This window comes from Pseudomonas sp. SG20052, from assembly GCF_031766055.1.
Lineage (GTDB): Bacteria > Pseudomonadota > Gammaproteobacteria > Pseudomonadales > Pseudomonadaceae > Aquipseudomonas > Aquipseudomonas mandelii.
Genome location: NZ_CP134498.1, coordinates 5,267,180 through 5,324,850 on the forward strand (window position 1 = coordinate 5,267,180; position 57,671 = coordinate 5,324,850).

37 protein-coding genes and 4 pseudogenes (1 of these 41 cut by a window edge) are annotated in these 57,671 nt (G+C 59.5%); 25 read left to right on the forward strand and 16 right to left on the reverse strand.

Going from position 1 to position 57,671, the window contains the following annotated elements; all coding sequences use genetic code 11:
• Nucleotides 1-618 carry the 3' portion of a lysylphosphatidylglycerol synthase transmembrane domain-containing protein gene (locus RHP74_RS24235; protein WP_311096468.1) on the forward strand. 378 nt of this gene lie to the left of the window's left edge, so only the last 618 of its 996 coding nucleotides appear in the window; its start codon lies off the left edge, out of view; its stop codon occupies nt 616-618.
• Here the strand turns inward: RHP74_RS24235 and RHP74_RS24240 are convergent.
• Nucleotides 605-781 carry a hypothetical protein gene (locus tag RHP74_RS24240; protein ID WP_010457533.1) on the reverse strand — a complete coding sequence of 59 codons (177 nt, stop codon included), beginning with the start codon at nt 779-781 and terminating at the stop codon, nt 605-607. The genes RHP74_RS24235 and RHP74_RS24240 overlap by 14 nt on opposite strands.
• Nucleotides 782-867: 86 nt before the next feature.
• Complete coding sequence (gene purU, locus RHP74_RS24245; RefSeq protein WP_010457535.1) at nt 868-1,716, reverse strand: formyltetrahydrofolate deformylase; 849 nt, start codon at nt 1,714-1,716, stop codon at nt 868-870.
• A gap of 340 nt (nt 1,717-2,056) precedes the next feature.
• Between purU and mvaT the strand changes: the two genes are divergently transcribed.
• Nucleotides 2,057-2,434, forward strand: a complete 378-nt coding sequence (gene mvaT, locus RHP74_RS24250; RefSeq protein ID WP_007933316.1) for a histone-like nucleoid-structuring protein MvaT — start codon at nt 2,057-2,059, stop codon at nt 2,432-2,434.
• A gap of 99 nt (nt 2,435-2,533) precedes the next feature.
• Here the strand turns inward: mvaT and sbcB are convergent, their stop codons facing one another.
• Complete coding sequence (sbcB, locus tag RHP74_RS24255; protein ID WP_311096469.1) at nt 2,534-3,964, reverse strand: exodeoxyribonuclease I; 1,431 nt, start codon at nt 3,962-3,964, stop codon at nt 2,534-2,536.
• Between the two features lie 182 nt (nt 3,965-4,146).
• Here sbcB and RHP74_RS24260 point away from each other — a divergent pair, with 182 nt between their 5' ends.
• The 6 genes from RHP74_RS24260 to RHP74_RS24285 are packed head-to-tail and all read left to right on the forward strand — an operon-like array spanning nt 4,147 to nt 10,863.
• The gene (locus RHP74_RS24260; RefSeq protein WP_311096470.1) at nt 4,147-4,872 is read left to right on the forward strand and encodes an RDD family protein; all 726 of its coding nucleotides are present in this window, start codon (nt 4,147-4,149) and stop codon (nt 4,870-4,872) included.
• A complete protein-coding gene (locus RHP74_RS24265; RefSeq protein ID WP_145309209.1) occupies nt 4,869-5,846 on the forward strand; it encodes a stage II sporulation protein M in 978 nt (325 codons plus the stop codon). The genes RHP74_RS24260 and RHP74_RS24265 overlap by 4 nt, the downstream gene beginning before the upstream one ends.
• Nucleotides 5,833-7,377 (forward strand): DUF4129 domain-containing protein, encoded by a 1,545-nt coding sequence (locus RHP74_RS24270; protein WP_311096471.1) that lies wholly within the window; start codon nt 5,833-5,835, stop codon nt 7,375-7,377. Before RHP74_RS24265 ends, RHP74_RS24270 begins: the two co-directional genes overlap by 14 nt.
• Entirely contained in the window at nt 7,374-8,537 is a 1,164-nt protein-coding gene (locus tag RHP74_RS24275; protein ID WP_145309205.1) for a DUF4350 domain-containing protein, read from the forward strand. The genes RHP74_RS24270 and RHP74_RS24275 overlap by 4 nt, the downstream gene beginning before the upstream one ends.
• On the forward strand, nt 8,534-9,535 hold the full coding sequence (locus RHP74_RS24280) for a MoxR family ATPase (protein WP_010457549.1): 1,002 nt from the start codon (nt 8,534-8,536) through the stop codon (nt 9,533-9,535). The genes RHP74_RS24275 and RHP74_RS24280 overlap by 4 nt, the downstream gene beginning before the upstream one ends.
• Nucleotides 9,532-10,863 (forward strand): DUF58 domain-containing protein, encoded by a 1,332-nt coding sequence (locus RHP74_RS24285; RefSeq protein WP_311096472.1) that lies wholly within the window; start codon nt 9,532-9,534, stop codon nt 10,861-10,863. The genes RHP74_RS24280 and RHP74_RS24285 overlap by 4 nt, the downstream gene beginning before the upstream one ends.
• 68 nt (nt 10,864-10,931) lie before the next feature.
• On the opposite strand, the gene RHP74_RS24290 is transcribed toward RHP74_RS24285, so the two are convergent.
• The 5 genes from RHP74_RS24290 to RHP74_RS24310 all read right to left on the reverse strand — a co-directional run bounded on the left by RHP74_RS24290 (nt 10,932) and on the right by RHP74_RS24310 (nt 26,714).
• Entirely contained in the window at nt 10,932-13,190 is a 2,259-nt protein-coding gene (locus RHP74_RS24290) for a hypothetical protein (protein ID WP_311096474.1), read from the reverse strand.
• Nucleotides 13,187-15,697 carry a hypothetical protein gene (locus RHP74_RS24295; protein WP_311096475.1) on the reverse strand — a complete coding sequence of 837 codons (2,511 nt, stop codon included), beginning with the start codon at nt 15,695-15,697 and terminating at the stop codon, nt 13,187-13,189. Before RHP74_RS24295 ends, RHP74_RS24290 begins: the two co-directional genes overlap by 4 nt.
• Nucleotides 15,690-19,802, reverse strand: coding sequence for a neuraminidase-like domain-containing protein (locus RHP74_RS24300; protein WP_311096476.1), 4,113 nt, complete (start codon nt 19,800-19,802; stop codon nt 15,690-15,692). The genes RHP74_RS24295 and RHP74_RS24300 overlap by 8 nt, the downstream gene beginning before the upstream one ends.
• Nucleotides 19,803-19,852: 50 nt before the next feature.
• Nucleotides 19,853-23,485, reverse strand: coding sequence for a Tc toxin subunit A (locus tag RHP74_RS24305; RefSeq protein WP_311096477.1), 3,633 nt, complete (start codon nt 23,483-23,485; stop codon nt 19,853-19,855).
• Nucleotides 23,486-23,609: 124 nt separating this feature from the next.
• Nucleotides 23,610-26,714, reverse strand: coding sequence for a hypothetical protein (locus RHP74_RS24310; RefSeq protein ID WP_311096478.1), 3,105 nt, complete (start codon nt 26,712-26,714; stop codon nt 23,610-23,612).
• A 464-nt stretch (nt 26,715-27,178) separates the two neighbouring features.
• On the opposite strand from RHP74_RS24310, the gene RHP74_RS24315 reads away from it, so the two are divergent.
• Nucleotides 27,179-27,550, forward strand: a complete 372-nt coding sequence (locus RHP74_RS24315; RefSeq protein WP_311096479.1) for a DUF6124 family protein — start codon at nt 27,179-27,181, stop codon at nt 27,548-27,550.
• Between the two features lie 147 nt (nt 27,551-27,697).
• On the opposite strand, the gene RHP74_RS24320 is transcribed toward RHP74_RS24315, so the two are convergent.
• The 3 genes from RHP74_RS24320 to RHP74_RS24330 all read right to left on the reverse strand — a co-directional run bounded on the left by RHP74_RS24320 (nt 27,698) and on the right by RHP74_RS24330 (nt 29,141).
• The gene (locus RHP74_RS24320) at nt 27,698-28,057 is read right to left on the reverse strand and encodes a PilZ domain-containing protein (RefSeq protein ID WP_010457554.1); all 360 of its coding nucleotides are present in this window, start codon (nt 28,055-28,057) and stop codon (nt 27,698-27,700) included.
• Nucleotides 28,058-28,301: 244 nt separating this feature from the next.
• Complete coding sequence (locus tag RHP74_RS24325; RefSeq protein WP_010457555.1) at nt 28,302-28,679, reverse strand: tol-pal system YbgF family protein; 378 nt, start codon at nt 28,677-28,679, stop codon at nt 28,302-28,304.
• 135 nt (nt 28,680-28,814) lie between these two features.
• Nucleotides 28,815-29,141: a hypothetical protein gene (locus RHP74_RS24330; protein ID WP_221107174.1), complete on the reverse strand. Its 327-nt coding sequence runs from the start codon at nt 29,139-29,141 to the stop codon at nt 28,815-28,817.
• A gap of 232 nt (nt 29,142-29,373) precedes the next feature.
• On the opposite strand from RHP74_RS24330, the gene pyk reads away from it, so the two are divergent.
• A complete protein-coding gene (gene pyk, locus RHP74_RS24335; RefSeq protein ID WP_154501472.1) occupies nt 29,374-30,825 on the forward strand; it encodes a pyruvate kinase in 1,452 nt (483 codons plus the stop codon).
• 91 nt (nt 30,826-30,916) lie between these two features.
• Here the strand turns inward: pyk and RHP74_RS24340 are convergent, their stop codons facing one another.
• Genes RHP74_RS24340 through RHP74_RS24350 form a run of 3 tightly spaced genes read right to left on the reverse strand, consistent with a single transcriptional unit; the run spans nt 30,917 to nt 33,732 of the window.
• Nucleotides 30,917-31,666, reverse strand: a complete 750-nt coding sequence (locus RHP74_RS24340) for an enoyl-CoA hydratase-related protein (RefSeq protein WP_311096481.1) — start codon at nt 31,664-31,666, stop codon at nt 30,917-30,919.
• 31 nt (nt 31,667-31,697) lie between these two features.
• Nucleotides 31,698-32,633, reverse strand: a complete 936-nt coding sequence (locus tag RHP74_RS24345) for an iron-sulfur-binding ferredoxin reductase (protein ID WP_077748724.1) — start codon at nt 32,631-32,633, stop codon at nt 31,698-31,700.
• Nucleotides 32,626-33,732 (reverse strand): diguanylate cyclase, encoded by a 1,107-nt coding sequence (locus RHP74_RS24350; protein WP_010457559.1) that lies wholly within the window; start codon nt 33,730-33,732, stop codon nt 32,626-32,628. The genes RHP74_RS24345 and RHP74_RS24350 overlap by 8 nt, the downstream gene beginning before the upstream one ends.
• 570 nt (nt 33,733-34,302) lie before the next feature.
• Here RHP74_RS24350 and RHP74_RS24355 point away from each other — a divergent pair.
• From RHP74_RS24355 to RHP74_RS24420, 14 genes and pseudogenes are all read left to right on the forward strand, one after another.
• Entirely contained in the window at nt 34,303-35,826 is a 1,524-nt protein-coding gene (locus RHP74_RS24355; RefSeq protein WP_010457560.1) for a fumarate hydratase, read from the forward strand.
• A 238-nt stretch (nt 35,827-36,064) separates the two neighbouring features.
• The gene (locus RHP74_RS24360) at nt 36,065-40,576 is read left to right on the forward strand and encodes a SpvB/TcaC N-terminal domain-containing protein (protein ID WP_311096482.1); all 4,512 of its coding nucleotides are present in this window, start codon (nt 36,065-36,067) and stop codon (nt 40,574-40,576) included.
• Nucleotides 40,573-43,329, forward strand: coding sequence for an RHS repeat-associated core domain-containing protein (locus RHP74_RS24365; RefSeq protein WP_311096483.1), 2,757 nt, complete (start codon nt 40,573-40,575; stop codon nt 43,327-43,329). The genes RHP74_RS24360 and RHP74_RS24365 overlap by 4 nt, the downstream gene beginning before the upstream one ends.
• Nucleotides 43,330-43,386: 57 nt before the next feature.
• Nucleotides 43,387-43,704, forward strand: coding sequence for a hypothetical protein (locus RHP74_RS24370; RefSeq protein ID WP_311096484.1), 318 nt, complete (start codon nt 43,387-43,389; stop codon nt 43,702-43,704).
• Nucleotides 43,705-43,734: 30 nt separating this feature from the next.
• Entirely contained in the window at nt 43,735-46,047 is a 2,313-nt protein-coding gene (locus RHP74_RS24375; protein ID WP_311100548.1) for an RHS repeat-associated core domain-containing protein, read from the forward strand.
• A 25-nt stretch (nt 46,048-46,072) separates the two neighbouring features.
• Nucleotides 46,073-48,820, forward strand: coding sequence for an RHS repeat-associated core domain-containing protein (locus RHP74_RS24380; RefSeq protein ID WP_311096486.1), 2,748 nt, complete (start codon nt 46,073-46,075; stop codon nt 48,818-48,820).
• An 87-nt stretch (nt 48,821-48,907) separates the two neighbouring features.
• Nucleotides 48,908-50,674 carry an ATP-binding protein gene (locus tag RHP74_RS24385; RefSeq protein ID WP_311096487.1) on the forward strand — a complete coding sequence of 589 codons (1,767 nt, stop codon included), beginning with the start codon at nt 48,908-48,910 and terminating at the stop codon, nt 50,672-50,674.
• Complete coding sequence (locus tag RHP74_RS24390; RefSeq protein ID WP_311096488.1) at nt 50,668-51,993, forward strand: sigma-54 dependent transcriptional regulator; 1,326 nt, start codon at nt 50,668-50,670, stop codon at nt 51,991-51,993. The genes RHP74_RS24385 and RHP74_RS24390 overlap by 7 nt, the downstream gene beginning before the upstream one ends.
• Before the next feature lie 121 nt (nt 51,994-52,114).
• Nucleotides 52,115-52,315 (forward strand): annotated as a pseudogene (locus tag RHP74_RS24395) (helix-turn-helix domain-containing protein); the annotation flags it as partial.
• A gap of 121 nt (nt 52,316-52,436) precedes the next feature.
• Nucleotides 52,437-52,637, forward strand: a pseudogene (locus tag RHP74_RS24400) (helix-turn-helix domain-containing protein); the annotation flags it as partial.
• Between the two features lie 121 nt (nt 52,638-52,758).
• Nucleotides 52,759-52,959, forward strand: a pseudogene (locus tag RHP74_RS24405) (helix-turn-helix domain-containing protein); the annotation flags it as partial.
• Nucleotides 52,960-53,081: 122 nt separating this feature from the next.
• Nucleotides 53,082-53,282: pseudogene (locus RHP74_RS24410) on the forward strand (helix-turn-helix domain-containing protein); the annotation flags it as partial.
• Nucleotides 53,283-53,593: 311 nt separating this feature from the next.
• Nucleotides 53,594-54,913 (forward strand): MFS transporter, encoded by a 1,320-nt coding sequence (locus RHP74_RS24415; RefSeq protein WP_010457563.1) that lies wholly within the window; start codon nt 53,594-53,596, stop codon nt 54,911-54,913.
• Between the two features lie 153 nt (nt 54,914-55,066).
• Nucleotides 55,067-55,696 carry a flavin reductase family protein gene (locus RHP74_RS24420; protein WP_311096489.1) on the forward strand — a complete coding sequence of 210 codons (630 nt, stop codon included), beginning with the start codon at nt 55,067-55,069 and terminating at the stop codon, nt 55,694-55,696.
• Here RHP74_RS24420 and RHP74_RS24425 read toward each other — a convergent pair whose 3' ends face one another.
• Nucleotides 55,697-55,927: a hypothetical protein gene (locus tag RHP74_RS24425; protein WP_200666893.1), complete on the reverse strand. Its 231-nt coding sequence runs from the start codon at nt 55,925-55,927 to the stop codon at nt 55,697-55,699. It abuts the gene before it with no gap.
• 41 nt (nt 55,928-55,968) lie between these two features.
• Nucleotides 55,969-56,322, reverse strand: a complete 354-nt coding sequence (locus tag RHP74_RS24430; protein WP_077750448.1) for a putative quinol monooxygenase — start codon at nt 56,320-56,322, stop codon at nt 55,969-55,971.
• 335 nt (nt 56,323-56,657) lie between these two features.
• Between RHP74_RS24430 and RHP74_RS24435 the strand changes: the two genes are divergently transcribed.
• A complete protein-coding gene (locus tag RHP74_RS24435; RefSeq protein WP_311096490.1) occupies nt 56,658-57,587 on the forward strand; it encodes an AraC family transcriptional regulator in 930 nt (309 codons plus the stop codon).
• The last annotated feature ends 84 nt before the right edge of the window (nt 57,588-57,671 follow it).

The following is a 57,671-nucleotide window of genomic DNA, read 5'->3' on the forward strand; positions in this document are numbered from 1 at the left end:
TGCGCGCTGAGCGGGATTCTGATCTATGCGTTATTTCAGCACCTCAGCGAACGCCTGGAATGGCTGCTGATAGTCAGCGCCGTCTCCATGTTTGGCGGGTTGCTCAGTTGCGTGGTGGTGGCGCGCTACCATCGACTGCTGATTCGCCTGAGCGGGCGACTGCTCGTTCGCCTCAACGTCAAAGGCAGCACGCGCCTGCGCTGGGCACGCAAGCTCCTTCATTTCCTGGCAGCGTTCACTGACACGCTGAAGTTGCCCGTTATGACGTTGATCAAGGTGTTTGCCCTGACCTGCGTGCATTGGCTCCTGCGGTATAGCGTGCTGTATCTGGCGTTGCGCGGGCTCGGGGCCGATTTGCAGTGGGCCTGGTGCTTTCTGATCCAGATGCTTTCACTGAGTGCAGGGCAATTCAGCCTGCTGCCGGGCGGTGCGGGTGCGGCGGAGTTGACTTCAGCGGCGCTGTTGGCGCCCATGGTGGGGAAATCCACCGCCGCGGCGGCGATTCTGATCTGGCGGACGGTGACGTATTACTTCTACCTGGTAGTGGGCGGCCCGGTGTTTCTGCTGATGCTGGGGCGGCCGCTGCTGAAGAAACTGATGAAGTTCAAGCAGGCTTAGGCTTGTCTTCGGGTTGCTGCTGCAACTGCTCCCACAACTCGGCGGCACCGGGAAACTCCGTGCCGTCTTCAGGGCTCATCTCATCCGGGTCGTAGCGACTCAAACAGCCCTCCCCCAACGTGGCGGGGGCCTTGGAAGTGGCTTTGTCGAGTGGATCGGCCATGGTCATGTCCTCAGTGCAGAAACGGCGAAGGGCCTGAAGCGATTGAACGCCCAGGCCCTTCGAATTTCAACCGTGATGTGCGGCGATCAGAACACTACGGTCTTGTTGCCATGCACCAGCACCCGGTCTTCCAGGTGATAACGCAGACCGCGGGCCAGCACCATTTTCTCGACGTCACGGCCGAAACGCACCATGTCTTCAATGCTGTCGCTGTGGCTGACGCGCACCACGTCCTGCTCGATGATCGGACCGGCATCCAGCTCTTCGGTCACGTAGTGACACGTCGCACCGATCAACTTCACGCCACGCATCGAGGCCTGGTGATACGGCTTGGCGCCGACGAACGACGGCAGGAAGCTGTGGTGAATGTTGATGACCTTGTGCGCATATTCCCTGCACAACGCGGGCGGCAGGATTTGCATGTAACGGGCAAGTACCACCACTTCGGCATCGTGCTGTTTGACCAGGCGCGAGACTTCGGCGAAGGCCGGCTCTTTGTCCTGTGGATTGACCGGCACGTGGTAATAAGGAATGCCGTGCCACTCGACCATGCTGCGCAAGTCGTCGTGGTTGGAAATCACACAGGAAATTTCGCAATCCAGTTCATCACTGTGCCAGCGGTGCAGCAAGTCGGCCAGACAGTGGGACTCACGGCTGGCCATCAACACAACGCGCTTTTTCTGCGCGGTGTCGGTAATGCGCCAGTTCATCGAGAACTCTTCGGCAATGGGTGCAAACGCTTCGCGAAAGGCCTCAATACCGAAAGGCAGCGAGTCGGCACGTATTTCGTGACGCATGAAGAACCAGCCATTCTGATTGTCCGAGTGATGGCTCGCTTCAGTGATCCAGCCGTTATGTGACGCCAGAAAGTTACTGACTTTAGCAACGATGCCGACGCGGTCCGGGCAAGCAATCACCAGCCGAAAAGTGCGCATGAGGGGGAAACTCCAGAACTTCGCAAAGGCCGCCATTCTAGCGATTGCGCAGCAAAACTGCAGTATCGATGACACATTGACCTGCACGCGGGTCAGTGGAACAGATTCCGGCAGCCCCTCGCCACCCGCGCGATGGTGTTCTTGTAGTCAATCTTCAAGCGCTCAATTGTGAATATCTGTGATGACTGCATCACACTTTTAACTCTGCGTTGAATTGACGGCCTATTCATCGCAACTAATTTAAATAAAAAGCCGGTTAAATGTTTACTTGATGAAACACCCTGACTATTATTGCGGCACTGTCACCCTGCCATCCAGCGCCCAACATAAGGTAGTCCTCATGTCCTTGATCAACGAATATCGCGCCACCGAAGAAGCTATCAAAGAGCTGCAAGCCCGTTTGAAGAACCTGTCCCAAGACGACAAACTGCAAACCGAGCTGGAATTCGAAGGCAAACTGCGCACCCTGATGGGCGAATACTCCAAGTCCCTGCGTGACATCATCGCGTTGCTGGACCCAGAGTCCAAGACCAAAGCACCACGTGGCGGCGCAGTAAAAACTACTGGCACCAAGCGTGCTCGCAAAGTTAAACAATACAAAAACCCGCACAACGGCGAAGTCATCGAAACCAAAGGTGGCAACCACAAGACTCTGAAAGAGTGGAAAGCCAAGTGGGGCGGTGACGTGGTTGAAGGCTGGGCTACCCTGCTGGGCTAAGCCCAATAGGTTGTCAAAGACTTATCCGTGACAAAAAATAACGCCAGCTGATGCTGGCGTTTTTTTATGCCCGAAATACAGCCCGGGCATTTTTCGTTTTCAAAGATTCAAACGTTTGCGTAATTCCTGGACATAATTCTGCCATTCACTCAGTACCTCTCGCTGAAACGTTGTAGCAGTAACGCTCAATTGGGCTGCGGCTTCTACGAAACTTTCAAGCGTATTGGGCGCCCCCCACTCCGGGGTCGACAAACGTTGCTGACAGAATGTTTGCCAGCGCGCTTGCTCCTCGGAATTCAACGTATCGGGGAAGTTGCGTGCGCGATAACGAAACAATAATTCAGGTAAACGTTCGTCATCGAAAGGCCATTGCTGTTGTGATAATTGGGCTGGGTCGGCGGCCCTGACTTGCTCACATAGACGACGATCCCGATCACCGATAAAACCATCGTATAACTGTTGTTCGGGGTCCCGGCTCGGAGTGAAATCTTCGCTGGCATAAATAGCCAACACTTTATCTCGCCAAACTTGTTGTGCGTCACTTAGCCGCAGTACGCGATCCTGATAAAGCGCCATGTCCAGCCCCAGGCGTTGCTGATCGTCAGGACGAAGTACCGACAGCGGCGCCACCACCGGGCACTTGTTGATATGAATAAGCTTGAGCGGCACCGGCAATTCGCCGTCGGCCAGATCATCACGGCGGGTATACAGGCGCTGACGCAAGGTTTCTGCGTCCAGATCAAGCAACCCCTGGGGATCCAGATGCAGGTCACAGACAATCAGGGCGTTCTTGTTGCGCGGATGCCAGGCCAGTGGCAACACCACACCGACATAACTGCGAGCCGCCGAGAATCGTCCGGAAATGTGCACCATCGGCTGTAACAGCCGAATCTGATCCATCACCTTTTGTTTGCCGCGCAACTGGAACAACCAGTCATACAACTTCGGCTGCTTCTCGCGAATAAGCCGAGCCAGGGCGATGGTGGCGCGAACGTCCGACTGCGCCTCGTGGGCATTGCCGTGGTCAATGCCATTGGCGGCGGTCAGCCGTTCGAGTTTAAGCGTCACCCGCCCTTCATCATCGGTTGGCCAGACAAGGCCATCGGGGCGCAAGGCGTAGGCCGCACGTACCACATCAATCAGGTCCCAGCGGCTGTTGCCGCCCTGCCACTCGCGCGCATACGGGTCGAAAAAGTTTCGGTACAGGCTGTAACGGGTCATCTCGTCATCGAAGCGCAACGTGTTGTAACCCGCGCCGCAGGTCCCCGGTGCCGCCAGTTGAGCGTGCACCCGGGTCATGAAGTCGGCTTCGCTCAAACCGTGTTCGGCCAGCTGACTGGGCGTAATACCGGTGATCGCGCAGGCTGCTGGATGCGGCAGGATGTCGTCGCTGGGCTGACAGAAGAGGTTGACCGGCTCGTCTATTTCATTGAGATCGAAGTCGGTGCGAATCCCCGCCACCTGGAGCGGGCGGTCGCATCGGGGATTGATGCCGGTGGTTTCGTAGTCGTACCAGAAGATCGAGGTCACGGGCTGTTCCTGAACTGAAGATCGGCAAAGTCTAGGCGTTCACATCCCGCCCCGGCCAGTAACTTGTCATTCAATCACTTCTGGTTTCGCAACGTGCAATACATAGTTATGTCGTTTCCCCCCGAGAGGCTGCTAGCATCGGACGGACATCGAATCCCGAACAGGCCACATCAAGGTTGCCCATGCTCGAGACCACAGCACTGCCAAGGAAAGCGACGCTGCCCCCACCACTGGACACGCGGTATCAAGTCGAAACGCCCGAAGGCATCGACTTGCCACTGCGCCCGGCCGGGTTGATGGTTCGTGCGCTGGCGTTCTCCATCGACCTCGGGTTGCGCGGGCTGATACTCGGCGTGCTGTTTATCGTGTTGGCGTTTCTGGGAAAACTCGGTGCCGGGCTGGGCTCGATCCTGCTGTTCGGGGTCAGCTGGTGGTACATGGTGCTGTTCGAGGTCCTCAATCAGGGCCGTTCGCCGGGCAAACAATGGATGGGGTTGCGCGTGGTACATGACGACGGCACCCCGATCGGATGGTCCGCCTCGCTGTTGCGTAACCTGTTGCGATTCGTCGACCTGTTGCCGTTTGGCTACTTCCTCGGCGCCATCAGTTGCCTGCAACACCCCTCCTTCAAACGCCTCGGTGACCTGGCCGCCGGCACGCTGGTGATCTACCGCGAACAGCCATTGACCCGACCGCAACTGCCCGACGTCCAGCCTCGGCGCCCGGCCTTTGCCCTGACGCTACCCGAGCAACGTGCCGTCCTCGGGTTTGCCGAGCGCCAGGGCGAACTTTCCGAGGCGCGCAGCCATGAACTCGCGTCCATCCTTGCCCAACCCTTGCAGGTTCCCGCGCCACGCGCCGTGGCGGAACTTAACGCCATCGCTCGTGGTTTGTTGGGGCCCGCATGAAGCAAAGCCTTTTCGAAAATCGCCACAAGGCCGAATGGGCGCGGTTTTCCCTGGTGCTCGAACAGCTGGAGCGCGGCAAGGACGCTTCCGGTATCGCCAGTTTCCCGAAAGACTATCGACGGCTCTGCCAACAACTGGCACTGGCTCAGGAACGGGGCTACAGCAGTTTCCTGATCGACTCGTTGCAGCAACAAGTGCTGCGCGGGCATCAACAGCTTTACCGGCATCGCAGTCGACTGGGCGCCAACATACTGAGCTTTATCCTTGCCGGCTTCCCGCGGCTGGTGCGCGAACAATGGCGCTTTGTGCTCGCCGCCAGCCTGATGTTTTTTGGCAGTCTGATCGGCTTCGCGCTACTGGTGTATCTGTTCCCGGACCTGGTCTACAGCCTGATCCCGGCCGAGCAGGTCAGTGAGATGCAAAGCATGTACGACCCAGTCGCCGGCCACTTGGGCCGCTCGGCGGAACGCGCCGCCAGCGAAGACTGGGTGATGTTCGGTTACTACATCATGCACAACATCGGCATCGCCTTTCAGACCTTCGCCAGCGGGTTGCTGTTTGGTCTGGGCAGCGCATTTTTCCTGCTGTTCAATGGCTTGATGATCGGTGCGGTGGCGGGACACTTGACGCACATCGGTTTCGGGCAAACCTTCTGGTCCTTCGTGATTGGTCACGGCGCGTTCGAACTGAGCGCCATCGCCCTGGCCGGTGCCGCCGGCCTGCAACTGGGCTGGGCGTTGATCGCGCCGGGACGCCTGCCCCGCGCCGAAGCGTTGCGACTGGCAGCGCGCAAAAGCGTGTTGCTGATCTGCGGCGTCATGCTGTTTCTGCTGATTGCCGCGTTTATCGAAGCCTACTGGTCGTCGATGACCGCGCCGGCCCCCATGACCAAATACCTGGTCGGCGCCGCGCTCTGGTTGTTGGTGGCGACTTACTTGCTGTTTGCCGGACGGACCCGCCATGCGCCTGAGTGATGCCACGGTCGTCATCCGCCCGCGCAACTCCTGGGAAGCCATGGACCTGGGCGTGCTGCTGAGCCAGCGCCATCGACAGTTGCTGATGACCAGTTGGGCCATCATCACCTTGCCGATCTTCGCGCTGCTCAGCTTTTTCCTGTGGGATTCACCCTCCCTCGCCGTGTTTATCTTTTGGTGGTTGAAACCGGCATTCGAGCGCTTGCCGCTGTATATCCTGTCCAAAGCCATGTTCGGCGAAACGCCCACCTTGAAACAGGCGCTGCGCCAATGGCCGAACCTGCTCAAGCCACAACTGTTGGCCAGCCTGACCTGGCGACGCCTGAGCCTGAGCCGCAGCTTTCTGATGCCGGTGGTGCAACTCGAAGGCCTGGCGGGCGATGAACGACAGCAGCGCTTGCGGGTGTTGCTGCAGCGCAACGCCGGTGCAGCGCAGTGGTTGACGATCATTGGCGTGCACCTGGAAAGCGCGCTGTGGATTGGCCTGATGGTGCTGTTCTATATGTTCCTGCCACAGCAGGTTGAACTCGACTGGAGCTGGCAGACCTTGATCGACGTGGCCAGCCAGGACTGGCGCTGGCTGGAACACCTGACGAATTTCTTTTACGTGCTGGTGCTGATTGTCTGGGAACCGATCTACGTGGCCTGCGGTTTCAGCCTTTATCTGAATCGGCGCACGGTGCTGGAAGCCTGGGACATCGAACTGGTGTTCCGCCGATTGCGCCAACGCCTCAACACTACGGCGGTCACTCTGCTGCTGGCAGCGATAATGCTGGTGCCGACCACGCAAAACGTCTGGGCCGCCGAGCCGGTCATTACCCCGGACAGCCCACGTCTGCTGGACCAACCACTGACCAGCCAGGCCTCTAGGGACACCATCAAAACAATCCTCGATCAGCCCCCGTTCACGAACAAGGAAACGGTGACCCGCTATCGATTTGGCGAAGACAAACCCGACACCAAAACCCCGGAGGACGGGAAAACACCCGAATGGCTGAAAGCTTTGGCCAGTCTGCTCGACAGCCAGCGTTTCGGCTTTATTGCCAACCTGATTGAAGTTCTGCTCTGGGCCGCCGTAATGAGCGCCATCGGCGTGTTGATCTGGCGTTACCGCGAGTGGTTGCAGGCATTCGTCAGTCGTAGGCCGGTGTTGAGCCGACGAGCCGCGCGTCCGTTACCGCAGCAAGCATTCGGCCTGGACCTGAGCCGCGAAACCCTGCCCGCCGACATTGCCGCCAGCGCTGAAAGTCTCTGGCAAACCAACCCGCGCGCGGCCCTCGGGTTGCTCTATCGCGCCCTGCTCAGCCATTTGTTGCACGACCACAACATGACACTGAAACCCGCCGACACCGAAGGCGAGGTGCTGCAACGCGTCGAACAACTGCACCAACCGGCCTTGCTCGCTTTCAGCAAAACCTTGACCGGGCACTGGCAAAACATGGCCTACGGGCATCGATTGCCACCCGCGCATTTGCAACAGGAACTGTGTGACGGCTGGCGAACCTTGTTCGGCCCGGGAGCCGTCCGTTGAACCGGCGCTGGTGGCTTTCGGTCGGCGTGTTCATCACCGTACTGGTGGGCGCGCTGAGTGTTTATCTGTACCTGAAAGCCACGCCGTATCAGGCCGAAATCGATCACGGCCCCACGCCCGAAGCCCAGGCCAATCCCTATCTGGCCGCCGAGCATTTCCTGCGCAAACAGGGTCTGACCGTCGGCCATGCCAACAGTCTCGACGTGCTGCCCAGTCTCGATCCGCATCAGCACAGCCTGTTGTTGCTCGGTGATCGCTACAACATGACCCCACGCCAGATTGATCAAGTGATGAACTGGACCCGGGCCGGCGGGCGCCTGTTGTTTGTCGCCCAGTCGCTGTGGGATGAAAAGACCGGCCAGAGCAATGACCTGCTGCTCGATCGCGTGCAGGTGCATCAGTCGCTGAGCAAAGACCTCAAGGAGCCTCCACCGGACATCCTTGACGACCCGTTCCCCAAACTGACCAAGCTGTACCTGGAAGACGAGAACGCGCCGGCCTACGCCAGTTTCGATACGGCGTTCCACCTCGAAGACCCGAATAACCTCGCGCAAGCCTGGGCCAACAGTGGCAAGGCCACGCACATGATGCAGTTGAAACACGGGCTCGGCTCGATCATCGTCGTCACCGACGCCGACCTGTGGAAAACCCCGGCCATTGCCCAATACGACAATGCCTGGCTGCTCTGGTACCTGACCGCCGACACGCGCGTGACCCTGCTATTCAATACCGACCACGACAGTCTGCTGACCTTGCTGCTGCGCAACTTCCCTCAGGCGTTGATCGCCCTCATCGCCCTGATTGGTCTTGCGCTCTGGCATGTCGGGGTACGCCAGGGTCCGCTGCTGGCACCGGCGTCGAAAGGTCGCCGGCAACTTCAGGAACACCTGCGCGCCAGCGCAGATTTCATGCTGCGCCGCAGCGGTCAGCACAGCCTGTTGCAAGCCTTGCAGCAAGACATCCTGCGCCGTGTCCGCCACCGACACCCCGGCTTTGAACAACTCGGCGTCGCCGAACAATGGCTGGTGCTCGCGCGCCTGACCGGCCAGCCCACACGCGCCATCAGCCAGGCGATGAGCCCGCGACCGAAACAGCGGCTGTCCAGCGCTGAGTTCAGTCGACAGGTCGCCCACCTGCAAACCTTGAGGAACACGCTATGAGTCAACAGATCGAGCCCGGCAGCGCGACCCACGCCGCCCAGCAACGCCAGCGCGCCAGTCAGTTGGCCCAGGCCGTGCGCAATGAGTTGCAAAAAGCCGTGATCGGACAGAACAGCGTGATTGACGACGTTCTCACTGCACTGATCGCCGGCGGCCACGTGTTGCTCGAAGGTGTGCCGGGGTTGGGCAAGACACTGCTGGTACGTGCCCTCGCCCGCTGCTTCGGCGGCGAATTTGCGCGCATTCAGTTCACCCCGGACCTGATGCCCAGCGACGTCACCGGGCACGCGGTCTACGACCTGAACACCGAGCAGTTCAAACTGCGCAAGGGTCCGATATTCACTAACTTGCTGCTGGCTGACGAGATCAACCGTGCGCCGGCGAAAACCCAGGCCGCGTTACTTGAGGCCATGCAGGAACGCCAGGTCACTCTGGAAGGCCGCGCCTTGGCCATCGTGCAACCGTTCATGGTGCTTGCCACGCAAAACCCGATCGAACAGGAAGGCACGTATCCACTGCCCGAAGCTGAACTCGACCGCTTCATGCTCAAGGTGCGCATGGATTACCCCGACGCCGATCAAGAGCTGAACATGGTCCGCCAGGTCAGCCGCTCGACCCGCGCCGACATGCTCGACGTGCAACCGCTGCGCACCGTGTTGCAAGCCAAGGACGTGATGGCCTTGCAGCGCATCGCCAGCGACCTGCCGCTGGACGATCAAGTCCTCGATTACGCCGTGCGCCTGGCCCGCACTACTCGCACCTGGCCAGGCCTGACCCTCGGCGCCGGGCCACGCGCTTCCATTGCCCTGGTGCGTTGCGCCCGAGCCCGCGCGCTGCTGCGTGGCGGCGACTTCGTGATCCCGGATGACATCAAGGGTTGCGCCTTGTCAGTGCTGCGCCATCGCGTCCGGATCGCCCCCGAGTTCGACATCGAAGGGCTGGATGTCGATCAGGTGCTCAAGCAGTTGCTCGATCAAGTGCCGGCGCCGCGTCTGTGAAACCGTCGCGCCTGTTGCTGATCTGGCTCGCCATCTTGCTCGCCATCGGCATCGTGCTGGGCATGTTGCGGGCACTGGACATCGACATGCCCTCAACCCTGTTGTCGATCAACTGGGGATTGTTGCTGGCGCTGCTGGCCCTGGCCGTTCTCGACGCCGTTCGCCTCAAGCGTTTGCCCTCGCCACGCCTCCAACGCCAAATGCCCGGCAGCCTTGCACTCGGCCGTTGGAGCGAAGTGCGGCTGGAGGTCGAGCATGACTTTGATCAACCACTGAACATCCAGATCTTCGACCATGTTCCGGAAGGCCTGAGCTTCGAAAACCTCCCGCTGCTGGGAGCACTGCAACCCGGTCAACAGAGCCTTGTGGGCTATCGATTGCGTCCCCTCAAGCGCGGCCACTTCACCTTCGAACACTGCGAAATCAACCTGCCGAGTCCAATGGGCCTGTGGTCCGGCAAACGCCTGCTGAACGTGACCGACAGCACCCGCGTCTACCCCGACTTCGCCCGTCTCTATGGCGGTGAACTGCTGGCGGTGGACAACTGGCTCAGCCAGCTCGGCGTGCGCCAGCGCCAGCGTCGCGGCCTGGGCCTGGAATTCCATCAACTGCGCGAATTCCGTGAAGGCGACAGCCTGCGCCAGATCGACTGGAAAGCCACCGCCCGCCAACGTACACCGATCGCCCGTGAGTACCAGGACGAGCGCGACCAGCAAATCATCTTCATGCTCGATTGCGGCCGCCGGATGCGCAGCCAGGACGGCGAACTCGCCCATTTCGATCACGCACTCAATGCCTGCCTGTTGCTCAGCTACATCGCCCTGCGCCAGGGTGATGCCGTGGGCCTGAGCACGTTCGCCAGTGATCGCGCGCACTACCTCGCCCCGGTCAAAGGCACGGAGCAGCTCAATGTGTTGCTCAACACCGTCTACGACCTCGACAGCACCCAACGCCCCGCCGACTACCAGGCTGCCGCCACCCAGCTACTGGCCCGCCAGAAACGCCGAGCGCTGGTGGTGCTGGTCACCAACCTGCGTGACGAAGACGACGACGAACTGCTCACCGCCGTCAAACGCCTGAGCAAACTGCATCGGGTGCTGGTGGCGAGTCTGCGCGAAGACTTGCTCGACGATTTGCGGCACCCGCCAGTGCAAACCTTGCCGGAGGCGCTGGCCTATTGCGGGACGGTGGATTACCTGAATGACCGGGCGCAACTCCATGAGCAGTTGAGTGCTCATGGAGTGCCGGTGGTGGATGCCCGGCCCTCAGAGTTGGGGGCCGGGTTGGTGACGCGGTACCTGGCATGGAAGAAAGCGGGATATCTATAAACGCCAAGCAATTAACGCTTTCCCTCAATGAAAAGGCATTAATTGCTTAGCGAAAACAGATGCCGATATCAAATAACAGTTCCGTCGTATTTATTTTGAACCTCCAGCCTCCCCCCGGCTTGTGTAGAAATAGTTGTAGCAGCCTCACCCTTTGAGTCAGTGAAATAGAAAAACTGGTTGGTGGCTCTAGTGACTCGAACCCCCGGAACCCCTTTTTTCAAAAAAACGGATGTCGCCCGAATGTGATACTTCTGCCATTCAATATCCGGCCATTGATATTCAGCAGTGGACCAACGTTCAACAGTCACATGATTATGGCCCAACGACATAGCTAATGGCGAAGACCTCACTCCCGACTCCACTAACATCAGTTGCAAGAAAAAATCTCCGTTCCTGGTCGTGTCGAGACAATTCAGTTCCCACGTCACGCCTTCTGATGTCAGCAGTTGCTCGCGCCCCAGCGAAGGTGCAACCACCACACCTAGATTGGCGGCGGGCTCTCCGCCCCATACCAGTTTTATAGGCTTGTTCAGAAACTGGCTGGAAGGTTTGGGTCGCACGGTGACCGTGTGCCTTGCACCATGGCAGGGATAGGCGCTCGCTCCAAAATCAACTGAAAACTCATCAAACTTGACGTCCACTTCTTGCGCGAAATTAACTACTTCCCCCGGCAACGGCGGTGAATTCGGCAGCTGTTCAAACTCTGGCAGGGAAAAGTTCAATACAAAAGGACCGCTGTGCGCAATCTCGGTAAAAATAGACCAACTCAAGGAGGTCGTGCCCTTTGCCATCTCACACCGTTGCTCCAAAGGCGGATCAAAAACCAGACCTTGCTCCTCCACGTCCGACGCGTATTCCAGAGTAAGAAATCCTTCAGGTGCGCCTATCAGCCAACTGTATTTATAGTCCAGTTTAAGGGTGCAAACCTCTCCCGAAACCAAATTCAACTTTACGTCAAGCCAATCTACTTCTACATCATTTACGTAAGGTCTGAACTCTTGCAGCCAAGTAGAACTGGAAGTAGAAGTAGAAGTAGAAGTAGAAGTAGAAGTAGAAGTAGAAGTAGAAGTAGACATATTTGGCACCAACTCAAACTCAATAAATTTCGCTTCCCACCCGCCAAATCCTCCCGTCACGACAGCTTGTAGAAGCCCCTTTCTTACGCCTGGCATCCTGAACTCCACCCAGGCATTCCCTTCAGCATCTGTCCTCGTCGGAGCAATTGTCCTGTCGGGGTAATCCCACCTCACCTCAACATCCTGCAAAGGTTCGCCTGTCTGCGCTGAAACCACATTAGCGACCGCCGAAACCAATTCACCCAGATGACCATTGGGCTTCGGACTACAGAGCGTCTGTATTTTCCGAGGCTCGTTCAATACATATGAAAGCTCAACTGATTCTGAATAGTCCTTACCCCCTACCGTTGCGGTCAGCCCAGCCTCTCCGGGCGTAGTTGGAACAAACCGCACTCTCGCCACACCGTAATAATCAGTCTCTGCAGTCACAACTCCAAGGTCCGGGCTTCGCCACGTGACAACCCACCCCACCATCGGCTTGCCACTGATCACCGACACCACCGTGACCTGCCCGACCAATGCCTGGCCCCAGTCCAGTGTCTGGAAAGCGCTGCTGTTGCTGCTGATTTTCAGCACCTGCGAGCCTTCCCCGAGGGACATCGGGTTAGCCGGCGACAGGCTCGCCAGCCGCTCGGACGACAGACGGAGCGCGAAACTTGCATCCCTGAGATCGGCCACCTTGAACTGGTAGTTCAACCCCATGTCGCCGTGAAACAGTCGAGGCACGCCGAGCCCGGCCGATTGAAAGTTGATTCCCAACGCCTCCGGTCCTGCCCCCGTCATTCCCAGTATCAAGTGCCGGCCAGACAGCGGGCTGTTTGCCGCCGCCCTTAAATCAATCGAATGTGTGCCCTTGCGACGGGGGAAGCAGGTGTGCTGGCTCCAGCGCTTGAATTCTTTCTGATCAAAGCTGACCTCCAGCCCCTCCCAGGGATCAGTGGCCAGCGCCCGGACCGTCGTGTCGCGTTGCTCCTTGAAGCCGTCGTACAGGCTCTCCACTTCGGCCGTCACTTGGTACGCCTGATCAGCATTTTCCGGCGAAAAAGCAAACCCGGACCAGCCATCCGCATCGGTTGGCACCACGCTTGAGCCCATCCATTTCACCGGCACCTCACCCACGGCCTGCCCGGTAAAGTGCGAGCACACCTGAACCCAGTTCCAGGCCGGTTCCTGCCCGACCACCGGATCCACGGCCGATTCGCGCCACGTCTCGATCCTGACCTTGTTATGCGCCAGCTTCATCGGCGTCACGGTGGCCACAAACTCCAGCTGAGGAGTGCCAGGGTCAGGGCAAACTCGCCCCTATCCCCACTGCGAGTAAAGTCCAATTCCCAAGGTGTGCCCCCGTCGCTGATGAGCTGCGGCACATTCAAAGCGGGGTCGATGGTTGCCTCCAGTTGGTCCGCCGGGGTTCCCGACCACGTCAGCGATGCCTTCAACCCCACCAGCGGGGTCAGCGCATTGGGCAACACGTTAAAACGGTGCTGCGCCCCCAGGCATGGATACAGAGCCTGGCCGTCAAGTACTGCCTGTACCTGATCGAGCAACAGACTCAATTCTTCTTTCGGGTCCGCCGCTATCAATCGCCCAAAAAGCTCTCGAACAATCCGTTCACCCTCCAGATGCAGCTCCAGATCGAACAGGCTGCTGATGCTGGCATTTGCCTCTGAAACAAGCTTCCACTCCACGCCGCCTGCCACTAGCACTTTGGAAACGCCAAGGTCAGTGGGCACCAGTCCGATATCCGGCGCGGCACCTCGCCAATGCAAACTGATATTTGCGTCGACCCATCCACTGCCAGCGATGGGCTCGACTTTCAGGGTATGGGTCTGACCACGCCGACAGAGCAGTCCAAGCTCAACACGATCGACTTCCTCCCCATCAAGCAGGATCTTGACCTCACTCTTCCAGGGGTTGGCCGCTGCCGCCACCACATCAAATGGCCATTCAACGGCAACGGTTTCCAGATGGGCACGGACGCTGGCAGTGACGACATACTGTATGGCCTGACTTGGCGCAAACAGAAAACCGGCCCAGCCACCGGCTCCCGAACGGGTCGAGCTCCTGGCCTCGACGCTTCCGCTGTCCTTGCGCTGAGCCACCCAGTCAACCAGTGCACCGATGACCGGTTCACCCGCCCCGCCGTTCAGGTCGTGCACCACCTGAACCCGCAACAACACGCTTTCGTTTTCATCTACCTCTGGTAACTTGTTGGCTTCACGCACGTCGCCGATCCTGACCACGTTACGCGCCAGCGACATGGGTTTTTTCGGTGAAGGCAGCAACAGTTTCGAACAGACCAGCGACAGCCAGAACTGGCCGTCCAGGCGATCCTCACTTGTCAGCGTCCAGGGAAGCTCGACGCCGTTGCTCGGTATCGGCAACCAATACCCAAGCGCTGGATAGACGACAACCCCCAGTTGTTCAGGCGAGTCACCGCTCCAGTGCATCGCGAGATGCGTCCCCAGCAACGGACTGGTCTCAGGCAGTTTGACAACGACGAAGTAAACAGCCCCCCGATTGGGGTAGCCGGTTTTTTCTTCCCAGCGCGTGGCAACCCCCTCGACGACCGCGGACAGCTCCCTCCACGGATCCGTGGCCAATACCCGCACGACGAACGTTTGAGTGAAGACGCCGGAGGGGTAGTACAAGCTTTCTACCGACGCTTCGATCTCGACGTCACCCGCTTGCGTCGGTTGAAAATCGAAGTACGCCCAGCCTTCGTCATTGGTCTGGGTCACGCCCAGCATCGGTTGACCGGCAAGCGTCCAGGTCACTGGCCTCCCGGTGACCGGCAACGAGGTGTAAAACGACGTCACCTGAACCCCCAACCGCACCCCCTGGCTGAATTCAAGCACCGGGTAATAAGCCGCCTCCAGGACTTCACGAAACACCAATCGATGGTGCCCCAGCGACACGCTGATCGGGTAAGGCTCTGCGGAGTACCGGTTGTGCAGGATCAATGTCAGGAGGTGGGGTTCGGCAAGGTCCAGCCACGGGCAAGTGATCTGCCATTCACGGTCAAGCGACTGATTGACGCCCCATTCCGGCGTCGCGAGCACCGCACCATCGGGGTTGTTTTCGCTGACCAGCGCCACGTGGGTGCCTAGCCAGGCGTTGTCGTCCTCAGGCTCGAACTTCAGCGTATGGGTGCCGTCCACGCACAGGTGCAATGTCCTGCCGAGTGGCGAAGGCTGGTCGTCGAGCCACACCGCTTGCAACGCCAGCGGCCCCAGTCGCAAGTCGAGTCTGATCCGGAAAATACAGATCTGCGATAAATAGTCCGAAGGCTCGTTCTTGGGGCTGAAAATGCTGAGGGTGATCACGTCCCCGCTTTTTATCGGGAGCTCCAGTTTTTCTTCATACACCCGAGGGGAGAGCGCCAGCGGCTGTCCGCTGGCCAGACGCGCCTGATCGTCCTCCCGATCACGTGCGTTGCCCGGTTCAAGCCTGATCGTCTGGACGTCCTGCGACCCCTCGACACTGATCTGAACCCATCCCGCTTCGATATGGCGTGTCTCGCACAGGAAGCTCAGGACATAGTGCGCATCGGTGCCCGGGTCTTTGGGGATGATGATGTCCTGACTGACCGACGCCTCATTCCCGGCTGCCAGAAAACGGGTGAACTCGTCGTCGTAGATTTCGTCCTGAGTACTGAGCCAACCCCTGCCCAGGTTTTTCTTCCAATGATCGGGCCACTCGGTGAAATCCCCGTTGAGAACCAGATTCTCATCGATCTGAATGTTGAGTTCACGCATCGTCGCCTGCCCCTTTGTCCTGATTGTTTTGCCGGCTGGCGATTTCCACGTTCACCATGTCTTCGACTTTGCGCGTGAAGGTCGGCTCGCCGACTTTGGCCGTGTAACGGATACGCACGATGATGTCGGTCAGCGATTCCAGCATCGACCGCTGCGGGTCTTTGCCGGCCCAGGGGAAATTCAACATCCAGCGAGAGACCAGCCCGGTATTTTCGAACGGGTTGAGCAAACCGTCATCGGGCTTCATCGCCGTCATGCCGTTATCGGCGAGGCCCATCGACAGGGCAATCTGCTGACCACTGCGCAGGTTGACCTGCACATCGGCCGGGGCCACCGCGCCGTCCGGGTTATACAGATACTTCACGGATTGGGCGGTGGCCTTGGTCGCGTTCATGCTGCTGATCTGGAGCAACGTGGCCTTGATATCCTGATAAGGCCCGGTCAGCGCTGGCAGATCGACTTCAACCAGGCTGATCTGCCGGCAGTAATGCCCTGGATGATCTTGATCGAAGAGCAATTGGGTGAGTCTGAATTCCAGCGACCCGGTGGCGCGCAGCTGTTGCCATGCAGAATCCCAGCTCTTGATTCCGGTCTGTGCATCCACCGCGTCGTCAAACAGTTGCCGCAAGGAAATGGTTTTGACCAGTTCCAGCCGCCGCTCATGGCGTTGCAGGTATTCGCGCTCCATTCGCAGAAGATGCGCACGCAAGTGCTCGCCTGCCGTCAGGCCGTGATGGCTGTCCAGCCACACCTGAGGCAACGGGATCTGCGAGTCGTAATCGCCGGTTTCGGCACTGAGTGAGTACTGGGCGCTGAGGCACAGGCTGACCACCGCGTCGTAGGCCTGTTTATGCAACGCCTTGAGCTGCCCCAACATCCAGTTGAACAGTTCGGCATTGGTCGCACGTTTTTTGAGGAAGTTGTAAATCGCCAACGCCTGACTGTTGGCCCTGAGGATTTGCTCCAGGCTGGTGCGGGCCGCCAGCACCGCCTGTTCCTGCGCGGTAATCTGAACGTCTATCGCCCGAGCCTCTGCCTGTGCCTGATCGCGCTGCAGTTTCCAATCGGCGGCGCGACGGCGGTAGGCTTCGGTAGTGGCTTGCTTGTCCGCATCGATTTGCAGTATCGAGGCGGCGATGTCCAATCCATAGCACACGGCATCGACCAATGCATCGATCCGAAAGCCACCGGCCGCCACGCCAAAAATGTTGGGACCGGCCGCAATGACGGCACCTGCGGGTTTAAGGGCTGAAGAGGTCAGCGCCAACACTTTGGACTGTTGCAGGTTATCCATGACCCTGTATTCAGTCTCCGATACGTTTTCATCATAAAGTCGCGAGTACGCCTGAGCCCGCTCCTGTGCCATCTTCCGACTGCTGGAAAGCGCGTCCACATTCGTCACCAGTTGGTCGATGGTCTGCCGTTGCATGGTCTCGGCATAGGCACCCAGTTTTACCAAATGGTCTTGCTGCATTTCCTCCTGTTCCGCCCGATCCCGGCGTTCCAGCAGGCTCAGCACCTCATTGGCGAACTCCTGCAAGGTCTGCACGGCACGTAATGCCGCCTCAAAGGTAACGCGCCAACGAAAAGCCCCCACCACCAGCCGCCCGCCCATGGGGCGCGGCCCGCCAACACCACCACTGGCGAGATCGCGCAGCAGCCGGTTGGGGTCGGTCATCGGGCTGAACAGTGGGATATCCAGCGGCGAGCCTTCGATGGTGAGGTTGTTGCGCAGGTTGAACAGGCGCTGGTCGGGCAGTGCAAACAGATCGAGCAGCCGCTGGTTGATCGGCGGCTTGAAAGGTCCGTTCGCCAATAACCCCATTCGGGGGGCGTTGTCGCAGGCGACTGGAAAATCCGCCAGACTGAAATCGAGCGCTCGTTCAAATTGCTCCAGTGCCGGCCGTGAGCCGCTGCTCTTTAAAAGCGTTTCCACTGTGGTGGTTTCCCAGCTGTTGACGGTGCGCACCGAAGGCGCCTTGCCCATCAGGAACCGGGCCTGGACATAGCACAACTTTGCCGCCACCAGGCTGTCGCGGGTCAGTTGACGGTAATACCAGTCGCCCCATGCGATGAGGTTATTGACGTACTCGGTAAACACCAGAATCTGAAAGTGCCGCGGGGCTGCATAACCGATGGCATCCGGATCGGACGAGTTCAGGGCTTCAGTGCCAGGATTACCGCGGGTCGCCAATGGCCGGCAGCGCCAGTACAGCGGCTTTGGATTCGGCACACTGGGTTCATCGGCAATGGCTTGTGGATCAAACAGGTATCGCAGCCAGTCCTGCGCTTGGGTAAAACTGTTTTCATCACGCAAGCGTGTGGCCACCAGGTGCGGCAGGTGAAAAAACAGCTCCCAGAAAAACAGCCCGTTGGCACCATCGAATGCACCGTTCGGCTCATTGAGCGGTACAGAGGTTGGAGGTGGCTCCGACAGGAACTGCGTGTCCCAGTCCAGTACGGCATCGACGGAAATGTTGGAACGTTGTACCAGTTCGGGGCCGAACAGCGAGTTCAGGCGGCAGTATTTCAGCGCCAGGTCTGCCTGGTTGAGCTTGAGAAACTGCGCGGCATCGAGGGTGTTTTTAAGCAGCTCCGCAGGGGTGAAGTGCGGAAGGTCGGCGATCGTTATTGTAAAGTTTTTGCGCCCGTAGCCAGCCCCATCCTTCCCACCAAAAGAAAAGACAGGCGCCGTACTCCATCCGCCTCTCGCCCGTCTAAAGGTTTGCCAAACGGTACTCCATTCACCCTTAATCGGAAATTCTTGTTCAATCGGTGCCGGGTCTCCGCTGGCCGGGTTGATCAACTCCAATTTCAGAAGAGCTGTGGCGCCAGAGTAATACCACTCCGTTTGCTTGCAAAAGCCCTGGACGAGAAGCACATCGTCGTTACCAACAGCGAACGCAAAGGCCCGTAGTCCCAGATAACGGATCATGCTTCCCGGTAAAGCATCAGTCACAACCATTGGCGGTCTACTGACCAAGGCATGCTGTACCGTCAAAGGTGTAGCAAATCGCACCGTCGCCTGCTCCAGCCAGCCGCCGTCATCATCGACCGCAGGACGCAACAGCACGTCGCGCGCCACCGATACTTTCAGGGCGTCTTCTCCAGACTTGCCGTTAATCAACATCACGCCCAGATTGCCCTTGGGGTACTGCTCAGTAACCAACACCGTTGCAACCAGCCGTGCATCCGCAGAGACGTCGCGAACGTGCAGCGATTCATGCAGGTTCAACGGTGCCGACCATTGGCCGTTTTGCGCCATGAAGGCCAGCTTGATAGTGAGTTGGTTGGGTAACACAACGTCAGTGGATTTATCGACTGTCTTCTCGCGCCACTCGGACCACACCACGCACAACCGCCCGTTCCAGAACACCGGACGGATATCCAGCACCTTCGCATCGGTGGGAATTTCGATCGGCTGCCATTCACTCCACGCCGCCGGATTGATGGCAGTTTCGGCGGGGCTGAGTTCAACCTCCGCCTTGCGCCAGAAATACTGGCGAGGCTCGGCCCGCGAGCAGCCGACAAAGTAGTAATCCGCTAGCGCGGGGGTTGGCGGGCGTAACGCATCCCCTCGGTAGCCGCCCATATAGGCGCTGATCACCTCAAGGTCGCAGGTCTGCTCGAACGTGTGCAGATAATTCTGCAGTGCCTTTTGAACGGAGTCGGTGTTCAGGCTGCTCTGGTTCAGGTCATTCTCGAGGGTTTTGAACAGACTGGTCTTACGCTGACGCACAAAGGGATTGATGAAGATTTCCGGGTAAATCGAGATGAGTTGCAACGCAGCCCAGTCCGGGTAATTACTGTAGAACGCCCAGGTGTCCAGGTCCGGCTTGCTGAACGGGTACTTTGCGTAACCGGGCTCCAGTTTCTGATACACCGCATGAATGTACTGCTGCGCACAACTGATCGCTTCAGCCACCCAGGAATTCTGCACCGGGTAGCTGTCCAGCGGATCCAGGCGCAGCAGTTCGAAGAGGTCCTCCGGTGTTTTCACGAAGGCATAAGACTTTTCGCCTGTCTTGTTGACCTGCCCGATGCAGTATTCCATCAATGCCAGGCGGCGCTTTTCCAGCAGATGACCCGTGTTATTCGATGCCATGATCCTTTCTCCTTGGCTCTTCGGGGGACACACATCAGCAAGCGATACCGTTACGCTGGGTATCCGTCGCCTTCGAAAGTAATGGGCTCGAAATTAGTCTGAGTCTCGCTGCCTTGAATCCGGACCGAGATGACGACCTTGCAGCCGGTCGGGCTATGGACAAACACTCGCGTGAGCCCGTTCTGGTCGGTACGCGCCTGAGCGGGCCGGATAATGACTGTCGCGTCCTCCGGACCGTCTTTGATCTCGAAAAGCCAATCCACGAGCTTGTCTGTTCCAAGGTTCTGATAACGGTCCATCATTACCGCGAAGAGTTCGACTTCGTGACCAGGTTTCACGGGGCCTGACGGGATCGGGGACAGGAGGGCTGGCGGGAAGGTCAAGGTTTCGGTGTCGGCCAAGACTTCGATACTGGGGGCGTACTCCACTTCAAACAGATCCAGCCAGAACTGCGGCGTTTCGGTGCCCAGCGTTTTCCCCGGAAAAAACTCCGCGATGAGCGTTCCATCTATCCCGGTCGCTTTTGTGGCAATGCTGCCCAGCCTGGCGTGCCAGTAGACGTTGACCCCTTTCAATGCAGTGCCTGCGCCGTTCTTGAGGGTCACCTTGAAGGTGATTTTTTCATCCGGTTTATTGGCCACCGCGTACGCCTTGTCGGTCAGTTCGCATTTGATGTCGACCAGTTGCTTCAGGTCGCTGGACGCTTGCACAAGGGGCTCCGGCACTTCCGACAGGCTCAGCAAGCCGTGCTCGGCAGCCGTGGCATAGGCTTGTTTTTGCGCCTCCGTATCAACGGTCTCAGGCACATTGCCGATCAGGAAAATCGTCAGGGCATCCATACCGCTGTGCGCCGACAACACGCGGATGCGCATCAGCAGGTCCAGTTGTGTCAGGTTTTTCAGCACCTTGTTTATCGGATCGATACGGCTGATACACTCGCGCACTTCCTGGACGCTCCAGCCAAAAAACTCGGCCAGTTTGAGGGACGAAGCCTGCTGGGCCAGGGCCAACGCATCACCGGCTATCGTCGGCAGTGCGTTGACCTGGCGCAGGTAGTCGAGCAGGGTCTGCGCCGGTTGCTCGCTGAGTTCAAAGGCCCGGGTGAGCGCGGTGAGGTAGTAGAGCGTTGTCACCGTAAACAGGTGCTTGTCATCCTGACCCATCCAGGCTTTGTAGCCATAATCGAGGTAGTCCTGCAGCAGGACGGCACTCAGGTTGAGTTTGGTCACCACCGCGCTGCGACGGCGCACATCGGCCAGCAACATCAGCAGTGGATCAGCCCCTTCGTCGCGTCGGAGCGCGGGTTGCGCAGGCGCGGCACCGTTGCGGTCCAACACCTGACGCAGCAGCGAATAGATCGTTGTCTTGGCCCAGGCAAGCACCCGTATGGCTTGCTCTGCGTCAACACCGGTGTACACGGCCAGGCATTCCTTCACCACCGACACCTGGGCATCACGGGCCAGCAAGAGAACCCCGAGCATTTTTTCGACAATGGCCGCGCGCACGGTGTCGTCTATTTCGCCCAGGCCATCCTTGACCGCCGCTTCAATGTGTTGGCGAGCAAAGCTCGGGTAGTCGGCCTCAGCTTCAGCCCCGATCGGCGCAAGCACCAACCCCTGCGCATCGGCCAGACTCCCCAGCAGACCGAGCCAGTCGGCCACCGGCAATGCCGGCACCCCGGCCATCAACAGCCCGGCATTGGTAAACAGCGCGGCCGGTAGCAAGCTGCCCAGTTGCTCGAACAGTTGCAGTTCAGGCTCCGAGGCGGTGACGGCGCGCGGTTCTGACACCTGCTGCAGCATCCAAAGCACCGGCAGATCACGGTCCCGGCACCAGCCCACGCAGGAGTGCAAGGCATAGATCAGGTTCAGCACATCTGGCGTGCCGCTTGTGGTCTTGTTGATTACAGGGGCCCCCGCCAGCCCGTTGACCCAGCTGTCCCCTCCCAGCAACATCAACATCAACACGCCTTCAATCGGCGTGATTTCCAGCATTCGCGCCAGTTTCGCCAAACGATAAAAACTCGAAACGATTGGCACGCTGCGTCGGAGAGTTGTTGTCTTGCCATGCGCCTTGGCAATTGCCAGGGCCAGAAAATGATAGGTCTGCAGGTCAATACCCAGCCCGCTGCACAGTTGGTTGACTGTCAAATCGTCCGTCCCCTTTACCGGCATCAGGGGGAACGGCTCGTCATCGAGCTTCAAGGGCTGGCGATAATTACCTTGGTTATTGAAGACCTGGTCGAATTGCGACAGTGCCTCCCCGCGACCGTAGATCGACAGCTCATCGATAAACGCGGCGAAGTCTTGCGCAGTACAGCCGTAGCGCTCGCGTAATGACTGGAAAAGCCCCAATGCATGTACAACGTTGTCGGATATCCACCACTCTCCTGCAGTCGCGCCGCCGCGCACCTCGGCTCTGATGGCGGCAGCCAGCAAGGTATCAACCTCGTCGCTGGGCAGCTCTAGCCAGTTGTCCAGACGCACCTTGCGGTTCATTCGGTCGTATCGGGCAAACCCATCCGCGGTGTTGGGATTCTCTGACAATCGATGCAGGAAACCAGGACCGTTTCCGCTACCCGTAATACTGACAGCCGGCGATGTATGTGCATTGAGGTAAATCGAACCAAAACGTTCGCTTTCCGAGCCAGCAGGCGTAGCCGGAACGTAGGTCACATTGGCTGAGCGAACAGGCAAGAAACTGCGAATTGACAGCAACGCCTCGATTCCCTGCGTATCGAGTGCTGTCCGCTCACCGAAGAACGGCACCTGATTCAGGTTAAGCCATTCCACTCCTCTGGCACCGAAATTAGCCAAGTAAAAAGCGTCTTGCTCTTCCTCTGTTGGACTCTCCTCCGTCAACAGCTTGCGCTGATAAGGCCCCAGCCGCGAAGCATGGGCCAGCGCGCGCCCTGCATCGTTATCCCAAGCCTCGGCTCGCAGAAAATACGGGTAATCGAGGTCAACCATGTGTGCAAAATTGGCCACCGACAGACCATGGTGCTGCGCAATGGCATCCAGGGTCACCCAATGCTGGTAATAAGGCAGCCCATTCGGGTAGCGAGCCTCAATCAGCGCTTCTTCAAGCTTCGTCTCCGGCCCATGGTTGGCGATGAAGGTTTCCAGCACCGAAACGATGATGTCGACCGCGGACACCGACGTGTGCACCGCGTTGAAGTCCACAGACAGCTTCTTCAGATCGGTGCGGCGTTCATGCAGAGGGTATTTTTCGCTGGGAACGCCATAGACTTCGATCCGATCGCGGATCCAGCGCAGCAGTTCAATCAGATACGCCACGGGCGACGCAATCGACTCCAGGGCATCCGGTGGACAAAGCGAGTCAAAGGGGGTGTTGAACAACCACTCATAGGTGGGTCCCTGGACGAACGACAACAAACCGCTCGACGGCCCTGCCTCAGCCTTTTCACTGCCCGTCAGCAAGTGCTCGATATATTGGCGGCGCACGTAAGTGGCCATGCTGTTGGCCCGCCGCAGAAACTGCCGGGCGACCTCCGGAGTGACCCCGTAGCCCCTGACCAGACCGTCAAGCCCCTTCTCCACTAGAGGAAAAATCGATCCACCCTTTTCGAGGTATTTACGCAGCTCGGCGCAGTGCGCGCGCTGTTCTTCATCAAACACCTCATCGAGCAATTGCAAGGCGGGGAGAATACGAGAGTCAGCCATGAGTCATGGTTCCTTGGGTCGATAGCAGCCCGCAACAGCCTGACGAACCCGTCAGACTGTACGTTTGGTCAATGGAATTTGGCGCCGATGCACAGCCGGCGTCTACTGTCAGAAATGACAGTTATTACAACCATTTATCGGAAGAAGCCTGTGGCGAGCGGGCAGACGGCGCAGGCTCGACTTCGAAGCGCTTGCTGTCGGCCCAGTCGGATCTCACCTGCGCGCTGTCCGTGAGGGTTTGCCTGAATCGGCACCATTGGCCACCAGGCGGCATAGGCTGCGAGGCCGCGCCCTGCCAATCTCCTGCGACGGGAATATTCGCGGCCCATCGTTGGTCGGGGTTGAACCAGCTCACAATCTCCCCGACACCTTCCGCGCCCTGGCCTGTGAACCCGACCGGGTGGCTGGCCCAGCTCCCCGCCGCCGGCGACTCGATGGTGGGCAAATACGTCCCCAGCAGCACCGGTCGCACGGGGGATTCGACGGAATCGAAACCGTCGCACGAGGCCACGACCACCACACCGTAGCGGCCATCGGGTTGATCGAAGGCCACCACCACCGACCACGTGCGATCATCCAGCACCGAACCTTGCCCCAACATCGTCATCGCTGCGTCGACCCGCTTTACCGTCACCGTGTCTCCGGGCACGCCAAAGCCTGAAACCACCGCCTGCCGGCCGATGTGTTCGTCCGTCGCCGGGGTTTCGATGCTCGGTGCCGCCGGCACGACGTTGTAGTTCAATGGCGGGCTGTCTTTTGACGGCCGCTCTTCAAACGTCTGCCTGGCCCAAATGGTTTTGCGCCCCACCGGCAACGTCACCTCGCCGCTCCAGCGACCGTTGATGCTTACCGCAATGTTCCTGAGTAGAGGCTCGGCCTCGCCCTCCAGCCAGACGTCAACCAGAGCGCCCGGCGTGGCCCGTCCCTCCAGCGTCGAGGTTCGCGGCAGATTCTGGTCTGCTTCCGGCACCGTAATTGCCGGCGGCACCACCACAACTTCAAACGTGCGCACCTCACTGCGCAACGACTCCCGTCCGTTCAGCGTCTGTTGAGCGTCAATGGTGTACTCACGAAATTCGAGAGCAGTGAGCCCGATCGACCATCGACCACCGTCAATCAGCACTTTGGGTTCACCCAGCGCTCCACCGAATCGGGCATCGCGCAACTGCATCGTCGCCCCCTTCAGACCGCTGTCCCCCCGCACAGTGATGTTGCGGTCGACTTCTGCGCTGGCGGCGGGCTCGATGATGACCGGCTGAGGGATGGGCATTTCGATCAGGAAGGTTTCAGAGGCGGCCGGCGAGGTCTGCCCGGCGGCAGTCTGGGTCACCGTGACGGTATAGGTAATGTCCGACTCAAAGGGTGTATTGCGTTCAAAGGTCCAGCGTGTGTCAGTCACCTGGGCGGTGTGTACCGTGTCGCTGTCGCTGAACGTGAGCTCAACCACCGCATTCGTCCAGCAGGTGCCCGACACGACGACGAAGAAACCGTCCACGTCTACCTGGCTGATTACCGGGGCCAAGGGTGGAATGCTGACGGCCAGCTCAAGCCAGCTCGGCGACCATTGACCATTCAGCGACTGCCGGATATGCACTTTTCGATTGAGCGTCGGGCCCCACACTTCTGAAGCCTTGCTCGACCATTGGCCGTTGGCGACCAGCGCATCGGGGGCGGCGTTGGACCCGCCGCCGGGGTTGGCAATCTTCACCGCAGCGCCGGTATGACCCCGGCCCGAGAAGGTCGGCTGGTAGTCCTTGGTGTATTGCAGATCGGTCGGATCTTTCAGTTGCCGGTTGACGGTGAACGAGTACGGCACCGATTCAACCCAGCCGTTGGCATTGTCGGGCACTTTCTGAATCGCCTTCAGCGTGTACAAGCCCAGCGTCCAGCCCGTTGCCGTCGTTTCCCATTGGCCATCGGGCTTCACCAACACAGGAGGCGGCGCCGTTCCGCCCGGGCCGCTGTCCAGAATGAGCTGGACCGTGGCGCCGGCATGGCCGGTGCCGGAAAACTTGACCGTGGTGTCGGATGGAGTCTCGACATTGACAGTGGTTAATGCGGGCGGCCTGACGTGAACAGTACGCGTGGCTGCTCGATCGGATTCAAGACCGCCGTAGAACTGTATCGCTGTAAGGGTGCGAGCACCGGGAATCAACTTCACGTTCACGGACCATCTGCCATTTATAACCGGCCCGCTGCCGAGATTTGAGTCCGACAAATCAGGATATATACCGACACTGCACCCAGTAATGCCTGTATGGCCTGCCCCCACAATAGTGACGTCCGTTTCTACCAGTGGCGGGCCAGCATCGATAGTCGGAGGGGCCAGAAACAATACACTCACTTGCGCCCAGGCAGCATTGCCTGATTTCTCATGCCGTACATTAATAATTTGCAAACCACCATTAGGGTAGTAATGTTTGGCATTAAACGTTATCCCCCATCTACCGTCGATTCCTGCTGTTACTTCTCCATAGTTAACTGTACCGTTTTGATTCATGACTTGAATGAGCTCGCCAGACGCTCCCCAGGTACCATTAATTGGTACTACTGTGTCAAGCTTTACCACCCCGTTGTTTGCGGGCGTATCTACTCTGGGGTATGTAAGATAGGTAATTCTTTTTTCAGAGGAGTACCGATGTTGATACCCGTTGACATATTGCTCAACTTTAATTATGAAAGTTCCTGGATGTACTGCGGACGCTAGAGGTATCGACCATCGGTTATTAACACCCCTTACACGCTCGGATAGCCGAGCACCGTAAGGTATCCAGACACTTAAATCAGTTCCATCGCCACCCGCCCCCGTAATGGCATGGTTAAACACCAATGCGTCATCGATAACGGGCAAGTCACTCATAAAAATGAAATACTGCTCTTGAAATATACGATTACCTGCCTGCCAGACAATAAGCTCAAAATGCCCAGCTTTTCCATTATATGCAGGAAGATCATAAAGGTATGCAGTCCCTCCGGGGCCTGTCATATTATCATTTACCAGTAGAGCCCCTCCACCTCCCGCCACATAATAATGAACAACCACATTAAAGACACCAGCATTTGAAGTCCTCAACTCCACATCAGCCCGTGAACTGAATATTACACCGCTCGGAAAAAAAGAAAAACTTATAGCCCCCCCAACTTCATCAGTTGCTTTAACCGAAAACACGGCGTCGACTGAGCCTTCATGTTCTTGCGCGCCCCCGATGCTTTTTTGATGGTCTTTCATGATCGCTCCTTAATCTTCGGCTCAGTCATCAACTTCTAGTGCTTAATATGTAGGCCAGCACCAAACTTTTGCCCACCTGTAAAATCTGACAGTTCCGATGAACGGCATGTCCATCAAAATGAGCGGCGTCCCGATTTTTCAGGCTCTCAGCAATTGACTACATCGCCTTGCGCAACGGACTACACATCCGCCAGAATCCGCCGGCTTGTGCACCTTGGCCTTGCCCCGTAACTTGATCCGCGTCGCTGCCAATCAGCGATCGGGTTTAGTCGCCCGGCGGTTCGATACATGTGTATAAGCGTCATCCAGTCGGGTATTCCCTATCCCCGCACTTGATGGTGGCTGTTCGCAGGGCGCCCTCGGGCGCGCCGGAATTCGTATCTCCGCCGGTCGACTAACCTGCTTACAGCCGCCACCCCTCGTTTAGTCGCGAGATGGTGGCAGCCCTATAACGGAGATCGATCATGTTCAAAGCCACACCCAATCCCCCCGAAACCGACCCGGTTTCCCCCTACGCCAGCCTTGATTCAAGAAAGCTCCACGCTGCCGCCGACAAGGCGCTCGACCACTACCTCAAACCTGATGTCGAATCCCTTCGCTCTTCCCAGGACCGTGCCATGAAAATGTTCACCGTTGTCGCCGATGCCAAGCCCGAAGCGCTGAACATCGAGACCTACGAAACCTTTTCCACGGTCAGCACGTTGCTGCTTGACCTGGCGGACAGCCTGGACGACAAACCGCGGCACCTGGCGATGGCGATTTACCGGATGAGTGAGTTGGGGTTGATGCTGGTGGAGCGCTCGCTGGATAACGAGAAGGCGATCAAGGTGACCTGAGCTTGATTATCAGGCGCCTGAGCTGACGCCATCGCGAGCAGGCTCGCTCCTACAGGGGATTTTCAGTGACCACAAAATTTATGGACAGCCGATACCCCTGTGGGAGCGAGCCTGCTCGCGATGGCCATTGCCGATGCATCACAACACTCAGGCAGACGCCGGCATCGGCTGAAAACTGAAGTACTGCGTCAACGCCTCCACCAATTGCCCATACTCCGGCGGTGCCCGTTGCAGGCTGAACCCGGCGTCGTAATGGTGGGGGGTTTCGTCTTCGTGGCACCACAAACAACAGGCCGTCAGGTCAATGACCTGCTGGCAGCCGTCGCTGGCGGGGATTTTCAAACGCAGGTCAAAGTCGACGCCCACCATCATGGGCAACTGACTGATGAGCATCAGCCCGTCGGCGGACACATTGCCCAGAAAGCCTATGGGTTTGTCGGTGACACTGTTGAATACTTTCAGAAAATACGGCAGTTGATGCCGCTCGATCCGGCGGTCGGTAAACATGCGCAGTTGGCCCAGCAAGGCCCTTAAGCAGGGCCGCACTAATGCTTCGGAACGTGCCGTTTTTGCTTTTGTTGAAAAGCCTGGCGCGCTCTCCCCGTTCCCGGTGCGTCAGTCCATGAATCCGCTGACGCTTACGGCTGCCGGTCACAGGTATGACCTCGGTCTAGAGACATGGCTCTAAAACCGATCCATTCGACTATAGCTCACCACCGCCGGGCGGCCAGCCTTTGCACGACAACGGCAATCAGAACCGCGTCGGGCGCACGGCGGCCGCGGCGCTGCGAGTCGGGTAATGGCCCAGGCTCTGCAAGGTTTCCAGACGGGCGCGGGCCCGGTAGGCGTATTCGCTTTGCGGGTAGGACGCCATGATGAACTGATAAGTCTGCGCCGCATCGATGAACAGCTTCTGCCGTTCCAGGCACTGGCCACGCATCATCGACACTTCCGGCCACACATAAGGCCGCGCACGGCTGGAGCGTTCGACTTTGGACAATTCGAGCATCACCTGCTCGCAATTGCCGCGATCGTAAGCGCTGTAGGCATTATTCAAATGATGGTTCATCGACCAACGGGCGCAACCCGTCACACTGAGGGCAAGGGCGGCAATGAGCACGAATCGCATGGGGGATCTCCTGTCTTGAGCTCTGTATCGACCCGCAAGGCAAATACTTCAGTGACCCAGGATGGAAATCATGCCATTGAAAAAACCTTGCCATCGATTGAATCGGTTGGCCAAGCCATCAGGCCCGATGCCCTTTTATGGCTTGGGCGCCTGATACACCCAGAATGTTCGTTGCCGCGAAGGAGAGCAATCGTTTGTTCCAGGCTTACACTGCACTGCAGAAATCTCATACTTCCTATCGGGAAGCGTTACGAAACAGCGCCATTGACCCTCATCGTCAACGCTTGCATAAAACTTGGGGTTTAAGGAGTCATCCCAGTACACCCTGACTACCATTCCCGGCTCACCCCTCCCCTCTATTTTGAAATAGTTCCAGTCAACAGTTGCGCCTTCTCCTGGGGATGTGATCTCGGGCGAGACGGGGGCTGCGGCTGTTTGCGCAAACTCGGCTTTTTTGGTCATGCGTGCGTCTCCTGAACTCGTTACCTATTAACGAGGCTCCCAATAAATAGCAGCCCCGAAAAACGAACGCCTAGCTGTAAGAAATAACAGTTTCGACAGACGGTAGAACGCAAGAGAGCGTTTTCAAAAATGTTCGGTTAAAGAAACAAACGAAAAAGTAGTGCAAACGAACAATGACTACACCCGCTGACCATAGTAGCCTCACTCAGCGCTTGAACTCAGGAGTCTTTGCATGTCCGTCCGTCGTACCAAAATCGTCGCTACCCTTGGCCCGGCCAGTAACTCGCCGGAAGTTCTCGAACAGCTGATTCTGGCTGGCCTGGACGTCGCCCGCCTGAACTTCTCCCACGGCACCCCCGACGAGCACAAGGCTCGCGCGAAGCTGGTGCGTGACCTCGCGGCCAAGCACGGTCGTTTCGTGGCCCTGCTGGGTGACCTGCAAGGCCCGAAAATCCGGATCGCCAAATTCGCCAACAAGAAGATCGAGCTGAAGATCGGTGATCAATTCACCTTCTCCACCAGCCATCCTCTGACCGAAGGCAACCAGCAAGTGGTCGGCATCGACTACCCGGATCTGGTCAAGGATTGCGGCGTGGGCGACGAGCTGCTGCTCGACGACGGCCGCGTGGTGATGCGCGTCGATACCGCCACCGCCACCGAACTGAACTGCACCGTGCTGATCGGCGGCCCGCTGTCCGACCATAAAGGCATCAACCGTCGCGGCGGTGGCCTGACGGCGCCGGCCCTGACCGAGAAAGACAAGGCCGACATCAAGCTCGCCGCCGAGATGGAAGTGGACTACCTCGCCGTGTCCTTCCCGCGCGACGCCGCCGACATGGAATACGCCCGTCAACTGCGCGACGAAGCCGGCGGTACGGCCTGGCTGGTGGCGAAGATCGAACGCGCCGAAGCCGTGGCCGACGACGAAACCCTCGACGCGCTGATCCAGGCGTCCGACGCGGTCATGGTTGCCCGTGGTGATTTGGGTGTGGAAATCGGCGACGCCGAGCTGGTGGGCATTCAGAAGAAGATCATTCTGCACGCACGCCGCCACAACAAGGCTGTGATCGTGGCGACCCAGATGATGGAGTCGATGATCCAGAACCCGATGCCGACCCGCGCCGAAGTGTCCGACGTAGCCAACGCCGTGCTCGACTACACCGACGCCGTGATGCTCTCGGCGGAAAGTGCTGCCGGCCTGTACCCGCTGGAAGCCGTGCAAGCGATGGCGCGCATCTGCATCGGCGCGGAAAAGCATCCGACCAGCAAGACCTCCAGCCACCGCATCGGCAAAGTGTTCGAAAGCTGCGACCAGTCCATCGCCCTGGCGGCCATGTACACCGCCAACCACTTCCCGGGCGTGAAGGCGATCATCGCCCTGACCGAAAGTGGCTACACGCCGTTGATCATGTCGCGCATCCGTTCTTCGGTGCCGATCTACGCGTTCTCCCCGCACCGCGAAACCCAGGCCCGCGCGGCGATGTTCCGTGGCGTCTACACCGTTCCGTTCGACCCGGCATCGCTGCCGCCTGAGCAAGTCAGCCAGGCCGCGATCGACGAGTTGCTCAAGCGCGGCGTTGTCGAGAAAGGCGACTGGGTCATCCTGACCAAGGGCGACAGCTACCACACCATCGGCGGCACCAACGGGATGAAAATCCTGCACGTTGGCGATCCGATGGTCTGAGTGATCGGCTGCTGAAAAGCAAAAGCCCCGCCATGTGAATGGCGGGGCTTTTTGTTGATCGCTCCCACGATCTGCGTGGGAACGATCGATGTCAGTGTCGGCTGATAAAAGCCGACAATGCCGCCAACGCTTCCGGCGAACGCAACCTTTGGGTGAACAACGCGCCCTCTTCTTCGATCACTGTGCGCAGCTGCTCCCGGTCCGGCGCTTTCATCAATTGCTTGCTGATCCGCACCGCTTCCGGTGGCAATGACTCAAACCGCAACGCCATCTCCCGCGCCTTGGCCAACGCCGCTTCGCCACTGCCCAACGCTTCGGTGGCAATGCCCCACGCCGCAGCCTGCTCACCGCTAAACCCGTCACCCAACAGCAACAGCTCCGCTGCTTTGGCATGCCCGAGCAATCGCGGCAGGATCAGGCTCGAACCAAACTCCGGGCACAACCCGAGGTTCACGAACGGCATGCGCAACCGCGCATCACGGCTGACATACACCAGATCGCAATGCAGCAACAGCGTCGTGCCGATCCCCACCGCCGCGCCCGCCACGGCGGCGATCACCGGTTTGCGGCATTCCAGCAAGTTGAGCATGAAGTGGAACACCGGGCTGTCGAGGTTGCTGGGCGGTTGCTGGATGAAGTCGGCGATGTCGTTGCCGGCAGTGAAGCACTCGGCGCTGCCGGTGATCAGCACGGCGTTGATGTCGGGGTCGATGTCGGCCTGTTTCAGCGCGTCGGCCAAGTGGCTGTACATGGCGCGGGTCAGGGCGTTTTTCTTGTCGGGGCGGTTCAGGCGCAGGGTCAGCAGGCCGCGTTCGCGTTCAAGCTGGATGGCATCGGTCATGGCGAGTCTCGCGTCGTTAAACGATCAGCGCTCAACCACGGGGAACAAAGACATCCGCCAGCAGTTGGTTGCGCGGCAGTCCGGCCAGGTACAAACGCCGGGCAAAGGCGTCGACACTGTCGGGGGCTCCGCAGACTAAGGCCAGGGTTTGCCGGGAAACAAGCCGCAGTTGCGCCAACGCCTGCGGCAACTCGGCCGGGGTCCAGCATTCAATGCTGAGGTTTTCACGCACATCGGCCATGGCTTGCAGGGGCTTGGCCAGGTAATGCTCGCTGGCGTCATGGGCGAGGTGAATGACACGGATGGCGCCTTGGTGATCCTGACGCAACGCTTCGCGCAACACACCGAACAACGGCCCCAGTCCCGTACCGGCCGCCATCAGCCACAGCGGTCGAGTGCTCCAGTCCGGGTCATATTGCAACGCTCCGCCACGCAGTTCGCCGAGGCGGATCGGGTCGCCGATTTTCAGCTGACGGGCCGCGTCGCTGAATTCACCCCGCTGTCGACAATCGAGGTGGAACTCCAAAAAGCGGTCTTCTTCCGGCAGACTCGCCAAGGAGTAGGGCCGTGCCACGTTGCCCGCCCATAACACCAGATGCTGCCCGGCGCTGTAGCGTAACGGTCGCTCGGTGGTCAGGCGCAACCGCAATACGCTGGCGCTCAACCAATCAACGGCGGCGACTTGCGCGGGGCGGCCGTCGACGTGTGGATCGAAGGCATGCACCTGCAAGTCCTCGACCACCTGGCACTGACACGCCAGACGCCAACCTTGCTGACGCTGTTCAGCGCTCAAGGCATCGGGACGGCTGTCGCTGGGCAAGCCTTGAACGCATTGCACCAGGCACGCATGGCAACTACCGGCGCGACAACTGTAGGGCACGGCCACGCCGTTCTGATTCAGGGCATCGAGCAGGTTGCTGCCCGGGGCCACGGACCAATGGCGCTCGCCGACGCGCAACTCAGGCATCGACGTTCTCCCACGCCGCCGCGCAGCGATTGCGCCCGTCACGCTTGGCGCGGTAGAGCGCCTGGTCGGCGCGCTGCAGGGCGTCATCGAGATCATCGCCCAGCTCCAGCAACGTCATGCCGGCGGACAAGCTGAGGTGGGCGACGTTGAGTCCGATCAACTCGACATCGGTAAAGGCGATGCGCAGCCGCTCGCAACAAGAGGTCAGGCGTTCGGCGTTGCAGTCGGGCAGCAACACCACGAACTCTTCGCCACCATAACGGGCCAGCACATCGCCCTCTCGCAGGCAGGCGGTGGCCACGCCGGCAAAGGCTTGCAGCACCTGGTCGCCAGCAGCGTGGCCATGAACGTCATTGATGCGTTTGAAGTGGTCGAGGTCGATCAACGCCAGGCCATGCACCACGCCCGCCTCCATCGCGTTCAGCTCGCGGGAAGCCAGGCGCAGGAAATGCCGGCGGTTGAACAGCCCGGTCAGTTCATCGGTGGCGACCAGGTCTTCGAGCTGGCGCATCATCCCGCGCAGGGTGTCCTGGTGCGCCTGCAAGGCAAACCGTCGTTGGCGCATACGTTGACGCGAGGCCTGGACGTAACGGGCATAAAGCTCCAGCCACACCAACACGATAAACAGCACGCACACCTGCAACGCGGCCAGCGCCGGGTCGTGCAACTGGAAGTGGTAGCCCTCCCATAGCGTGATCGCACTGAAACTGAAAAACACCAACAGGGCACAGCGCACAAACGCACGGCGCGAAAGATGGAACAGCCCGAACAACATGATCAGCAGGTAGAACACCAGGAACGCGCCGCGCGCCTCATCCAGATTGGCAACCAGCCATGTCTGCCACCCCAGGCCCATCAATACTTGTGCTTCGGTCAGGCTCGGGTCGGAAAAGCGCAGGTTGCAGCCGCTGTAAAACACCGCGAACAACGTCCCCTGGGTGATCACCACCAGCGCGCTGCCGATGGCCACGCTGGTCAGCGGCTCATCGTAATGCCCGGTGAAAAACGCCATCCACAGCAAGACCAAAGCCAGGGCGTAGGTGCCGGCTGCGAGGGCGAAGCGTTTGAGCAAAAGCCGTTGGATGGCGTTATGGGTCAATCGTTGACTCACCGTGCGAAAGGAGGCTGATCGAGTGTCCTACTCTACAGACCGAATGCCACTTTAGTGGGGTGTCTGATAAATGACCATTCAATTTTCGGGGCAGAAAACTGGCGTCAAAAGCATGTCCCTGAATGACACAAAACCTGTGGTGAGGGAGCTTGCCTGTGGCGAGGGGATTTGTCCCCGTTCGACTGCGAAGCAATCGCCCATCCGACACACGGGGTATACCTGTCTCACCGAGGTGTAGCTATCGGGGGCGGCTTCGCCACCCAACGGGGCGGGGCGACGTTTCGCTAAATCCCCACACCGCAGATAAATCCGCCTGCCGCAAGATTGACTTTCGGCGGGTGTGCCCGGAACCGAGGCGCGGTATACTGCCGCGCCTTTTTAGCGTCGCGCCAGCAGCCCCGGCGTGCCCTGACTCTTCGAGCCAGCTTCAAGTTGCAAGCTCCAAGCAGCAAGCTCAAAGCAGTACACACACTGCCCTTACTTGCCGCTTGTAGCTCAAAGCTTGAAGCTAGCTCGAAGAGCTATTGAATGTTCCCGTCTTTTAGAGGAGCGCGACTCATGACCGTGATCAAGCAAGACGACCTGATTCAGAGCGTTGCCGACGCCCTGCAGTTCATTTCCTATTACCACCCCGTTGACTTCATCCAGGCGATGCACGAGGCCTACCTGCGCGAAGAATCGCCGGCAGCTCGTGATTCGATGGCGCAAATCCTGATCAACTCGCGCATGTGTGCCACCGGCCACCGCCCGATCTGCCAGGACACCGGCATCGTCACCGTCTTCGTCCGCGTGGGCATGGACGTGCGTTGGGATGGCGCCACCATGGGCCTGGACGACATGATCAACGAAGGTGTGCGCCGGGCTTACAACCTGCCGGAAAACGTCCTGCGTGCCTCGATCCTCGCCGACCCGGCGGGCGCTCGTAAAAACACCAAGGACAACACCCCGGCCGTTATCCACTACTCCATCGTTCCGGGTAACACCGTGGAAGTGGACGTGGCAGCCAAGGGCGGCGGCTCCGAGAACAAGTCGAAAATGGCCATGCTCAACCCGTCCGACTCGATCGTCGACTGGGTATTGAAGACCGTTCCGGAAATGGGCGCCGGCTGGTGCCCACCGGGCATGCTCGGCATCGGCATCGGCGGCACCGCCGAAAAAGCCGCCGTGATGGCCAAGGAAGTGTTGATGGAATCCATCGACATTCACGAGCTGAAAAAGCGCGGCCCGTCCAATCGCATCGAAGAGATGCGCCTGGAACTGTTCGAGAAGGTCAACCAACTGGGCATCGGCGCCCAGGGCCTCGGTGGCCTGACCACCGTACTCGACGTGAAGATCATGGATTACCCGACCCACGCCGCTTCGCTGCCGGTGTGCATGATCCCGAACTGCGCCGCCACCCGTCACGCGCACTTCGTATTGGATGGCTCCGGCCCGGCGACCCTGGAAGCGCCACCGCTGGACGCCTACCCGGAAATCGTCTGGGAAGCCGGCCCGTCGGCCCGTCGCGTCAACCTCGACACCCTGACCCCGGAAGACGTGCAGAGCTGGAAGCCGGGCGAAACCGTCCTGCTCAACGGCAAGATGCTCACCGGTCGCGACGCCGCGCACAAGCGCATGGTCGAGATGCTGAACAAAGGTGAAACCCTGCCGGTCGATCTGAAAGGTCGCTTCATCTACTACGTCGGCCCGGTTGATCCGGTGCGCGAAGAAGTGGTGGGCCCTGCCGGTCCGACCACCGCCACGCGGATGGACAAGTTCACCCGTCAGATCCTCGAGCAAACCGGCCTGTTGGGCATGATCGGCAAATCCGAGCGCGGCCCGACCGCGATCGAAGCGATCAAGGACCACAAAGCCGTTTACCTGATGGCAGTGGGCGGCGCGGCTTATCTGGTGGCGCAAGCCATCAAGAAATCCCGTGTCGTGGCATTCGCCGAGTTGGGCATGGAAGCGATCTACGAGTTCGACGTCAAAGACATGCCGGTGACTGTTGCAGTAGACAGCAAGGGCGAGTCGGTACACATCACCGGTCCTGCCATCTGGCAGAAAAAGATCAGTGAAAGCCTGGCGGTCGAAGTGCAATAAGCACTGCGACTTTGCCAAAACGGCCGGCTCGTCTGAATGGACGACCCGGCCGTTTTTTTTGCTTGCGAATAATGCCGATGGCATTAAAAGCGATCCTCTTACAGCTATTTGATCTAGAACCCCCCTCCTGATCTGTCAGATCTGACAGGTTACGCAAGACTCCCATCTTGTTAGCGTCTGATCCATCACGCGACACCGTTGCCACGGGCGAACGCCAGGCCAAAACAGGATCAGCCCCATGGAAGACCAAGCGTCCCTGAATATCGTCGCACCCGCGATTGCCAAGAGCACTTCGATCGCCAGCATCGGTAATGATTGGGCTAAAGTCGGTTGGACGGGAAGCGCGTCTTTCGCGCTGTCGCTGCCGAGTTCAGCGGGACGCGGCTGCGATCCCCAACTCTCGTTGAGTTACAGCAGCCAGTCGGCGAACGGACCGTTCGGCATCGGCTGGCAGTTGAACCTCGGCGCCATCACTCGCCAGACCAGCAAAGGTGTGCCGCGCTATACCGGCGATGATGTGTTCATCAGCCCTCTGGGTGAGCAGTTGATGGCCGAGCGCAACGCCAGCGGTGAGATCGAGGAACGTGAAGTCTCTGAATACCGTGGCCTGTCTGTCGGCAAGCACGCTGTGCTGCGCTATCGGCCACGGGTCGAAAGCACGTTCGATTTGATCGAATTCTGGTATTCCGATTCGAACCCGGAAGGGTTCTGGCTGGTGCACGGAGCTGATGGCAGCCTGCACCTGTTCGGCAAGATCGAAAGTGCGCGCAAGGCAGACCCGCTGGACTCGAAGCGAATTGTTGCCTGGTTGTTGCAGGAGAGCATGAATGCCTGGGGCGAGCATATCCGCTACGAATACCTGAAAGACCAGGCTCCTGGAGAAGAAACCGTCCCGCATGACTACCGCGCACAACGCTACGTCCATCGCGCGTTGTATGGCAACGTTGCCGCGTATGACCAGTTGTACGGCTGGGACTTGCCGCAGACACCGACGCCTGCATGGCATTTCCACTTGGTGTTCGACTACGGCGAGCGCACCCGGGAGCTGACTGAAAAACCGGTGTATGACGGCCCGACGCTCAAGCCCTGGCTGACTCGTGAAGACCCCTTTTCGTCCTATCGACAGGGCTTTGAAGTGGGCACTCGCCGCCTTTGCCAGCAAGTGCTGATGTTTCACAGTTTTCCGGAATTGGGCAGCGAACCCGTGCTGGTCCGGCGCTTGCTGCTGGAGTACGCGGCCAACACAACCCCCTGGTCTTACAGCCAGATCGCGGCGGCGCATTATCAGGCGTATGACGCCGACGGCATCGTGGAAAACATGCCCCCGGTGGAGTTCGACTATTCGGCGTTTGAACTCAATAAAGAGCCGGTTGCCTTCTTCCCGTTCGAGAACATGCCGGGCCTTGAAGACAGCGGACTCTATCAATGCGTCGACCTGTTCGGCGAAGGCCTGCCGGGCTTTCTGTGTCGCCATGACCAATGCTGGTACTACCGCGAGCCCTTGCGTGCCACCACGGGCCCTGACCACATTGACTACGGCCCGTGGACAGCGCTGACGAAAATCCCGGTGGCCGACCGCAATAAACCTGCGCATCAAGCCCTGATGGACATGACCGGCGACGGGCGTCTGGACTGGATTGTCGCCCAACCTGGCATGTGTGGTTTTTACACGCTGAACCCGGATCGGAGCTGGTCAACCTTCATCCCCTTTTCGGCCTTCCCGGTGGAGTTTTTCAACACCCTTTCGCAGCTGTGCGATTTGACCGGCGACGGGCTCAGCTCGCTGGCGCTGATCGGCCCCAACGCCGTGCGCTTCTACGCCAATCAGCGTGAAACCGGTTTTGCCAGGGCCGAAGATGTCCTGCATGACCCCGACCGTTTGCCCATCTTCAGCAACTCAGGCAGCGAACTGGTGCTGTTGGGCAATCTGCTGGGCAGCGACATGACCGAGTTGTGCCGCATTCGGCACAACGAAATCAAATGCTGGCCAAATCTGGGGCACGGACAATTCGGCAGCGGTTTTGTCATCAGCGGCCCGAGTTTCGAGTACGCCGCGTTCGACGCCGCGCGGGTGCGAATCGCCGATCTGAATGGCTCCGGTGCCCCGGCGCTCATTTATCTGAATTCCGCTGGCTTTGACATTTACCTCAACCACGGCGGCAATGGTTTTGCACAAACGCCCATCACGGTCCCCTGGCCCGAGGGCGTGCGTTACGACAACCTGTGTCAGGTCACTTTCGCCGACCTGCAAGGGCTCGGCTGCGCCAGCCTGATCCTGACCGTGCCGCACATGAAGCCCCGACACTGGCGCTACGACTTTGTCGGCGCCAAGCCCTACTTGATGATCGCCAGCAACAACAACATGGGGTGCAGCACGCAGGTGGTGCATCGAAGTTCTGCGCAGTTCTGGCTGGACGAAAAACAGCAGCTTCTCCAGCTTGAGCGCCCTCCCGTCTGTTACCTGCCTTTTGCTGTGCAGGTCGTGAGTCAACAAACCCAGCGGGATGAAATCACCGGTAATTGCCTGAATCAGTTTTTCCGGTATTTCGAGGCCTGGTATGACCATCAGGACCGGGAGTTCCGTGGCTTCGGAAGGCTGGACCAAACCGACAGCGAAACCGGTTCGGACGAAGACGAAAGCTTCACCGCCCCGGCATTGGTCCGCACCTGGTTTCATACCGGCATGCAGATCAATATGCCTCGCGACGGTTATTTCAATCGAGATGATCAGGCACATCCGTTGGGCGACATGCTGTTTTGTCGATATCACCCGGGCGACGAGTACGAAGAAATCATTGCGCCCGGGGATGAAGCCACCGTTCACGAAATCGCCCGCAGCCTGTCGGGTGTCGTACTCAGGGTGGAAACCTATGCGGCGACCGACCAGCTCCCGGAGACGCCTTTTCTGGCGGTCCAGAATCGATACATCGTCCGTAACGTGCGTGAGCGTGGCGACCACTACCCCGACACGGTGTTGATGACGTCGCTGCTGGAAGAAATCCACTATCACTATGAGCGTTTCGTCGAAGACCCCCTGTGCCGCCATGTCATCAACTTGAGCCGGGACGAGTTTGGGCTCACCACTCACAGCATCACGGTCAGCTACGCACGGCGCCTGACAGAGCAAGACGAACCGCCATTTACCGATATCGATGAACGGCAATGGTGGAAGGACGCCCATGATCCGGCGCAGCAGTCCTACTACTTGAGCGAAACCCGCGCCGGGTTTATTCACCAGGTCGATCCGCAAGGCTGGAGGCTCGGCCTGCCCTATCGGCAACGGGGCAACGCCTTGGTATTGCCCAAGAAGCCAGCCGCTGAAGGGCTTGATCCCAGCGTGATTTCTTATGAGCAGTTCCTCGAACTGTTCGCCTCACCCGAATGGGCGGCCCGGCGGGAATTGACGTCGCAATCGGTGCAGCGCTACGTCTCTACAGCGAATGAAACATTGCCGGAGGGCACGGCCGGGTTCGAAGCCCTGACGGGGCCGATGGAAATCGCACAACTGAACAAGGCGGCGCTGGAGGTCTACGGCGATGTGCCAGATCCGTCGTTCGATATCCGGGCAGAACTGGAGCGTATCGGTTATCTGTGCATGAAGCTGTTTCTGGGCACGGACGCAGAGGCCGACGAAGAAGAGGACCAACAGAGAAATCTTTGGTCCGCCCTCTACAACTTTGCCCGATATGCAGACCTCGATCACTTCTACAAGGTCGAGGGGGTCAACGAAACGCTAAGCCACGGCATCACCAAGGTTCAATACGACAGTTACTGCCTGCTGATCAACCGCTTCGAGCTGCCGGATGGCTGCACCACACTCGCCGAGCATGACTATCACGCGTTGACAACGTTGCGCACCACCGATGCCAACGACAACGTTGAAGAAGTCCTCAACGATCCGTCCGGTCCGCACACGGTCACCTTCTATGGAACAGAAAACGCTGTGCGTGCCGGCTTTGACGCCATCGCCGACTATGTCCGGCCCGTTGACGCCAGCCCGGTCACAGCCATCGAATCCCCCGAGGACGCGCTACAAAAAGCCGCCAGTACCTTTCGCAAAGACCTGCTCAGCTGGATGGGTCAGCTCACCCATCCCGTCGAGCAGACACCCGACTGGCTGGCTGAGGGGACCGCCAAAGGTTACGTGTTGCCAAGCCTGCACATCCGCGCCAGTGCGCGCCTGCTCCTGGGCCGGCTCAAGTCCCGGACAACGGCGGAGCAGGCGCTGTGGGACCTGCTGCTCAGCGTGCCGCGCATTCCGCTGCACAGCGTCGTCATTTCCGCTGACCGGTACCCGGATGATGACCAACCCGCGAACTTCCAGATCATCCTGTCGTTGATCGACGGTTTCGGACGCCCCCTGCAAACCCAGCAACGGGTTGAGCCCGGTGATGCCTATGTCGTGGAAAACGGCAAACTGGTGATCGAAGACGGCAAGCCCAAGGTGACACACGCCGACCAGCGCTGGCGTATCAGCGCACGTGTTGAATACAACAACAAGGGACTGCCGGTACGCACCTATCGCCCCTATTTCGCCAACGCTTACGGCTACATTGATGACGATTGCTTCAAGGAATACGGCCATCACGATAAAAGTTTCTACGATGTGCTGGGTCGCCTGATCAAGGTCATCAACGCCAAGGGCGATGTCGCCTACACCCTCCTCCACCCCTGGTACAAAACTGTTCTGGACTTTAATGACACCTACAGTGAGCCTGCTTCGAACGCGAGCAAGGTGGACATGCAATGAGCAACTCCGCCCACTGGAACACCGCCGCAATAGAGTCAAATGATGCGCGTGGATTGGCAGCGCGCCATATCGCCTACCTGCGCAAAACGCCAGAGGACGCGCTTGAACCGCTGATCACCCGGCAACGCCATGACGTGATCGGCCACCTGGTGGAACAACGGGACCCGCGCCTGGCCGATGCGCTCAAGCCTAACCTGGCCACGGTTTATGGACTTGCCGGGCAACCCGTCTTGGTCGACAGCGTTGACGCCGGCTGGCGGATCAGCCTGCCGGGGCTGGCCGGAGAAATCCTCCGGCGCTGGGACGCACGCGGCAGCCATTGGCGCACCGTGTACGACGAGCAGTTGCGCCCCGTTGCCATCGATGAAAACGACCAACCGAACGTCGAAATCTTCAGCTTTGCCGATGCCAGCGCCGATAAAGCCTTTAACCTCTGCGGCCAGTTGATCAGGCAGGTCGACCCCTCGGGCACCGTGGAATGGCTCAGCTTCGGCCTGCAGGGCCAAGGGCTGAATGACAGCAGGACGATCACCGGTGCCGGCACGTTCCCAAGCCACCGGACCTACAGCCCGCTCGGTGCGCTGCTGACCCAGACCGATGCCGGCGATCACCGGCAACGGATGGTTTACGACCGCGCCGGACAACTGCAACAGGTGCAGTTGCGGCTCACTCCCGCCGAGGCCTGGCAGTCTGTGCTGGAAGACGCGCGCTACAACGCCGCCGGCCAGATCATCGAGCAGCATGCCGGCAACAAGGTGCTCAGCACCTGGGCTTACGATGACGCCGATGGCCGTCTCACCACGTTGAAGGCGGGTGTGCCCGGACAGGGCCTGCTCCAGCATTTTCAGTACGCCTATGACCGTGTCGGTAACGTGCTGCGCATCGACGATCTCACCTTCAAACCGGTGTACTTCGCCAATCAGCTCATCGACGGCCACCGCGGATTCATCTACGACACGCTGGAACGATTGATTTGCGCCAACGGCCGTGACGCCGCCCCGAGCACCGGCCTGCCTGGCCGCCCTTCGCCGACCGATCCCGACCACCTCCTCAACTACACACAGAAATACGAGTACGACGAAGGCAACAATCTGATCAAGCAGGTCCATGAACGTGCCGTGGCCAATTACACCCAACAGATGCGCATCGACCCGACCAGCAACCGCGGGGTGCGCTGGAAACCGGGTGACACCGAGCCGGTGTTCGACACCCTGTTCGACGCCCACGGCAACCTCCACGCCTCGGCCCCCGGAAGGCCTCTGGACTGGAACAGCCGCGATGAACTGGCCCGGGCGGTGCTGGTTGAACGTGACGACGGCCGCCACGATACCGAAGTCTTTCGCTACAGCCAGGGCGAACGGGTGTTCAAGCGCCATGAATGGCAAGCCGCGACCTTCACCCACTTTCATCAAGTGCTGTACTTGCCGGGGCTGGAAATCCGCACCCGCGACAATGGCGAAACGCTGCACGTCATCACCGTGCCGGGGGGCCGTGGCAGCGTGCGTTGCCTGCATTGGGTCAGCAACAAACCGGACGGCATCGAACAGGATCAGTTGCGCTACACCCTCGACGACGAGTTGGGTTCATGCCTCATGGAACTGGACCAGGCCGCCCGGCTGATCAGCCACGAAGGCTATTACCCGTTCGGCGGCACGGCCTGGCTGGCGGCGGCTTCCCTGCTGGAAGTCGGCTACAAAACCCTCCGTTATTCGGGCAAGGAAATGGATGAATGCGGGCTTTATTACTACGGCGCTCGATACTACGCGCCATGGTTGCAGCGTTGGGTGAGTGCCGATCCGGCGGGGGAAGTGGATGGGCTGAATCTCTACAGATTTGTAAGGAATAATCCGTTGCGCTATGTCGATAACGACGGCGAGGCAAGCGGCGAAGCGGTCATTCGCAACTATTCAAATTTCATTTCTGTCCTGGTCGCTTACGCCACTCAAACGCTCGAGCAAATCGACAACATCATCAATGAAACCAACATCGAAAAAGACCTGCTGAAAAACCTGGCCGGGGAATCGATAAATGCAGTCATCGGCTTTGCAGGCGGGTATTACGGGGCTGGAGAGGTCGGTATCGTGTTGCCGGACAAGCCACACATTGCATTCCTCACCAAGCAAAGCAAACCGCCTTTTTCAGAAGGTCTGACCGGTGGCAATCTGGGCGGTGAGCTGGCTGGCTCAGCGGGTGGGGCTATTTTGCCGACCTCCGGCCTGATCAGGCCTCTCATCCCGCAGACATCCACGATGTCCATCAAGGAAATTGATCGTCAAGTCGGCGTCCATGTGGCGGATGATTCGTATGACTGGCTGGGAAGCGGTATCAGTATTGCCCTGAACAATGTCATCGGCTCGGTGGTACCCGGGGTCAGCGCGTTCCTCGCCATGGGGTCCAGGGTTCAGGAAGCTGAAGACATCAAAAACCGACTGGACCCCGTCAAGATCAACAAAATAGAGCGGATGCTGGATGAGTGGGAAAGCGTCGACAATGAACGCTTCGCTCAATTCGAAAAAGCGTTTGACGCGGCGGGCGTCGATACTATCTACCCGCAGCGTACAACCCTCAATGTCAGTGGCTCGGCCCCCGAAGCCATACACCGTATCGATGTGCAACGCGCTCATCACAAGACACAAGATCTTATTCGCCGAAGCAAAGCGGGTATGGCGCGATACAGGGAAATGGGCACGACAGACAACCAATTCCTGGCAAGGCAAGCACGCACTGCGAGTCGTCACCATGCGCCGGCCTGAGCGACCAGCAACACGTTGCGCGCCGCCCTATGACATTGAAATCGGGAGCTGCTGCCCGTGAACACCGCTATCCATAGGGGCACCGCCAATCTTCAAGCCACTGATGCTAGAAGCCTGCCGATTCGCCAGGTGGCTTATCTGCGCAAGAACGCCGGTGACGTCGCGCAATCACTCATCTCGCGGGGCGTTCATAACCTCGCCGGCCACCTGATCGAGCAATGGGATCCGCGGCTCTCCCTCCCGTCCTTGAGCAACGTCTATCGTCTCTCCGGCGACGCCATCCGAATCAACAGCGTGGACGCCGGCAAGCGCTTGATCTTGCCGGGGCCGGCGGGCGAAGAACTTCAACGCTGGGACCCGCGCGGCAATCATTAGCGTACCCGCTACGATACTCAATTGCGCGCCGTGGCCGTCGATGAAAACGACCAACAGAACGTCGAAACCTTCAGCTATGCCGACGCATCGGCCGACACAGCCTTCAACTTGCGGGGCCAGATGGTCGCGCTGGTCGATCGCTCGGGCCGGCTCGACTTGAGCGGCTTCAGCCTGAAGGGTCAGCCACAGCGCGAAACCCGAACGATTGTCGATGCCCTAGGGCACTCGACCTGCCGGACCTTCAGCCCTCTGAACGTGGTACTGACCCAAACCGATGCCGGTGGGCACCATCAGCATTTGCATTACGACATCGCCGGGCAACTCAAACAGGTCTTTTTGCAACTCAAGGGCCGCGAGCAGCAATGTGTTCTTGCGGATGCGCAGTACGATGCCGCGGGCAAGGTTGTGGAACAGACCGCCGGCAACGGTGTGGTCAGCCAATGGTGTTATGACCCGGACGACGGTCGCCTCTGCATCCTGAAGGCCGGTAAACCCGACGAACCATTACGGCAAAACCTGCGTTACTTCTATGACCGGATGGGCAATGTCCTGCGCATTGAAGATCACGCCCTTGCCACGGTGCACTTCGCCAACCAGCGCATCGACGGGCACCGTGAATTCCGCTATGACTCGCTGTACCGGATGACCCGCGCCAACGGCTTCGAGGGTGAATGCCCTCACAAAGGACCGGGCGTGCCTGTTGTGATTTCCCCCCTCGATCCTGGCCCGCGCTTCAACTACACCGAAGAGTACGACTACGACACGGGCAACAACCTGATAGAACTGCGCCATTTGCGCGACCAACACTGCTTTACCCATCGGATGATGATCGACGCCGCCAGCAACCGCGGTGTGCGCCACGAAATAGATCAGCCGGCGCCGGATTTCGAAAAACTGTTCGACCTCGGCGGCAATCAGCTGTGTTTACAGCGTCATCAACCGCTGCACTGGAATGCCCGCGATCAACTGGAGAAGGTGACTTTAGTCGTCCATGACAATGAGCTGGCAGATGACGAAGAGACATATCACTACAGTCAAGGCGAGCGGGTGCGTAAACATCAAGTAACGCATACGCCGTCGGTCACTCACCGCCATACCGTTCTGTACCTGCCGAACTTTGAAATCCGTACCCGCAGCAGTGGCGAGCAATTGCACGTCATCACCCTGCCCCTCGCCTACGGCAGCGTGCGTTGCCTGCATTGGGTCACTGACGAGCATCCCGATCAGTTGCGCTACAGCCTGGATGATCACCTCGGTTCCTGCGTTCTGGAACTGGACCACCTCGGCGGCCTGATCAGCCACGAAGTGTATTACCCATTCGGCGGTACCGCATGGTGGGCCGCGCGCTCGGCGCTGGAGGCCAGCTTCAAGACCCTTCGTTATTCCGGCAAGGAAATGGACGCCTGCGGACTGTGTTATTTCGGGCTGCGCTATTACGCGCCCTGGTTGTGGCGCTGGATCAGCCCGGACCCTGAAGGGCCCGTGGATGGGCCGAATCTGTACGTGATGGTCGGTAACAATCCGATGCTGTACGTCGACAAGTCGGGCGCGATGAAGGCCGTGTTTGAACTGGCGAAGGATTTCGTCGGTGTCCTTGGCAAAGCCAAAAATGCCGCCGACCAGATCCACAATCTCGCGACGGAATTCGATGGCCTGGTTCCCGAAGGCGCCGATATTGCCGACGTTCGACAGAACATGACGCTGGGCAAATTCATCCTGTCCAAGCATGGCCTCAAATCGATTCTCAAAGGTGCCATTGCCGGCGGCAGCGTGGCGGCGGCGCTGGGCAGCGTAGTGCCTGGTGCGGGGACGGCCATTGGTGCTGCGGTCGGTATGGTGGTCGGTGCCATCGTGATGCCGTTGGCACGGTATTACTTTTTCAAGCGAGGTTTGAAGCTTGCGCAAACGCTGCATACCCAGGAAATAAGAGAGCACTTGAGTACCGCCGCCGACACCACGAAGAAAGTCGTCGACGGTGCACAAGATCTTTTGACTGGCGGCAGCGAGGTACTCGAAAAAATAAAAATCGGTGTAGCAAGCATCACGAGCTACACAGAGCCCCTGCAGGACATTTTTTACAAACAACTGGAGGAACTCACCTCCCCCCTGCAACGTGAAGTGATGGCGCTGATCAACACCGGTAGCGAACCTTTTGAAGCGATTACCAAAGTGCTGGAAATGGCGAAAACCGCTGTCGACCTACCAAGCGAAGCAGAAGGCGTGACCCAACGGCTGACCGAACTGGCCCGTGAAGCGGGAGTGACGACGGTAGAGAGGCCCGTGCCTAAACCCAGAAAGCTGACGCAGAAGTTGCAAAGAACACTCTCTGAGACATTCGTATGAACCGACGCACTTTCGAGCCGGCCCGATGAGCCAGAACCTCCACTATCGCACCGCCTCAGTCATTGCCCATGAGTCGCGGGAGTTGCCGGCGCGTCAAATTGCTTACCTGCGCAAGAGACCCGGTGACGCGCTTGAACCGCTGATCACCCGGCAACGCCATGACGTTATCGGCCACCTGGTGGAGCAATGGGACCCGCGCCTGGTCGATGCGCTCACGCCCAATCTGGCCAACGTTCATGGCCTGTCCGGACAACTGCTCAAAATCAGCAGCGTCGACGCCGGCTGGCGGATCAGCCTGCCGGGGCTGGCCGGGGAAATCCTCCAACGCTGGGATGCACAGGGCAGCCATTGGCGCACCGTGTATGACGATCAGTTGCGCGTCCTTGCCGTCGATGAAAACGACCAGCCGAATGTCGAAACCTTCCGCTACGCCGATGCCACCGCCGATAAGGCGTTCAACCTGTGCGGCCAGTTGGTCAGGCAGGTCGATCCCTCCGGCACACTGGAATGGCTCAGCTTTGGCCTGCACGGCCAGGCGCTACGCGACAGCCGCACGATCACCGGCGCCGGCGCCTTCCCTGGCAGTCGGACTTACAGCCCGCTCGGTACGCTGCTGACCCAGACCGATGCCGGCGATCATCAGCAACGCATGGTTTACGACCGCGCCGGGCAGCTGCAACAGGTGCAGCTACGGCTCGCCCCCACCGAGGCCTGGCTGCCCGTGCTGGAAGACGCGCGCTACAACGCCGCCGGCCAGATCATCGAGCAGCATGCCGGCAACCAGGTGCTCAGCACCTGGGCTTACGATGACGCCGATGGTCGTCTCACCACGTTGAAGGCCGGTGTGCCCGGGCAAGGCCTGCTCCAGCATTTTCAGTACGAGTACGACCGGGTCGGTAACGTGCTGCGCATCGACGATCTCATGTTCAAACCGGTGTACTTCGCCAATCAGCTCATCGATGGCCACCGCGAATTCAGCTACAACGCGCTGTACCAACTGACCCGCGCCACCGGCCATGACGCCGCCCCGAGCACCGGCTTGCCCGGACGCCCTTCGCCGACCGATCCCGCGAACCACCTCAACTACACCCAGCACTACGAGTACGACGACGGCGGCAATCTGATCACGTTGATTCATGAGCGTGACGTGGGCAATTACACCCACGAGATGTTCATCGACCCGACCAGCAACCGTGGGGTGCGCTGGAAACAAGGTGACCCCGAGCCGGTGTTCGACACCTTGTTCGACCACCATGGCAACCTCCTGGCCTCGGCGCCGGGAAGGCCTCTGGCCTGGAACAGCCGCGATCAACTGGCCCGGGCGACGCTGGTCGAACGAGACGACGGCCGGCACGATGACGAAGTCTTTCGCTACAGCCAGGGCGAACGGGTGTTCAAGCGCCATGAATGGCAAGCCGCGACCCTCACCCATTTTCATCAAGTGTTGTACTTGCCGGGGCTGGAGATCCGCACCCGCGACAACGGCGAAGAACTGCACGTCATCACCTTGCCGGGGGGCCGGGGCAGCGTGCGTTGCCTGCATTGGGTCAGCAACAAACCCGATGCAATCGCACAGAATCAGCTGCGCTACAGCCTCGACGACGAACTGGGCTCCTGCCTCATGGAGCTGGACCAGAACGTCCGGTTGATCAACCACGAAGGTTATTACCCGTTAGGCGGCACCGCCTGGCTGACAGCCGCCTCCCTCTTGGAGGTCGGCTACAAGACCATCCGTTACTCAGGCAAGGAAATGGATGAATGCGGGCTTTATCACTACGGCGCGCGTTATTACGCACCGTGGTTGCAGCGTTGGATGAACCCGGACCCGGCCTGGTCTGTGGACGGGCTGAATCTGTATGCCTTTGTGACGAACAACCCGATGCGTTATCGGGATAACGGCGGTACGCATAAGGAAGAGTCTGCCGAACAACAGATCATTGACACGTCAAATACGCTATCAACCGTCAATAGCGAGATGCAGAAGCTCAATTACCAACTCTACAATCTCACTCGAACCCGGGACATCTACAAAACCGCAGCCAAAAAACTGCTGTATAGCGTGGCGTCGTTTGCCGTCACTTTTCATTCGGGCGCCGCTGGCGCGGCGGTGGGTTCAGGCGTCGGCAGCCTGACGGGCCCGGCGGCCCCCGTAGCGGTGCCGGTCGCCGCGGCGGTGGGAGGTATTTTTGCCGCTGAAGCGGCAGCCAAATTCATGGATAAACTCGGCGACGAAACCGGACTGGGCTATACCATCACACCGGACCCGTCCGGTTTCTCGGTCAGTAACATCAAAAGCAAATCCCGCGCCGAGCCTTTCAGTGTGCAGGCCGTGGCGCAAAGCTTCAGCCCGAAAAACTCCGCGGGCCTGACAAAAACGGCCATCGAAACGACTGCCCGCGTCATCGGCAAACATCTCAAAGTGCCTTACCTCAAACAAACCCTGGCCATTGCCCGTCAGGCAACCCAACTGACCGAGGCGCTCAATGATTCCCTTGGCCAAGGCGATCTCGACAAGATATCCGCCAACCTCGATGCGCTGGACGCCTACCTCAATGACGTAGAAGCGCAAGCCAACGAAGCCCTTGAAACACTGGCAGACGCAGCCGTCTACGATGACCGGCTGATCGGCGCCGTGAACATGCCGATGAATTCGGGAGCCGTTGATCGTTCGAGGCTTGAACAGCAATTCAAAGTCGCACGAAGCGGGATCAAGCACGCCAGGAACCTGGTCGGAAGGGTCTCTCAGTACCTCGCCGAAAAAAGAGCGGCCTGACGGTTTGCACAGCAGCGCCGCCCCCTGAATACCGGGGGCGACGTCATGTTATGGTGCGCGCCCCTATTGCTGATTGTTTCAGACACCATGCTTGCTCGTTCGCGCACATTACGCCTGACGCTGTACACCTTGCTGATCGTTGCCGGTGCCGCACTGGCGGCCGGAATTGCCCTGCGTCACACCGAACGCCAAGCGCTGGTCGAGGACGCTGCGCGGGCCAATCAGCAACTGGCGCTCTACGCCAATTCCCTGCACACCCTGATTGATCGCTACCGCGCCCTGCCCGCCGTGCTGGCGCTGGACCCGGAGTTGCGCGCTGCGCTCAACGGTCAGGTCACGGCGGAACAACAGGACGCGTTGAACCGCAAACTGGAAAAAATCAACGGCGCCGCGCAGTCCTCGACCCTGGAACTGCTCGACCGCACCGGCCTCGCCGTGGCGGCCAGCAATTGGCGCTTGCCCAGCAGTTACGTCGGCCACAACTATGGTTTCCGCCCCTACTTCAGCCAGACCCGCACCCAGGGCACCGGGCGTTTTTATGCGGTGGGGGTGACCAGCGGCATTCCGGGCTATTTCCTGTCCAGCGCGGTCACCAGCGACAGCGGCGAGTTCCTCGGCGCGATGGTGGTGAAGCTTGAGTTTCCGGAACTGGAGCGCGAATGGCGTCAGGGCACCGACACGCTGCTGGTCAGCGATGCACGCGGCATTATCTTCATCGCCAATCAGCCGGGCTGGCGCTACCGCTCGTTGAAACCCTTGAGCGACAGCGATCACGCCGAGCTCAAGGCCACCCGCCAGTACGACAAACAACCGCTGACCCCGCTGGACTACCAATCGCTGCAGCGCTTTGACGACAACAGCGATCTGACGCGGGTCGTCGGGCCTGACGGCACGGCCAATTACCTGTGGGAATCGCTGCCGCTGAGCACGGAAGGCTGGACCCTGCACCTGCTGCGCCGCCCGCACGTCGCCTTCGAAGACAGCCGCAATGCCGCACTCGCCGCTGCCGGGCTGTGGCTGGCGCTGGTGTTTCTGTTGCTGTTCCTCAACCAGCGCTGGCGCCTGGCGAAAATGCGCCAGCGCAGCCGTGAAGAACTCGAACAATTGGTCGAAGAGCGCACCCGCGACCTGCGCACCGCTCAGGACGGTCTGGTGCAATCGGCCAAACTCGCGGCCCTCGGCCAGATGTCCGCCGCCCTCGCCCATGAAATCAATCAGCCACTGACCGCCCAGCGCATGCAACTGGCGACCTTGCGTCTGCTGCTCGATCACGGTCGGGTCGACGATGCCTACAAGGCGTTGAAACCGGTGGACGACATGCTGACGCGCATGGCCGCCCTCACCGGCCACCTGAAAACCTTCGCCCGCAAAAGCCCCAGCGGCTTGCGCGAACGTCTGGACCTGGCGGCGGTGGTGGACCAATCGCTGCAATTGCTCGACGCGCGCCTGCGTGATGAGCAGGTCAGCACCGTGCTGCACCTGACGCGTCCGGCGTGGGTGCGTGGCGATGCGATCCGCCTGGAACAGGTGTTGATCAATCTGCTGCGCAATGCCTTGGACGCGATGCAGGACAAACCCTGCAAACGCCTGGAAATCCGCCTCGAAGCCGACGAGCAACTCTGGCGCCTGACCGTCACCGACAATGGCGGCGGCATCGCCGAAGAGCATCTGCCGAACGTGTTCGATCCGTTCTTCACCACCAAACCGGTGGGTGATGGCCTGGGTCTTGGCTTGGCGGTATCGTTTGCCATCGTGCACGAATCGGGCGGTCGCCTGAGCGCCGACAATCATGCCAACGGCGCCGTGTTCACCGTGACTTTACCCATCGACCTGGAGGCCCACAGTCCATGCTGAATTCCGTGATGGTGGTCGACGACGAAAGCAGCATTCGCAGCGCCGTCGAGCAATGGCTGAGCCTGTCGGGTTTCGAGGTGCAACTGTTCAGCCGCGCCGATGAGTGCCTGGCGCAATTGCCCAGTCACTTTCCAGGGGTGATCCTCAGCGACGTGCGCATGCCCGGCATGACCGGCCTGGAGCTGCTGGCCGAAGTTCAGCGCCGTGATGCCGACTTGCCGGTGATTCTGCTGACCGGCCATGGCGATGTGCCGATGGCGGTCGACGCCATGCGCGATGGCGCCTACGACTTTCTGGAAAAACCCTTTAGCCCGGAAACCCTGCTGAGCAGCTTGCGCAGGGCGCTGGACAAGCGCCGGCTGGTGCTGGAAAACCGCGCCTTGCATGAGTTGGCCGACAACCGCGCCAAACTCGACGCGACGCTACTGGGCGTGTCACGCGGTTTGCAGACGTTGCGCCGACAGGTGCTGGATCTGGCGACGCTGCCGGTCAACGTATTGATCCGTGGTGAAACCGGCAGCGGCAAAGAGTTGGTCGCCCGCTGCCTGCACGACTTCGGGCCGCGCGCGGACAAGCCGTTTGTGGCGCTCAATTGCGCAGCGATTCCCGAGCAGTTGTTCGAGGCGGAATTGTTCGGCCATGAGAGCGGCGCGTTCACCGGCGCCTCGGGTAAACGTATCGGCAAGCTTGAATACGCCGATGGCGGCACGCTGTTTCTCGATGAAATCGAAAGCATGCCCCTCGCCCAGCAGGTGAAATTGCTGCGGGTGTTGCAGGAGCAGAAGCTTGAGCGGTTGGGCTCCAATCAGAGCATTCGCGTGGACTTGCGGATCATCGCCGCGACCAAGCCTGATCTGCTGGACGAGGCACGGGCCGGGCGTTTTCGCGAGGACCTGGCGTATCGCTTGAACGTCGCTGAATTGCGGTTGCCGCCCTTGCGCGAGCGGCGTGAAGACATTCCGTTGTTGTTCGAATCGTTTGCGCAGAAGGCCGCCGAGCGGTTGGGACGGACTTTTCCACCGTTGAGCGGCCCGCAGTTGAGCCATCTGCTGAGCCACGACTGGCCCGGCAATGTGCGCGAACTGGCGAACGTGGCCGAACGTCAGGTGCTGGGGCTGGGCGAGCCGGAACCGGCCGGCATCGATCCCGGCCAGTCGCTGGCGGCGCAGGCCGAAGCGTTCGAAGCGCATTGCCTGCGCGCGGCGCTGACCCGGCACAAGGGCGACGTGAAAGCGGTACTTGAAGAACTGCAACTGCCGCGCCGGACCTTCAATGAAAAGATGCAGCGGCATGGGCTGAGTCGGGAGATGTTCTCGTAGTGCCTGAACGGGCCCCTTCGCGGGCAAGCCTCGCTCCTACAGGGTTTGCGTCGTTTGCAATATTGTCGAGCGACACAAATACCGTAGGAGCGAGGCTTGCCCGCGAAGAGGCCAATGCAAGGGCGAGCCGGAACCGGTCGGCATCGATCCCGGCCAGTCGCTGGCGGCGCAGGCCGAAGCGTTCGAAGCGCATTGCCTGCGCGCGGCGCTGACCCGGCACAAGGGCGACGTGAAAGCGGTACTTGAAGAACTGCAACTGCCGCGCCGGACCTTCAATGAAAAGATGCAGCGGCATGGGCTGAGTCGGGAGATGTTCTCGTAGTGCCTGAACGGCCCTCTTCGCGGGCAAGCCTCGCTCCTACAGGGTTTGCGTCGTTTGCAATATTGTCGAGCGACACAAATACCGTAGGAGCGAGGCTTGCCCGCGAAGAGGCCAATGCAAGGGCGAGCCGGAACCGGTCGGCATCGATCCCGGCCAGTCGCTGGCGGCGCAGGCCGAAGCGTTCGAAGCGCATTGCCTGCGCGCGGCGCTGACCCGGCACAAGGGCGACGTGAAAGCGGTACTTGAAGAACTGCAACTGCCGCGCCGGACCTTCAATGAAAAGATGCAGCGGCATGGGCTGAGTCGGGAGATGTTCTCGTAGTGCCTGAACGGGCCCCTTCGCGGGCAAGCCTCGCTCCTACAGGGTTTGCGTCGTTTGCAATATTGTCGAGCGACACAAATACCGTAGGAGCGAGGCTTGCCCGCGAAGAGGCCAATGCAAGGGCGAGCCGGAACCGATCGGCATCGATCCCGGCCAGTCACTGGCGGCGCAGGCCGAAGCGTTCGAAGCGCATTGCCTGCGCGCGGCGCTGACCCGGCACAAGGGCGACGTGAAAGCGGTTCTGGAAGAACTGCAACTGCCGCGCCGGACCTTCAATGAAAAGATGCAGCGGCACGGGCTGACTCGGGAGATGTTCTCGTAGTGCCTGAACGGCCCCCTTCGCGGGCAAGCCTCGCTCCTACAGGGTTTGCGTCGTTTGCAATATTGTCGAGCGACACAAATACCGTAGGAGCGAGGCTTGCCCGCGAAGGGGGCCAATGCAAGGGCGAGCCGGAACCGGTCGGCATCGATCCCGGCCAGTCGCTGGCGGCGCAGGCCGAAGCGTTCGAAGCGCATTGCCTGCGCGCGGCGCTGACCCGGCACAAGGGCGACGTGAAAGCAGTACTTGAAGAACTGCAACTGCCGCGCCGGACCTTCAATGAAAAGATGCAGCGGCATGGGCTGACTCGGGAAATGTTCTCGTAGTGCCTGAACGGCCCCCTTCGCGGGCAAGCCTCGCTCCTACAGGGTTTGCGTCGTTTGCAATATTGTCGAGCGACACAAATACCGTAGGAGCGAGGCTTGCCCGCGAAGGGGCCAATGCAAACAACGCACATCCACGAGCCTGATAAGCAATTTTCCGCTCACGACCAGCCCGGCATAAGCGGATTTCCGCTCACTCAATCCCCGCAACCCCTCTAAACCAGCCCTCCTTGATCTGGCACACCTCCTGCTATAGCCCATGCAGGCTGCGTTTCAACGCGCTCCACAAAAACAATTAAACGAAGGATCCTTCAATGGATAACTCCAACGCCCTGCCCCTTGGGTCGGCTGCCGTGCCCGCCAAAGAAAGAACCACCGCCAGTCGCATCAAGTCGATCTTCAGCGGCTCTGTCGGCAACATGGTCGAGTGGTACGACTGGTACGTCTACGCTGCCTTCTCCCTGTATTTCGCCAAGGCCTTTTTTCCCAAAGGCGACACCACCGCACAACTGCTCAACACCGCCGCGATCTTCGCCGTGGGCTTCCTGATGCGCCCGATCGGTGGCTGGCTGATGGGCCTGTACGCCGACAAGGCCGGTCGCAAGAAAGCATTGATGGCTTCGGTGTACCTGATGTGTTTCGGCTCGCTGCTGATTGCCCTGAGCCCCGGTTATGAAACCATCGGCATCGGCGCACCGATCCTGCTGATTTTCGCCCGCCTGCTGCAAGGCCTGTCGGTCGGTGGCGAGTACGGCACCTCGGCCACCTACCTCAGCGAGATGGCGACCAAGGATCGTCGCGGCTTCTACTCCAGCTTCCAGTACGTGACCCTGATTTCGGGTCAGCTCATCGCCTTGGCGGTGTTGATCGTGCTGCAACAAGTCCTGACCACCGAAGAGCTGTACGCCTGGGGCTGGCGCATCCCGTTCGCCATCGGCGCGCTGTGTGCCGTGGTCGCGCTGTACCTGCGTCGTGGCATGGAAGAAACCGAGTCGTTCACCAAGAAAGAAAAGGCCAAGGAAAGCGCAATGCGCACCTTGATGCGCCACCCCAAGGAACTGATGACCGTGGTCGGCCTGACCATGGGCGGCACCCTGGCGTTCTACACCTACACCACGTACATGCAGAAATACCTGGTGAACACCGTCGGCATGAGCATCTCCGACTCCACCACCATTTCCGCCGCCACGCTGTTCCTGTTCATGTGCCTGCAACCGATCATCGGCGGCTTGTCGGATAAGGTCGGTCGTCGTCCGATCCTGATCGCCTTCGGCGTGCTCGGGACGCTGTTCACCGTGCCGATCCTGACCACCCTGCACACCATTCAATCCTGGTGGGGCGCGTTCTTCCTGATCATGGCGGCGCTGATCATCGTCAGCGGCTACACCTCGATCAACGCGGTGGTGAAGGCCGAACTGTTCCCGACCGAAATCCGTGCACTGGGCGTCGGCCTGCCGTATGCGCTGACCGTATCGATCTTCGGCGGCACCGCTGAATACATCGCGCTGTGGTTCAAGAGCATCGGCATGGAAACCGGTTACTACTGGTACGTGACGGCGTGTATTGCCGTGTCGTTGCTGGTGTACATCACCATGAAAGACACCCGCAAGCATTCGCGGATCGAGACGGACTGAGTCAGCCCGCGCAATAAAAACAGGGGCAGACCTTAACGGGTCTGCCCCTTTTGTTTGCAACCGACACAAAACCCGTATTTGAATCTCATCGCTGGAAATTATCCGTTCGTCCTTGCACCATGACTGCCTCCCGATCCTCCCGGAATATATGCCATGCCCGACGACATCCACTTCTACGAACCCGCCAACGGCCACGGCCTGCCGCATGACCCGTTCAACGCCATCGTCGGCCCGCGCCCAATCGGCTGGATTTCCTCCCAGGACGCCAACGGCCGCTTGAACCTGGCGCCTTACAGCTTCTTCAACGCCTTCAATTACATTCCGCCGATCATCGGGTTTTCCAGCGTCGGCCGTAAAGACAGCCTGAACAACATCGAGCAGACGGGCGAGTTCGCCTGGAACCTGGCCACCCGGCCACTGGCCGAGCAGATGAACCAGAGCTGCGCCATGGTCCCGCCCGAGGTCAACGAGTTCGAACTGTCAGGCCTGACACCGGTAGCGTCGAAAATCATCCAGGTGCCGCGCGTCGGCGAAAGCCCGGCGTCGTTCGAGTGCAAGGTCACGCAGATCATTCAGTTGCAGCGAGCGGACGGGAACGTGGTGCCGAGCTGGCTGATTCTGGGCGAAGTGGTCGCCGTGCATATCGCCAAGTGGCTGTTGAAAGACGGGGTGTACGACACCGCCGCGGCAGAACCGATTCTGCGCGGCGGTGGGCCAGCGGATTACTTTCAGCTGGGGCCAGAGGCATTGTTCAAAATGTGGCGCCCGGGGGCGGTCAAGTGATTACCAGAGCAGGTCGGCGCCTTCTTTGACGTCTTTGAGGCGGGTGAGCTCTTTGGCTGCGGCCAGATCAGCCTCGTTGGCCGTCTTGAAGATTTGCCCTTCAAGTACTTTGTGAAAGCGTGGCGCTTCGGTGCCACCGATGGCTTTGACGGCGATCGCGGCGTGGTAACCCCCCTCGCCCGGTACTACAGCGGAAACAGCTTCGAAATGATCAAAGGCTTTACGTGCCATGTCGCGGATCCTGGCTGATTGAGAATGCAGCCATTAAACCCTCAACCCGCCATTTTGTGTACCCACGACCCGGACTGCCCCCGCGCCTGGTCGGCCGACACGTCCTTGAAGGTATGAAAATCCAGGCTGTTGACCACCAACTCCTGCACCAGCTCGGCGAAAATCTCCATCGCCGGGGTGCCGAAATAGGCCGTCATCGCTTGCTGGTTCGTCCAGAAACCGGACACCAGCCACAACTCCGGATCGCATTGCGAATGCTGCAGGGAAAAACTCAGGCAACCCGGCGCGCTGCGGGACGGCTCGATCAAGGCGCTCAGGCGCGCACCGAGTTCTGCCGAACGCCCGGCACGGGCACGAACAAAAGCCATGTGACTGACGGGGATCTGCGTAGACATGTTCAACCCTCCCAGGGAGTCGAGTGGCAGCCGGGGGACGGGCTGCGACAGGATCAAAGGTTAAGCGCGCAGGGGGAAGCGCGGTTAGTCGATTCCTGCCGGCTTGTTGCACAATCCTGCGCGGCGTTTCGATAAACCTGTAACAACCTGTAAAAGCGTTCGTACCAACAAAACTCGGCTTTCAAGCAAGTTTCCCTGAGTTGCAGCAGCCATAGAGGCACCGCTGATCCACTCGATGCAGAATCAGGCAAGCTTGAGGCAGGATGTGTCTACCGCTCTGTCTTGCACAAACTTAAGCTGGCCTCATTACCAACGCCTCAACGAGGATGCCCGGCATGTCGTCGTTCGATCACTTTCAAGCCCCGCTGGATGCCGAGATGGAGAAACAGCGCGGCGAACTGGCCACTATCATCCGGCGCAACACCACGGACGATGGCACTTATGCCACTGCCGTCGGCTCGCTGTTCATGTCCAAACACAGCAAGTCCCATGAATTTGCCCCGGTGCTGGCCCAACCCGCGCTGTGCATCATGGCGCAGGGGCGAAAAGAGGTCAGGCTGGCCGACGAATACTTTAATTACGACCCGCTGAATTACCTGGTGGTGTCGGTTTCGATGCCGTTGAGCGGGCGGGTGGTGAACGTCACGTCGCAAGAACCGATTCTCGCGGTGCGACTGGATATTGATCCGGCTGAAATCACCGCGCTGATTGCCGACGCCGGCCCTTTGGGCGTACCGACCCGTCCCACCGGACGCGGCTTATATGTCGAACGGATCGATACGGCGATGCTCGACGCGGTGTTGCGTCTGGCGCGTTTGCTCGATACCCCGAAAGACATCGCCATGCTCGCACCGCTGATTCGCCGGGAGATTCTTTATCGGTTGTTGCGCAGTCAGCAGGGCCATCGGCTGTATGAGATTGCGATTGCCAATAGCCAGAGCCACCGCATCAGCCAGGCGATCAAGTGGCTTAACGGCAACTATGAGCAACCGCTGCGCATCGATGATCTGGCGAAGGAAGTGAACCTGAGCGTCTCGACGTTGCATCACCGGTTCAAGGCGATGACGGCGATGAGTCCGCTGCAGTATCAGAAGCAACTGCGCTTGCAGGAAGCGCGGCGGTTGATGCTGGCCGAAGGGCTTGAGGCTTCGGCGGCGGGGTATCGGGTGGGGTATGAAAGCCCGTCGCAATTCAGCCGGGAATACAGCCGGTTGTTTGGGGCACCACCGTTAAGGGATCTGGCGCGGTTGCGGTTGTCCGTTTGATCTGATTATTGTGCTGGTTTTGCCGGCCCTATCGCGAGCAGGCTCACTCCTACATAGGCCGGTGTACACCGACCCACTGTAGGA

What these genes read in the sequence shown, in the direction of transcription:
- RHP74_RS24270 (WP_311096471.1), top strand. Translation starts at nt 5,833, where the DNA reads ATGCGCCTGAGTGATGCCACGGTCGTCATCCGCCCGCGCAACTCCTGG.
- RHP74_RS24260 (WP_311096470.1), top strand. Translation starts at nt 4,147, where the DNA reads ATGCTCGAGACCACAGCACTGCCAAGGAAAGCGACGCTGCCCCCACCA.
- RHP74_RS24310 (WP_311096478.1), bottom strand. Translation starts at nt 26,714, where the DNA reads ATGAAAGACCATCAAAAAAGCATCGGGGGCGCGCAAGAACATGAAGGC.
- RHP74_RS24240 (WP_010457533.1), bottom strand. Translation starts at nt 781, where the DNA reads ATGGCCGATCCACTCGACAAAGCCACTTCCAAGGCCCCCGCCACGTTG.
- RHP74_RS24330 (WP_221107174.1), bottom strand. Translation starts at nt 29,141, where the DNA reads ATGACCAAAAAAGCCGAGTTTGCGCAAACAGCCGCAGCCCCCGTCTCG.
- RHP74_RS24280 (WP_010457549.1), top strand. Translation starts at nt 8,534, where the DNA reads ATGAGTCAACAGATCGAGCCCGGCAGCGCGACCCACGCCGCCCAGCAA.
- RHP74_RS24320 (WP_010457554.1), bottom strand. Translation starts at nt 28,057, where the DNA reads ATGTTTACCGACCGCCGGATCGAGCGGCATCAACTGCCGTATTTTCTG.
- RHP74_RS24315 (WP_311096479.1), top strand. Translation starts at nt 27,179, where the DNA reads ATGTTCAAAGCCACACCCAATCCCCCCGAAACCGACCCGGTTTCCCCC.
- pyk (WP_154501472.1), top strand. Translation starts at nt 29,374, where the DNA reads ATGTCCGTCCGTCGTACCAAAATCGTCGCTACCCTTGGCCCGGCCAGT.
- RHP74_RS24390 (WP_311096488.1), top strand. Translation starts at nt 50,668, where the DNA reads ATGCTGAATTCCGTGATGGTGGTCGACGACGAAAGCAGCATTCGCAGC.
- RHP74_RS24380 (WP_311096486.1), top strand. Translation starts at nt 46,073, where the DNA reads ATGAGCCAGAACCTCCACTATCGCACCGCCTCAGTCATTGCCCATGAG.
- RHP74_RS24415 (WP_010457563.1), top strand. Translation starts at nt 53,594, where the DNA reads ATGGATAACTCCAACGCCCTGCCCCTTGGGTCGGCTGCCGTGCCCGCC.
- RHP74_RS24360 (WP_311096482.1), top strand. Translation starts at nt 36,065, where the DNA reads ATGGAAGACCAAGCGTCCCTGAATATCGTCGCACCCGCGATTGCCAAG.
- RHP74_RS24365 (WP_311096483.1), top strand. Translation starts at nt 40,573, where the DNA reads ATGAGCAACTCCGCCCACTGGAACACCGCCGCAATAGAGTCAAATGAT.
- purU (WP_010457535.1), bottom strand. Translation starts at nt 1,716, where the DNA reads ATGCGCACTTTTCGGCTGGTGATTGCTTGCCCGGACCGCGTCGGCATC.
- RHP74_RS24355 (WP_010457560.1), top strand. Translation starts at nt 34,303, where the DNA reads ATGACCGTGATCAAGCAAGACGACCTGATTCAGAGCGTTGCCGACGCC.
- RHP74_RS24385 (WP_311096487.1), top strand. Translation starts at nt 48,908, where the DNA reads ATGCTTGCTCGTTCGCGCACATTACGCCTGACGCTGTACACCTTGCTG.
- RHP74_RS24420 (WP_311096489.1), top strand. Translation starts at nt 55,067, where the DNA reads ATGCCCGACGACATCCACTTCTACGAACCCGCCAACGGCCACGGCCTG.
- RHP74_RS24430 (WP_077750448.1), bottom strand. Translation starts at nt 56,322, where the DNA reads ATGTCTACGCAGATCCCCGTCAGTCACATGGCTTTTGTTCGTGCCCGT.
- RHP74_RS24295 (WP_311096475.1), bottom strand. Translation starts at nt 15,697, where the DNA reads ATGCGTGAACTCAACATTCAGATCGATGAGAATCTGGTTCTCAACGGG.
- mvaT (WP_007933316.1), top strand. Translation starts at nt 2,057, where the DNA reads ATGTCCTTGATCAACGAATATCGCGCCACCGAAGAAGCTATCAAAGAG.
- RHP74_RS24340 (WP_311096481.1), bottom strand. Translation starts at nt 31,666, where the DNA reads ATGACCGATGCCATCCAGCTTGAACGCGAACGCGGCCTGCTGACCCTG.
- RHP74_RS24325 (WP_010457555.1), bottom strand. Translation starts at nt 28,679, where the DNA reads ATGCGATTCGTGCTCATTGCCGCCCTTGCCCTCAGTGTGACGGGTTGC.
- RHP74_RS24425 (WP_200666893.1), bottom strand. Translation starts at nt 55,927, where the DNA reads ATGGCACGTAAAGCCTTTGATCATTTCGAAGCTGTTTCCGCTGTAGTA.
- RHP74_RS24265 (WP_145309209.1), top strand. Translation starts at nt 4,869, where the DNA reads ATGAAGCAAAGCCTTTTCGAAAATCGCCACAAGGCCGAATGGGCGCGG.
- RHP74_RS24305 (WP_311096477.1), bottom strand. Translation starts at nt 23,485, where the DNA reads ATGGCTGACTCTCGTATTCTCCCCGCCTTGCAATTGCTCGATGAGGTG.
- RHP74_RS24300 (WP_311096476.1), bottom strand. Translation starts at nt 19,802, where the DNA reads ATGGCATCGAATAACACGGGTCATCTGCTGGAAAAGCGCCGCCTGGCA.
- RHP74_RS24345 (WP_077748724.1), bottom strand. Translation starts at nt 32,633, where the DNA reads ATGCCTGAGTTGCGCGTCGGCGAGCGCCATTGGTCCGTGGCCCCGGGC.
- RHP74_RS24435 (WP_311096490.1), top strand. Translation starts at nt 56,658, where the DNA reads ATGTCGTCGTTCGATCACTTTCAAGCCCCGCTGGATGCCGAGATGGAG.